We start from the raw sequence: 55,019 nt of genomic DNA on the forward strand, positions 1-55,019 counted from the left end.
GGCGGCGACGGCATTTGCGCGCGTCACGGCCAGACTCCAGACCACAATCGTTACCAGGGCCGCGGCTCCACCGGTGTGAAGCACGGCCGCAACCAGGGGCCAGTCCAACACCACGTTGGACAGACCCGTCAAAACTTGCAGCACCGCAAAAAATCCCAGCAGCCGGCGCTGCTTGGCCAATGCAGGAGCATGGCGCAATGCCCACCACAGACCCGCCAGTGCCAGAACCACCACATAGGCCGCCATACGGTGGGTGTAGTGAATGGCGGTCAGCGCTTCGAAGCTGATGTGGCTGCCGTCCTTGAGCATGCCCAGAGGGCGCCAGATCTGCAGCGCTTCGGCAAAATTCATGGCTGGCCACCAGCTACCCTGACAGCCGGGGAAGGTCGTGCAGGCCAGCACGGCGTAATTGGTGCTGACCCAGCCGCCCAGGCTGACCTGGACGATGAGCAGCGCCAGGCAAAGCCACAGCACGATGCGCAAGCGTCTGGCGATCAGGGCTGGAGAGCGGCCAGCTTGCTGCTGGCTCAGGCCCGATGCGGGAATGGCGAGCAATGCCAGCAAGCCGGTACCGCCCAGCAGGTGCAGCGTGACGATGGCTGGAAACAGTTTCATGGTGACTGTCAGCGCCCCAAAAGCGCCTTGTATGCAGACCCATACCAGAGCCAGAGTCGGCCACCAGGGGTTGGCAGCGCCTCTGAAAGAGGTGTGTTGACCCGTTTGCCTGGCTGCACGTGCCTGCTTCCAGCTCATGACTGTCATGGCAATAATGAGCACGCCGACCGTGGTCGCCAGATAGCGGTGAATCATTTCCACCCAGGCCTTGCCATGGGTGACCGGGCCGGTCGGCATGGAAGCTTGCGCCTCGGAGATCTGGGCATGCGCTGCGATAGGGCTGGCCGTGCCATAGCAGCCAGGCCAGTCAGGGCAGCCCAGGCCCGAGTCTGTCAGACGTGTGAAGGCGCCGAATAGAACCAGATCGAAGGTCAGGAACAATGTCAGCACGCATAGCGCCTGCAGACGTTTGCTGGGGCCGGTGCCCCGACTGCGCCACCAGACCCAGCACAAGGGCCCCAGGGCCAGCACCAGACCGAAAGCCATCAGCTCCAGTGCAGGAGCCAGGTCGTATAGCTGCTGCTCTGTCATGCCGTAACTCCGCAGACTGGCTTCCATCGTCCAGCCGCCTGTGCTTCAGACAGGGCACGGCGGTCAGCGGGCAAGAAAAAATCGCAGAAGCAAAGCGGCATGATTCGGCAGGGGCGTTCAGTACTTGGCCAGTATTTACAGAAATTATTGAAGATCTTGGTCAAGCGCAAAAACGAGAGGAACCTGCTTGGTCATCATGAGACTTGCGTGCTCCAGGACCAGGACTTTGCTCGACGCTTGGAGCAGCAGTTGAATGCAGGCTCTTTGATCCCGCACAATTTTACCCATGTGATTTGAGGCTAAGCAGTCGTGACCGGAGTGTCCCTAACAAAGAGGAAGAAAGGCTTGTCCTCAAAACCCTGCCTTCGGGGAAACTCCGAGGCAAAAAATTGCCAAAATGCTCCGATTTTGAACCGAGGCTACATAGCCTTGATGTACGATAGCCCCAGCTCGCAGCCTGGAACTGTGAGCCTGTCAAAGACAGCTGCAGTCGCGGCTTCGTCGCAGACGCGGGCGTCGTTCAATGGTAGGACTCTTGCTTCCCAAGCAAATAACGTGGGTTCGATTCCCATCGCCCGCTCCAGATTTACCCTTCTAGAACAAAGACTTGTCACGATCTTTGTTTTTTCGGGGGAGTTCGTGGGGAGTTTTGTCCGATAAAGGACTCCAGCTTCGCCTGCTCTATATCCCCCTGACCGTCGTCCAGCCACTTGGAATAGACGTTCAAAAACATCTCCACCGAATGCCCCATCTGCTTGGCTGCATAGGCCGGCGTGGCACCTGCCATAAGCAGCATCGTCGCATAGGTGTGGCGCATGTGGTTGGGCGGGCGGTACCGAATGCCCAGCGCCTTGAGCATCGGCACCCAAAAAGGGTTGCGAAACCGCTTGTCGTCTGCCCAGGGCTCGCCATGCGTCGGGTCGGCGAAGATCGTTTGTGAATCTTTGGGCGCGGCCTGGCTCATGACGTCGCCGGCCAGGCTGCCGAGTTGCGCCCTCGGGGTCTGTTCCTTCTGCCTTTCCAGCGCATCCAGGGCCCGGCTGTTCAGGCTGACCAGGCGGGCCTTGTTGGTCTTGGTCTGCTTGCGCAGGCCCTTGACGACCGCTTCGTGGATCAGCACCTGCTTCTTGTTCCAGTCGATGCTGTGCCAGCGCAGGGCCACCATCTCGCTGGTGCGCAGACCTGAGAAGAATCGGAATGCGATCAGATTGCTGGCAGCATTGGGCATCACCGCCGCAGGTTTGGGCGGCTTGATCGCCGCTATCCGCTGGTGGTGACCGCGCTTACTCTTTGACCACAGGCCTGTGCACCAGCACCGGAATGTGGCTGTTCACCAGCACGCGCTGGGTTTCGCTGCCCAGCAAAATGCCGGCAATGCCCTTGCGGCCGTGCGATGCCATGCAGATCAGGTCGCAGTGGCTGTCCTCGGCCTGTCGGATGATGGCCTTGTGCACCGATGCATTCATGGCTCGCGCAGTCTTGCAATCCACCCCCTCGGCCCTGGCAATGTTCTGCACCTCTTGCAACACCCTGTCGGCCGTTTTCTCGGCGTCCTTGTTCAGGTCGTTGGTGTTGTAAGTCATCATCGCCTCGCCGGTATACATCAAGGCGGCATAGTCCGGCATCACATACAGCACCGTCACCTGGGAGTCTTGCTCCTTGGCCAGCTGCATGCCCGCGCGCAGCGCGGCTTCCGAGAGTTTCGAGCCGTCCGTAGGAATCAGAATGTGCTTGAACATTTTCAGCCTCCTTGCGCGCCAGCGCATGTGCGATTGCCAATCAACTCTAACTTAACGATTGCCATAATCAATACTCACACTCCGGGGCAGCGATTGCAACACCTGGCGTCAATATTCAAGCCTTCGCTGCTTGTGCTTCTTGCCGCATATCGGTGGCTGCGGCGCGACAGGGCGCAAGGTAGGCGCCAGGGTTGGGTAGCATGCTGACGATGTCTTCATCCTTCGGATGACAAGGAAGTCCCATGCTCAACACGGATACCGTTGCGAAGAGGCTGTTTGGAGCCTCCGCAGATACCTTGGACGAAAGAGCGCTCAAGGTCGCCCAGCACATTGCCCGGCGCAAACACATCTCGCGCAATGTGGATGAGGAGCTGGATCAAACGCCGCCCACCTTCGGCCAGCGCGCAGCTGATGCTGTCGCCACCTTTGGCGGCTCCTGGGCCTTTGTGCTCCTGTTCTGCGCAACGATGGTGGCCTGGGTCGGCCTCAACTCCCTGCTGCTATGGGCACGCGGCTCCACGTTCGACCCGTATCCCTACATTCTGCTGAACCTGTTTCTGTCCATGCTGGCAGCCATCCAGGCGCCCATCATTCTCATGTCGCAGAACCGCCAGGCAGACAAGGACCGCATCCGCGGCGAGCACGACTACGAAGTCAACCTCAAGGCCGAGCTGGAGATCATGCTGCTGCACGAAAAAATCGACGAGCTGCAAAAAACGCAGTGGAGCGAGCTCATCACCATCCAGAGCGAGCAACTGCAACTGCTGCGCCGGTTGGCGGACGGGCATCGGCCCATCTAGCCACGCAGGCATTGTGCGTGGTGCTCTCGCATCCGCAGTGCAGATCGCCATCAACGGCTAGGGCGGTAGTACGATTCGCCAATAGCAACTTGGAGAGGGTATGGGCAAATCGACGTATCGCGCATTGGTGATTGCTTCGCTGGGCATCCCATTATTCGGAATGCTGGTGGAATATGGCTTTGATCTCGTGCCCCATGAGCTAACCGACCTTTCCCAGAGCCTTCTGATGCAGTCAGAGGTCGGCCCCACGGACTGGATCTTCTTGCTGGCGCTTTCGGTGCTCGTGGTGCTCGGCCTCATTTCCTTTTACGGGCTGCTGTGGTTCAGAGCATGGGCACCTCGGTTTACCCTGTGGTCTTCTGTTGCGACCGCAGTCGTCGCATGTTTCAGCCCGCCGATTGTGCTGTCCGGCCTGGGGAACGCGACATCGGGCTTGGGCTTTGCGCTGTTTGGCGCAGTGCTTGCATTGCCGTACTACGCACCCGAGGTGCGAGAGATGTTCTGGCCCTCCAAGCCAGAGGCCTGAACAAAAGCCCCTGTCAGGGGCTTTTTGCATGGCAAAGCGCTTTCGACTATCAAAGCGGACTATCTACGTTATGCGCGGCATGCTTCAACAGCGGCGTGCATTGTGCCGGTGCGCATGTATTCATTTTGCAAAGCGCTTGATGCAGCTGGTGACGACGCCCCATATCTCCAGCGTCTGTCCTTCCGGCGGCACAACGTCGGGGTAGGTGGGGGCGCCTGCCTTGAGCTTGCAGGTGTCGCCATCGCCGTCCAGCACTCTGATGACGAGTTCGCGCTCGACAACCGCCACGACGATGCTCCCATCACGAGCGCGCAACTCCCTGTCCACCACGACGATATCGCCGTCATCGATGCCGTGTTCCTGCATGGACGGGCCGGTCACGCGCAGCAGGAACGTGGCCTTGGGGTGCGTGACCAGCAGGTCTGTAATATCCAGCCGCTTGCCTGCAAAGTCATTGGCGGGCGAGCCTGTGCGCGCGCTGCGATCAGCCAGCGGCAAAGTAACCGGGGAAGCGATCAGTTGGACGGGCATACAACTCATGAGACGATGACTGTGCATACGTACAGTGTAGCGGTTGATGCAACTCAGGTGTTGTGAACCCACGTTGATGTCGCATGCTTTCCACGCGATATTGCGCCCGGTTCTGTGCGAAGCCGGGGTCCAATGTTGTGTTGCATATGCTGCGCCGAAGGCTGGCCAGCCCACAGTGGCGACTGTGGCTGGTGGCCATTAAGCGGGCATTAGCGGGCACTAGAAAATGACTAGCCGCATGCATTGCAGATGCATAACGGCATTATCGGAATTACTGCGCTACGCGGCAGCTAGAGCAGCCAAGTGTATATCCGCCGCCCCTTGAGTGCTGACTGCATTCACATGGTCAAAGTAGTCGTACCAGCCGCTGGCTTTGATGCCCGCCAGCAGGGCGTCACGAGCGGCCTGGTCAGGAAAGCGCCAAATGCCAAGGAATTTATGCGCGGATCCTTGGTCGATGTTGGAGTCCGTTTCTGCCAGAGAGAGGACTTCGACACCGAGGCTGGAGAGTTGATTTAAGGCGAGTCCGATGCCGCCGAGAAAGTGTTGCCTTTGTTCGGCGGGCAGTGCGAGCCAAGCCGAATTGGGGGTGTAGAGCTCTACGAGGTAATGAGACATGGTTCCACTTTCACTTGAGATTGCGCAGTGCGCGTTGACATATACGTTGTGTGGCGGCGGCTTGGGAGCTTTGAAGCCATTGGGCACAGATGTCACGTACCCAGGTTGACTGGTCCTTGGCGGCATCATTGAGCCAGTTGGCGACCGAGTCCTGCACGTAGACCGAAGGGTCGCTCTTCAGAGCTGAGAGCAACGGCAGCGCTTGTTCAGGCGAGCGTTTGAGCTGTGAGATATGCGTGCTCCACACACCGCGGGGACGCAAAACCTCGCACGCGAATCGTCGGACACGCTCAGAAGGATCTTGTGTCCATGGCATCAGCTGTGCGATAGCCGCAGCTAGGTCTTGCACCAGGTGCGGCCGCATCGCCATCCAAGCCCATTCACGCACACCAAAATGGGCGTCGTCTGCCAGCGGGCGCATTGCGGCCAGCCGTACACCGAGATCTAGGTGAGGCTGAGCACCGACTATGAAACACGCCCAGCCGCGTGCCATATCGGCGCGGTGCGTTTGGCACTGTGCAATGCCTTCAGTACCCAGGGCCTCCAGCAAGACTGCGCCGATACGGGCCATGCGTTTGAGCACGCCCAGCTGGCAGGCTTCATCGATCGTGTTCAGGGTGTGAGCCGTAAGTGCCGGAAGGAGTGTTCGTGCCAGTACGGCCTGGTCGACTGCCAGGCATTCAGCCAGCGTTGCACATTCCAACTCTCCGCGCGATAGTGCATGCAGAACGTCCCGAGGAATGTCAGCGGTGCGCGTCGCGCCTTTGCGGACTTGATCTCTCATGATTCAACGTCCGATTTAGGGCCTCGTACTTTCTCCAGCAGCGCTGCTAGCTGCTTTCGTTCAGGTACAGACAGGTTGCCAAACAGGCCTGCAATCCACCGGCCATGCTGGTCGATAACGGTACTGGCGATCTGTTTTCCTTTTGAGGTGAGCCGAATGCAAAGTGCCCGGCGGTCTTCGGCGTTGGCCTGACGCTCAATCAGGCCTTCGCGCTCCAGTCCGTCTAGCAGGCCGGTCACCGTGGCTCGGGTGACCCCAGCCTGTTCGGCCAGCGCGTTGGGTGCGAGTCCGTCAGGCGCCACATCGAGAAGGAACAACAGCACAAAGCGCCCCTCAGACAAACCATGAGGGGCCAGCAAAGCAGCACAGTCGCGGTCGATGTTTGCAGCCATCGACAGCACTTGAAAACACAGCTGAATGCCATCCACATCGGGAAGCTTGCGTCGTTGCGCTTCTTCAATTAGCGCCTGGTACTTTTGTTCAAGCTTCATTAGTTAGCCAAAATATAATATGGTGGCTAATTATATGGGCAAATTCACTTCGTGAGTAGCAGGCACCTGTGCGGGCCGAGGCCCGCGCCTTCATCCCGGTCAGTTGGTGGCAAAGCAGTACATCAACCCGGCGCTGCCGCTTTGCTGGAGTTGCTCAACGCTGCAGCCGCGTGTGCCGTGCGATGAGTTCCACGAGGCATTGGCCACAGGGGCGGGGTTGGTGCCCTTGTGGTCGTGGTGGCCCACGATGGCGGAGCCGTCATCGCTCTTGGTCCAGTTGCCGCAGGTGGTGTCTTTACCGGGCTCGGGCACGGCCAGGGTGCCGTCAGGGCGCGAGCCGGTGAGGATGTCGTGGCGGTTGACTTCATCTCCGAAGCCCGAGACGACTTCGCCCTTTTCGGTCAGCGAGGTGTCTTTGCCGACCTTGGCATTGGCGCTGTGCAGGTCGGCCACGCTGGTGGCAATGACCACGCCCTTGGCGTTGCGCCACGGCCCGTTGCCGATGCGATCGCGCGCATTGACGGCCGGTTGTCCGTTCAGGGCAGCATTGCTCAGGTAGGCGTGCCAGGTCTTGTTGCCTGCGCCAACGCTTGCGGCCAGCGACTGGCAGTAGCGGTCGGCCCCGGCCAGCCCGCCCAGGTCGCCGCCCTTGCCGGGGTTGGTGCTGGTGATGAAGAAGCTCATGGGGTTGCCGCCCGACGACCCCATGGCGCCGCAACCCACAATCAGTGCGGCAGCCGCAAGGGCGGTGCTGGCGGAAAGAACCAAACGACGGGACATGGCAGGCTCCTGAGCAATGGTGGAGCACGCAGGCTAACGCAATGGGGTGTCAGCGGCAATATGAGCTGTTGTGTGAGCTGGGCCCGGCGCAGTGGCCCTTGCACAGATAGACGGGGCCGCCTGAATGGCCGCTGTGCAGGGTGGCGGTTTTGTCTTCACCGCCTTTGTGTACCTCTTGAGGGTAGGTGCTGCAGCGGTCAATGGGCGGCGTTGCACTGCCACCGACCTTCAACAAGACGCACGGTTTTAGCGTTCAGACGCGGCAGCATGACGTAGCGGAGAGGGCATGGAGTCAGGGCCTCGTTGGGAGGGGAGGGGGACTCCAGTGTCAGTCGGTCTTTCACAGACTGCTCATGCTTTCTACTCGATTGATGCGTATCAGGAAGGCGCACTCACTTGGGGCTTTCTTCTTCAAAAAATCACTGATTTCAATGATTTTTTGTACACAATTTTCCTTTAAGCTCGCAATGTAAGTAATTGTCAATTTAGAAACGAATTGGTTGAGACAGCAGGAGCTGCAAGTGCGGCTGCGCAGGTCTGCCGCAGCCTACCTCTCTCGGAATTGACGCACTTCACTATCAATTAGACGAGAGGTAAGGCCCGTGAATCAGGTCCATCGTGTGGTATTTAACGCCGTGACAGGCGTGTGGCAAGCCGTCAGCGAAATCGCCAAAGGCCGTGTGAAAAGTAGCCGTTCTTCTGTGGCGCTTGGCGGTGTTGCGGGGGTTGTTCTAGCCGGTGCGCTGGGTAGCGGATCGGCTTTGGCTGCAATTGAGCAAGAGTTCTATTGGGACCCTGCTCAGATTGGCATTCCTCCGGGATCGGGCGGTAGCGGTGTGTGGGATAACTCCAATCCTATCTGGACCGATGGTTTTGGTACCACTTCATGGTTCGGCCCTGCTGTTGCAGTCTTTCAAGGTGCAGCAGGTATTGTTAACGTGGGCAATCCTAATCCTACAGGCGTCGTGGGGCTGAAGTTCGTCACCAATGGCTATTTGCTGAATGGGGGCACCATTCAACTGATGAATGGCAGCAGTGGTGCCTTTGATGTCAGTGTCGAACCCAACGTCACTGCTACGGTCAATACATCGCTTACGGGCATTAGCCACCTTCGCAAGCTCGGGTCTGGCACTCTTGTGCTGAATGGCGGGAATTCCTATACACAAGGAACCTCGCTGGCTGCCGGGACACTGGTGGTCGGCAACAATGCCGCGCTGGGTGCTGGTGCATTGACTGCGCTGGCGGGAACAACGCTAGATGCCAGCACCACCGTGGCGCTAAGCAACGCTGTCGCCCTCAACGGCAACCTGAACATCGCCGGCAACGCAAACCTGACCCTCGGTGGTGTGCTCAACGGAGCCGGTGGCAGCCTTGTGAAGAACGGCGCGGCCAATCTGATCCTCAACGGCAGCAACACCTACAGCGGCGGTACCACCCTCAACGCTGGTACCCTGACCGTTGGCAATGCTGGCGCGCTGGGCAGCGGCGATCTGACAGTCGCCGGCGCCGCGACCCTGGACAACAATACCAGCGTGGCGCTGGCCAACAATGTGGTGCTCAACGCCGACCTAGGCATCGGCGGCAGCAATGCGCTGACCCTGGGCGGCGTAGTCAGCGGCGCCAGCCAGCTGATCAAGAACGGCACGGCCAACCTGACCCTCAACGGCAGCAACACCTACGGCGGCGGCACCACCCTCAACGCCGGCAGTCTGACCGTTGGCAATGCTGGCGCGCTGGGCAGCGGCGATCTGGCGGTGAATGGGGCGAGCACGCTCAACAGCAGCGCCAACGTGACGCTGAGCAACGCGATTGCGCTCAACACCAACCTCACGGCGGGCGGTGCCAATGCGCTGACCCTCGGCGGCGTGATCAGCGGCTACGGTAGCCTGATCAAGGTCGGTAGCTCGAGCCTGACCCTCAACGGCAGCAACAACTACGACGGCACCACCGCGTTGAACACCGGCACGCTGATCGTCGGTAGCAACATGGCATTGGGCCGCGGTGTGCTGAACGCCAACGGCGGCACCACACTGGATGCGGGTGCGGCAGTGTCGCTGACCAACAACGTCAACCTGGGCGGCAACCTGACCGTCGCTGGCAGCAATGCCCTGGCCCTCAACGGTACGGTAGGCGGCATCGGCGGGCTGATCAAGAACGGCGCCGCCGACCTGACCCTCAACGGCACCAACACCTACTTCGGCAACACCGCGCTCAACGCTGGCAAGCTGATCATCGGCAGCAATATGGCGCTGAGTAGCGGCGCCCTCAACGCAGCGGCCGGAACGACGCTGGATACCAACACCAGCGTCAGCTTGGGCAACACAGTGAACCTGGCCGGCGCCCTGAACATCGGCGGCACCGCAAACCTGACCCTGGGCGGGGCGGTGAACGGCGTCGGCAGCCTGGTGAAGAACGGCACGGCCAACCTGACCCTAGCCGGCAACAACACCTATGTCGGCGGCACAACCCTGAATGCCGGGACCCTGACCATCGGCAGCAATTCAGCGCTGGGCAGCGGTGCGTTGACCGTCTCCGGGGCCGCGACCCTGGACAACAGCTCGGCGCTGGTCAACCTGAACAACGCGGTCACCCTCAACGCCGCCCTGACCGTCGCCGGTTCGCAGAACCTAGCCCTGGGCGGAGTGATCAGCGGCACGGGCTCGCTGGTCAAGAACGGCACGGCCAACCTGACCCTCAACGGCATCAACACCTACCAGGGCGGCACCACCCTCAATGCCGGCACGCTGACCCTCGGCACTCCGGCGGCGCTGGGCAGCGGCGCGCTCACCGTCAGCGGGGCGGCGACGCTGGACAACAGCTCGGCCCTGGTGCTGGGCAACGACATCACCCTGAACGCAGGGCTGACCGTGGCTGGCAACAACAGCCTGGTGCTCAGTGGCGTGGTCAGCGGCGCTGGCAACCTCACCAAGAGCGGCCTCGACGACCTGACGCTGATGGGCACCAACACCTTCACCGGTGCGCTGAACATTCTCGCCGGCAGTGTCTCGACCCTGAGCAGCGGCGCGCTGGGCAACACCTCCGGCGCGGCCATCAGCGCCGGGGCCAGCCTCAACCTGGGCAGCGACGCGAGCATGGGCGGGCTGAGCGGCAGCGGCAGCGTGCAGGTCGGCGCCGGCAGCACCCTGACCGTGGGCGGGGTGAGCACCACCAGCACCTTCGACGGCGGCATCAGCGGCAGCGGCGGCCTGACCAAGGTCGGCACCGGCACCCTGAACCTCACCGGGATCAGCGGCCTGACCGGCAACACGCTGGTGAGCGGCGGCACCCTGAACCTCAGCGGCTCGCTGGGCAGCGCTCAGGTGGATGTCGGCAGCGGCGCGACCTTCACCGGCAACGGCACGGTGGTCGGCCAGCTGAACGTCGCCAACGGCGGACACCTGGCGCTGTCTTCGGGCAACCAGCTGTCGGCGAGTGGCTTGACCCTCGGCGCCAGCAGCAACCTCAACGCGGCCTTGGCCGCGCCGTCGACCACCTCGCTGATCGACGTCGGCGGCAACCTGACCCTGAACGGCAACCTCAACGTCACCGACGCCGGCGGTTTCGGCGTCGGCGTGTACCGCCTGATCAACTACACAGGCAGCCTGACGAACCTGGGCCTGGACGTGGCCAGCGTGCCGGTCGGCTTCGGCCTCGGCGACCTGGTGGTGCAGACCTCGGTCGGCAACCAGGTGAACCTGCTGGTGTCGGCGCCGAACGCCAACATCCGCTTCTGGGACGGCAGCAACACCGTCGCCGATGGTACGGTGGACGGCGGCAGCGGTACCTGGAACAACGCGGGAACCAACTGGACCAGCGTCAACGGAACCCTGAACCAGATCTGGGCCGGCGATTTTGCCGTGTTCCAGGGCACCGCCGGCACCGTGACGGTGGACGGCACGCAACTGTTCACCGGCCTGCAGTTCACCACCGATGGCTACAGCCTAGTCAACGGCACGGCGGGGCAACTGACCGCCGTCAACGGCACCGGAGGCACCACGGCGGTGCGGGTCGACCCGGGCGTGACCGCCACGATCGGCGTGAACATTGACGGCACCGGCACCCTGGCCAAGCTGGACAGCGGCACTCTGGTGCTCAATGGCGCCAACACCTACAGCGGCGGCACGCTACTCAATGGTGGCAAGATTGTCGTTGGCAACAACACCGCGCTGGGAAGTGGCGACCTCAGCACCGGCGCGAACACCAGTCTCGATGCCAGCGGCGGGGGCGTCACTCTGGCCAATGCCGTGCATCTAGGTGGCACGCTTAACGTGCCAGGCAGCGCCAATCTCACCCTCAATGGCGTGCTTGATGGCGTTGGAGGTCTAAACAAGTCGGGTGCCTCAACCTTGACCTTGACCGGCGCCAACAACTATTTAGGGGGTACCACCCTCAATGGCGGCACCCTGCAGGTCGGCAGCAACAACGCGCTTGGGCAGGGCGCCCTGACCGTCGCTGGTGCCTCGACCCTCAGCAGCTCCGGCAATGTCACCCTGGCCAATAACGTTACCCTCAACGCCGGCCTCACTGTCGATGGCGGCAACGACCTGACGCTCAACGGTGTGATCAACGGTACTGCTGGTTTGACCAAGAGCGGCAGTGGCAACCTGACCATCAATGGCAACAACGGCTACCAGGGCGGCACCCAGCTCAACGCCGGCCGACTGACCTTGGGTAGTAGTGGCGCCTTGGGCACAGGAACGCTTGCGGTTACGGCCGACGCCACTCTCGCCAACATCTCGCCGATGGCCCTGGGCAATACCATCGCTCTGAGCAATAGCGCCAATCTGACCGTCGAAACAGCCAACGCACTGATCCTCAGCGGCGATCTTGGTGGCAACGGCAACCTGATCAAGACCGGCGTGGACGATCTCACCCTGGTCGGGGTCAAGACATTTACCGGCAATGTCGATATTCAGGCTGGTTCGCTCACCACACTTGGCAGCGGTGTGTTGGCAAACGTCGGAACCCTCAATGTTGGCTCCAGCGGCCAGTTAAATCTCAATGGCAACGCCAGCCTGGGCAGCCTGACCGGCAGCGGCCAAGTTGATGTTGGTATTGGCAGCGTCCTGAGCCTTGGCAGCAACAACTTCAACAGCACCTTCGTCGGTAGCCTCAATGGCCTGGGCGGGCTGACCAAGGTCGGCAGCGGCACCCTGACCCTGACCGGCAACAGCAACCTGGCCGACAACACCCTGGTCAACGCCGGCACCTTGAAGGTTGACGGCACCTTGGGCAGCAACCTGCTGACGGTGGCCAGCGGTGCGACCCTTACCGGCAGCGGCAATGCCAATGCCACGGTGGTCATCGGCAACGGTGGCCAACTGGCGGGGCAGAGCGGCAGCACCCTGGGTCTCGGCAGCCTGGTGCTCAATAGCGGCTCGATCGTCAATGCGGGCCTGGGCGCTCCGTCTACCGGCGGCACGGCCCTGTTTAGCGTTGGTGGCAATCTGACCCTCGACGGCACGCTTAATGTCAGCAACATCGGTGGCTTTGGCAACGGTGTGTACCGGATCTTCAACTACAGCGGTGGGCTCACCGACAACGGTCTGGACTTCGGCAGCCTGCCGCTGGGCGTGGCCCTTGGCGATGTGAGCCTGCAGACAGCCCTGGCGAATCAGGTCAACTTGCTGGTCAGCTCTGCGGGACTGGGTCTCCAATTCTGGAACGGTAGTCAGACTGTTCCTACAGGCCAGATTGAAGGTGGCGCAGGTGTATGGAATGCTAGCAACTCCAACTGGAGCGATGCTAACGGCATGCTCAGCGCCACGTGGGGCAATAACTTTGCAGTGTTCCAGGGCACAGGAGGTGACGTCACTGTCGAAGGAAGTCATACCGTCAATGGAATGCAGTTCGTCAGCAATGGCTATCGTCTGCTGGCGGGCACTGGTGGCGAGCTCAACCTTGTCAATGACACTGGTGGGAATACCAATCTGCGCGTCGACCCAGGCGCGACCGCCATCCTCGACGTTGGTCTGACCGGCAGCGGCAAGCTCAACAAGCTTGACACCGGAACCCTGGTGCTTAACGGCAGCAATACCTATACCGGTGGCACCGTCCTCAGCGGCGGCACCTTGGTTGCTGGAAACAACAATGCTCTAGGTAGCGGAATGTTGGAAACCGCTGCTGGTGTAACGCTTGACAGCAACACCGCTGTGAAATTGAGCAACGCCATCAGCCTGGGCGGTCCGTTGAATATTGCGGGTAGCAATAATCTGGAGCTGGCTGGAGTGATCAATGGTGCTGGCGGTCTGGTCAAGAATGGCAGTGCGGCCCTTACTTTGAGCGGAAGTAACGGCTACAACGGCACCACCACCATCAACGCTGGCACGCTGCAAGTCGGCAATGGTGGCACCAGCGGCAATCTGGGCACCGGCGCTGTGACCAATAATGGCTCTCTGGTTTTCAACCGCAGCGATGCCACGACCGTCTCCAACAATATCAGCGGCACCGGTAGCCTCGTTCATGTCGGCACGGGCATCACCACCCTGACCGGCAGCAACAGCTATACCGGCGGCACTTTTGTGCAAGCGGGTACGTTGAAGATCGGCACTCTCTCCTCGCTGGTGCAAGGCACGCTCTATCAAGTGAGCTCGGGCGCCACGCTGGATCTCAACGGCTATGCACTCAAGACCGGTGGCATCTCTGGCACGGGGCACGTCGCCTTGGGCTCGCAAGGCCTGACGGTGAACACCGCTGCGGGGGCCGTTTCCGAGTTCGACGGCAAGATGGATGGCACGGGTGAGCTGATCAAGCAAGGCGACGGCACGCTGTCGCTGAACACCGCCAACAGCTTCAGCGGCGGTGTCAGCCACAAGGGTGGCAATATCAACCTCGGCAACGAGAAGGGTCTGGGTAGCGGCACGCTGTCCATGGACGATGACACGAAGATTACCTTGATCGCCAACGGCATGACCATTGCCAACAACCTGCACATGACCGGCAACAACGATCCCATCGTTGACACCGGCAGCAACAACGGAACTTGGACCGGTGCCATCACCGGAGCGGGCTTCCTGACCAAGCAAGGCACTGGCACGCTGACGATGACCAGCACCGGCAATACCTACACAGGCGCCACCGATGTCGCCCAGGGTACCTTGCAAGCAGGCGCTGCCAACACCTTCAGCAGCACCTCGGCCCACACTGTGGCCAGCGGCGCTGTGCTGGATCTGGCGGGCTACAACCAGACCCTGGCCAGCCTGAACAACAGCGGCACCGTCAAGCTCAGCAGCAACAGCGGTGCAGCACCGGGCACGGTGCTGAAGGTTACCGGCGCTTATGTGGGCAACAACGGCAACCTGGGCCTGTCCACTGTGCTGGGTGCGGACGGCAGCGCCACCGACAAGCTGCTGCTGTCCGGCGCCTCGGCCGTGGCCAGCGGTAGCACCACGGTGCACATCACCAATGCCGGCGGTCTGGGCGCTCAGACTACGGGCAACGGTATTGGGATCATCGGTACGGAGAACGGAGCCAGCCTGCAGCCGGGCAGCTTCACCCTGGCTGGCGGTCATGTGGATGCCGGTGCCTATGAGTACCGCCTGACGCAAAACACCCAGGGTGCGGCTCTGCATTCGACCACTACTGCTCCCACAACGCCCACGACACCGACCACGGCCTACCGTGCCGAAGTGCCGCTGCTGTCGGCCCTGCCGGCACAGCTGCGCCAGGCCGACATGGCCATGCTGGGGGATCTGCGCAAGCGCATGGGCGATGAAGGCGCACAAGCCACGACCAGCTCCGACACAGGCGCCAGCCGCCGAGTGTGGGGCCGTATTCTGCGCACCGATCCCAAGATCAGCCAGCAAGGCACCGTCAGCCCCGAGAGCAGCGGTCACCTGACCGGCTTCCAGGCAGGTCTGGATCTGTATGCCGACCAGAGCATCAAGGCCGGCATCTATGTCGGTCAGCTTGAAGGCGACATGAGCGTCAAGGGCTTTGCCAGCGGCGTGGATCGCAAATACGTCGGCTTCAACAACCTGCGCACCCGCTACCTGGGTGTGTACGGCACCTGGCAAGATCAGTCTGGCCTGTATGCCGATGCCGTGCTGCAAGGCGCTGACTACCGCAGCGACCTGCGCACCGCCGGCGACACAGCCCAGGCCCGCACCAAGGGCAGCGGCTGGCTGGCTTCTCTGGAAATGGGCAAGGCCTTTGCTGTGACCTCCAACTGGCAGATCGAGCCTCAGGCGCAGATCATCTACCGCAAGCTGAGCATCGACGACACAGCGCTGAGCCTGGCCACGGTCAAGAACAAGGCCGACGATGACTGGACCGTGCGCCTGGGTGCCCGCATCAAGGGTAACTTTGCGACCGGCGCCGGCGTGCTGCAGCCCTATGGCCGCATCAACGTCTACAAGGCGAGCAACACCACCGACATCGCCAGCTTTGCGGCGCCGGGCGGCACCACCGACATCAAGGCCAAGGGCGGCTATACCGCGACCGAGATGGCTGCCGGTGCGAGCCTGCAGATCAACCCGCGCACCAGTGTTTATGGTGAGTTGGGCAAGCTGTGGGCCAATGGCGGCGACAGCCGGGTCAAGAGCGGGGTGCAGGCCTCCATTGGCGTAAAGGTGCAGTGGTAAGCACGAGTGCGTAGCTTTCCTGCAAAGGAGGCTACATAACAAAACTGAGGCCCATAGTCATAATGACTATGGGCCTCTTTTTATATTGTCACTATGAGAAGTAAAGCTGACGCTGGAGGTCTGAGTTGCCGACGGCCAGGCAGAGTAGGGTAGCTGTGACGCATGGAAGCGTCAGGGGAGTTTTCTGGGGAGTTTAGGGGGCGCGGCGAGAATTGAAATGATGTCGCTCAGAGGGAGAAACACTTGGTGTCACCCCCTTAAACCCCGGCCTGATCGGTTCGATTCCCATCGCATAGGCACCAATGCTGCAGACCTTGCAGGTTGGACCGCATCTAAAGACTGCTGCTGACCAGTCCGCTGATGGGGATTGGTTTAGACGAGGCGCGAAGCCGCAGGTGGCAAAGAAGTATGACAAGGCGAAGCAACGACGTATCAAGGGTCGTGTTAATGGCCCCTGGCGAATGCGTTGCATTGGTTGGTTGGATCCAGGCAGACTTTGACTGGTATTTCGCGGTGCTCCATGTAAATCGCGGCAATCAATTTCGCGGCTTTTCGATTAGCAATCGGTTGATGGCCCCCAATTCTCTTTTCTGGGCCAAGGCCTCAATACTCGATTGGTTGCTGCGAACTAAAAGAAAAATTGCTGCAAAGGAAAAAGCCAAGGCGATCGCGAAGGCGGCAGCGGCTTCGTTGATGACGGTTTAAGGTACCAAAAGCCACAGCAAGCCAAGTGTTGTGGTCAAGAAGACTGTGAAAATTGCTGCCAGAAGAATTTGACTTTGTTTTTCCCCCGTCAGCCTTTTACGCCGTGAAGAACTTGAAAAATAGGCCTGGTGATAGAAGCACAAAAAACAGGCCGAAGTCAGAAGGCTATCCAGCGTCCGCAGCACCAGCTCAATAAATTGCTTCAAGCGCAGCCATAGAGCCAGAGGTCCGAGCAGGCTTGTACAAGGAGTACACAAGAATTGAGCTTGAGATGAAAGAACTGGAGTGAGATATAAAAAGAGCGAGAAGTTGGGCAGCTTCCTCATTGGTGACGCATGCGATGCCTGAAACAGGAGTCACCTGCCGTGCAGCGCTGGGCTAACACGTTGGCGAGCAAGGTTCAGCGAATACTGTCGCTGAACGTTAAGCCGCCATCCAGGGGCTGTCGACTACTTGAGAGTGATCGCAACGGCTGCACACCAAACCATGCGAAAGCTGACAAGCTTGTACCAAAGCGTGTGGATCAGGCCATATTTGCGGACCAACTGCGAACTTGCTTTCGTGATTTGATCTTCCAGCCATCCTTTGTGCGCTCAAGGCTGTCTTCATACCAGAGGCCGCTCACAGAAGTGGCTTCTTTGCCTTCAGGCGTCTTGCCTGTCATGGGGACGATGGCTGCAGATCGAGCGGTGGCGCTATTTCCTGCCAGATCAATTTTGACGGTAGAGACTGTGTGCTGTGTCGAGGGCAGGCTGCCAAGGATTGGCGCAAAAAACGCTTGCAGCTCGGCAGGAGAGCCTTTGGGGCCACCAAGAGCGGTGAAGTCCAAAATCGCATCAGGAAGAAATATCGCTTGAAACGAGTGCCAATCCTTTTCATCTAAGGCATGACAGTAACGTGCCAGGAGTTCATTGATTTCTACCTTGTCCGAGATGTCCTGAAGTGTCATTGCTGGCTCCGTTTGGAAGTCATGATTTGAACCAATCAGGACAATACGAGCATTAGCTGGCTGGACATCGTCTGTATCGACTATCGCGCATGTAGCGATGCTGTTCGAGGAGCACCTCAGCCTTCGCTTTTGATTGCCCTCGGAGGCAGAGCGCGACCCTGAGCGGACATTCTCTGAGTAGGCCGGGTGCCGATGTTCTGTCGAAACCCAGATCGGTCTGGACGGATGTGCTGGAAGGGCGCGTTGCGCAAGTCTCGGCAATGAGAACTTGCCAACGAAACGGCGCGACTTCGATCAGTCAAAGCTCAATGGAATTCAGGAATCCATGGCTGATGTCTTCTATTATTGGTCCAGCCTCTGGAGTTTATTTCCATAAACATGTATTCCTCTGAACGCCTGAAAGGCATAGATGTCTTCGTATCTGTGGTGGACGCCGGTAGTTTCACCGCTGCCTCGGAACGCCTGAACCTGACCAACTCCGCCGTGGGCAAGGCGGTTGCACGTCTGGAGTCACGCCTGGGCGTGCGGCTGTTTGAGCGGACCACCCGTCGCCTTTCGTTGACCGATGCGGGGCAGGCCTTTCACCGGACCTGCCAGCGTGTCCTTGGCGAACTGGAGGAGGCCGAGCATGTACTGAAAGCCGAAGACACGGTGCCAGTGGGCAAGCTGCGCATCGACCTTCCTGCAACATATGGCCGCATGTGTGTAATGCCTGTGCTCTTCGACTTCATGAAAGTCTATCCCGGCGTGCAGCCGGAGATTTCCTTCACAGATCGATTTGTGGACCTTGTGGAAGATGGGGTGGATGTCGCGGTGCGCATTGGCGGCGGCGAGACCTGGCCGGCTCCCATCGGATATCGCTTTCTCGGCAGGGAGCGGCGCATCTTCTGCTGCGCACCGAGCTACCTGGAAAAGGTTGGCGAGATTGAGGATGATGTGGAGTCGCTGGACCGCTTGGATTCCGTGCTCTACCGGCGCCCCAACGGCACACCCAGCCCATGGCTGATTCAGTGCAGGGATGCACCCATCGAACACTACAGCCCTGCAGCGAGATTGGAGGTGGGCAGCGCTGAATCCTGGGTGGAAGCCGTGAGCCAAGGATTCGGGGTAGCCCAGATTTCAACTTGGCTCATTGGCGAGCGCTTGGCCAAGAGCGAACTGGTGGAAGTATTGCCCTCCTTGGCGGTGAATGGCCTGCCTCTGTATCTCCAATGGCAGCGCAGCCGGCAATTGCTGCCCAAGGTAGACGCATTACTCAGCCATCTAGGAGCCAGGCTGCGTGTCTGATTATGGAATTTTTGGATGAAGTCAATGGAATTTGCATCCAACATAAGAATGTTGGGAGTTAATAAGCTCTGGGTTTGAAAATCCCCTTGCTGAAAATGTCCTCTTCGTCTAACACCGCCTGTCAGGGTCCAGGAAATGCCGCGCAGGCTGGCACCGCATCCATGTATATCCTGGCGATTGCGGCGTTCGTGATCGTCACGACCGAGTTCTTGATGGTCGGCCTGCTGCCGGCACTTGCTCGCGATCTGTCGATTTCCATCGCTACGGCAGGCCAACTGGTCACCTTGTTCGCAATCGTGGTGATGTTCTTCGGGCCGCCCCTGACGGCATGGCTGGCACACGTAGAGCGCAAACGTTTGTTCATGGCGATTTTGGCTCTCTTCGCCGTGTCCAACGCCGTGGCCGCACTGGCCCCGAACTTCTGGGTCCTGGCCGTTGCCCGCATCATTCCTGCGCTTGCGTTGCCGGTGTTCTGGGGGACGGCCAGCGAGACAGCAGCTCAGCTGGCCGGGGTCGAGCGCGCAGGCAAGGCCGTTTCCACGGTCTACCTCGGGATTTCCGCGGCCATGCTGCTGGGGATTCCCTTGGGCACGGTCGCAGGCGACGCCATGGGCTGGCGCGGCGCTTTCTGGGTGCTCGCGATCATGTCCTTGTTGATTGCCGTCCTCTTGCACTGCTTCATGCCTGCCATGGTCGCAGGCCAACGGGTCGGGCTTGCACAGCAGGTGCGTATCCTCCGCGATCCGGCCTTTGTGGCCAACGTGCTGCTGTCGGTCGCGGTGTTCACGGCCATGTTTACGGGGTACACCTACCTGGCAGAGCTGCTGGAGAAGGTTGCGCATGTGCCTTCGGTGCATGTGGGCTGGTGGCTGATGGGTTTCGGCGCCGTCGGCCTTCTCGGAAACCGGCTGGGCGGAATATGGGTAGACCGCAAGCCGCTGGCAACCACCGCACTGTTCAGCGTCGTGCTGGCTATTGGTATGCTGGCTACGGTACTGATGGCAGCGCAACCGGCAGGGTTGGCCCTCGCGTTGGGCGTGTGGGGCATTGCGAACACGGCGCTGTATCCCATCTGCCAGATCCGGGTCATGAAGTCAGCACCACATGCCCAGGCTCTGGCCGGAACCATTAACGTCTCGGCTGCCAACGGAGGTATCGCGCTGGGTGCGCTGCTAGGTGGGGCAAGCATCACCTGGTGGGATGCCGGCAGTGTTGCCGTTGCAGGAGCTGTTTGTGCAGCAGTTGCTGCCGTTGCCGCAGCAGGTATCAGTCGATGGCTGGGAAAGCGCTGAAGATGGCGTTTCGTGTGACTTGCTCAGGTAGGTGAACGTCCGTGGCGAAAACCGATTGCGGCTGTCGCAGCTCAGCCCATTGCAGTCATACAACTGGCGATAGGACTTCTATATGACAGAGCGTCTACAGCCATCGAGTCGCTGAATATATGCTCTTGTCCGTCGTCATTTCTTCAGGTACAGATGCTATGAAAATCAGTGCTCGCAATGTCTTGCAAGGCAAGGTTATCTCGATTGTCACGGGCCCGGTCAGCACGGAATTGACACTAGAAGTTGCCCCTGGTGTGAGAGTCACGTCCTCTATCACCTCAACGTCGGCCCAGTCCCTGGGATTGACGGAGGGCGACAATGCGTATGCCGTCATTAAGGCGTCGTCGGTGATGGTTGCTGTGGATTGAACAGTTCTGCTGTCTAAGCAAAAAGGCTCCTGTAGGAGCCTTTCTGATCCAGCCAGTTCAGATCGATTGCATGCGCTAAGCTGAAAACTTCTTTCGCGAGTACAACGATCTCCAGACCGGCGCAGCGGATCGAACGGCGAGGTCTGCGCAGACAGCCTGCAGGCATCAGGCGCCGGACAAGGGATCGCTGCGCTTCTGGATCCCGGGCGTTTGAGGTCCAATCAAGTCAGGTGGTCTTCCACAATCAACCAGCCCATGCTGCCAACACCATCATTGATGATGTCCAAGTGGTTGCCGCCCTCGTACACACGAATGTTTTGACCAACGAAGGCTTTGGGTGCAACGCGCTCAATATTGGACAGAACCAGTCTTATTTGCTCGCCAATCTCAGAAAGCGACTTTTGAGAGTAGTCGATGTCGATAGCCTCGGCCAGCAGTCCATAGACAACTCTCTTTTTCCCCTCTTCAGGGAAAGAGAGCACCTTTGTATGCAAGAGCTCTGCATTCGAAAATTTGCGACCAGTGAGCTTTTCAAAAACTTCAATGCTTGGCAAAGTTCCCTCCTAGCGCAGCGTGACTCAATGTAACCAGCATAGTCGAGCGCATTGAAGAGATGCAAGCACCAAGAGCGCGTAGTTACGCTTACTTCATTAATGAAACCAGGACTGCAAACGACCCAGACCAGTCGCTGGAAAGCGTTTGTCAATCGTCCTCGGGTGCCTGATCCTGCCCGTGAAAGGCTTCCCATGCTGCTGCTTCCAGTTCACCGCCATCAGAGATGAGATTGCCGTCCTCATCATGAAGCGTATACGTTTGTTGCTCGCCTCCAATGCTCGCGGCGCCATCGAGTCCCAGCAGCAATGTATACATGGTGTCTCTCAGCACAGAATCCAGAATTGCTCGAAGTTGCTCGTGCTGCTTGGGCGTAAGTCCTAGAGCCTCGATCCTCGCTGCGACCTCCGACTCTTCATGAGCATTCATGAAAGACAAAAGAAGTTCTGATTTGAGGTTGACCCAGTTTTCAACAAATTGTTTGGAGTCCATCGTCATATACCAGGATGAAATGATCAAAAAACCGCTATTGGCCGATTGAATCCCCGCCCATCGCAGTCATCGGCAGCGTCTAGGATGCTGAAGAAAAATTACGGCAAAAATCGCGACTGGTGGCAACTCACTGCTCGCCAGCACTCTGTTTGCAGCTGTTCATTACAGCAAGCCTGAGCCAGGTCAACGCAGGGTCATTGTGCTTTCGCGTGTGCCAGGCTTGCTGGTATGCCATTTTCGGTAGTTGCAATTGGCGTGGAGGCGCAAACTGCCGCAGATTCTTGAATGAGCGCAGCGGGCCTACAGCACGACGGGCAATCGTCAGAACCAGATCGGTACCTGGCAGCAATTCAACCGCAGCGCTCCAGTGTGGCAAGGCCACCGCAATCCTCCTTTTGAGTCCCTTGGCGGCGAGTGCGCGCTCGATCTCGTCGTTCGCATCCGGCCTCAATGCCAGCATGACATGAGGGCGCGTCAGCCATTCCTCTAACGACAGTCCTCCTTTTTCCGGACTGACGGCCTTGTCTGCGAGACAGATGAAATCCTCTTCGAACAGTGTTTCGACCTGGATGTCTTGTGCAAGATCGGGAAAGATCCCCAGAGCCAGGTCCAATTCACCATCGGCTAGCTGTACCAGCATGGCATCCCGGCTGGCCTGACTGATGGCGAAGTCAAAGCCGGGCGCATGTTTGCGGACGTATCGCATCAGGTCCGGAAGTACCAGACGAGCCGCATAGTCGGACAGTGACAGCCTGAATCGTCGCTGCGCCTGCAGTGGATCGAACTGAGGTGTTCCCAGCAGAGTATTGAGGCTGCCCAAAGCCTCCGAGAGTGGTTGCAGCAGCGCATTGCCTCGGGCTGTCACCTCCAGCTTTCCCTGCTTGCGCACCAGCAATGGGTCATTGAAATGCTCGCGCAGCTGAGCTAGCGAATGACTCACTGCCGGTTGGCTCTTGTGCAGGCGCATGGCAGCCCTGGTCACGTGCTTCTCGGTCAGCAACGCGTGAAGTGTCAGCAGCAGATTGAGGTCGATACGACGCAGATCATCCATGTGAAGAATAGTACATGTGCATATAAACGATTTCCATAATTAATCCGTATGCGAGACCATTCAAACATTGCTTGTAGACGTTTGAAGGAGTGGCAGATATGAACAGCAAGATGGCATTGATGACGGTCGCCTCACTGGGCATGGCCTTGCTGGCGGGGGCCATCCTGCCTTTTCAGGCCGCAGCAAATGCCAACGTAGGCCGTGCTCTTGGTCACCCTTTCTGGGGGGCTGCCACATCGCTGGTGATCAGCCTGGCCGTGATGGTGCCCATGCTGATTCTGGTCAAAGCCCCCATGCCGAATTTCAGCAATGCGTTTCACGGTCCCTGGTGGTTGTGGATCGGCGGTGTCCTGGGGGCTGTTTACGTCGCCAGTGCTGCAGCCCTGATACCCAAACTGGGTGCCGGCGGATTTCTGGTCGCCGTGGTCGCAGGGCAGATGGTCGTGGCGGTCTTGATCGATCACTTCGGTGTCATGGGGCTGGAGCCAAAGCCCATCAACGTCATGCGTGTGCTGGGTGTGCTCCTGATTCTTGGCGGGGTGTTCCTGATCCAGGGAGCGGGAGCAGCCAGGCCTGCCGCCACAGCGATCCCCGTCACCTCCAGCGTGGGCTTGGCGTGAGCACAAAAATAGTGATTGACCCACTGGCGCGGCACCAGTGCGCTGAACACTTCTGGAAAGGAAATGGAAATCAGCGCCTCACGCCGAAATGCTCAATGCGAGCCCTTGGGTGGACATTGACGGCCCCATGTCGTAACTGCTTGACAAGATCAAGCACGCACGGGCCTTCCGATCGAAAAAATGTCCCTGACGCTCGCCGAATGTTTGGGGTTCCATCACACCAAGTGCATACGATTAGAAGTATGCATGCCTGGAGCAGGAGATCGCGATGAGCAAATTCAGTATTCAGCACATTGATCACATCGTGTTGCGCGTCACCGACCTGGAGCACAGCATCCGCTTATACCAAGTGGTCCTGGGCTGTACCTTGGTGAAGCGCCGCGAGGATCTGGGTATGGTTCACCTGCGAGCTGGTGCATCCATGATTGACCTGGTGGATGTTGAGGGCCCTTTAGGCCGTGCGGGGGGCGCTGCGGCCACAAGCGAGCGCAGAAACGTCGATCATTTTTGCCTGCGTATCGAGCCATTTGATGAGCAAGCCATCCTCTTGCACCTGGCTGGCCACGGTCTCGAGGCAGATAGGGCGGTGCGACGCTTTGGCGCTGACGGCATGGGCCTGTCCATCTACTGCAAAGACCCGGACGGCAATCAGCTTGAACTTAAAGGGCCTGCGAGCGCCGATTGACAGCTCAGGCGGCAGTCGGAACTCCCGGAGTGCTCGCTATGTCCGATCTGGCTGACCGAAAGACAGCCTTTGGCTGTGGATTCAAGCGATTGCGGCTGCCGCTGTCTGCCCCGCAAGAGACGCTCTCCCTTGCGACAAGTCGACACAGTCACTGTCCCTGCCACCTCAAGATGGGTTCGTTTGACCTTTAAACTAGCCGCATGAATCGACGTAGTCTGGTCTTATCCGCCCTGGCCGCAGGGTTTGCTCAAGTGACGGCAGCTGGCCCCCAGCTTCAAGAAATGACAGAGTGGTCTCGGTTTTTCACAGAAGCCGATGCGCAAGGCAGCATCGTTGTTCTCGATGCACGTGATAACTCAGAAATTACCCACGTCTACAACGTGTCGCGTTCCAGTCAGCGTTACTCGCCAGCCTCTACCTTCAAGATTCCGCACAGCCTGTTTGCGCTTGATGCAGGGCTGCTGCGTGACGAATTTCAGCTCATTCAATGGGATGGTGTGAAACGGCCTGTGGCGGCGTGGAACGTGGACCAGAATCTGCGCTCCGCGATGAGGAACTCCACCGTCTGGGTGTATGAGCGCTTCGCCAAGGAACTCGGCGATGCACGCGAGAGCGCCTATATGCGCAAGATTGGGTACGGCAATGCGGTCGCCACTGGCGACAAGCCATTCTGGGTTGAGGGCGACCTCGCCATCTCATCCTTCGAGCAGATTGCTTTCTTGCAACGGCTTTACCGCAATCAACTGCCTTTCCAGGTCGAGCACCAGCGGCTTGTGAAGGACGTGATGGTCAATGAAGCGGGGCCTGACTGGATACTGCGTGCAAAAACGGGCTGGACCGGAAAAATCGGCTGGTGGGTGGGCTGGGTAGAGTGGCCCAGCGGCCCCGTCTTCTTCGCCTTGAACATGGACACGCCCAACAGACTTGCCGACCTTGCCAAACGGCAAAGCATCACACGCAATATTCTGCGCTCCATTAAGGCGCTACCCACTTCAGCATAGATCTGAACCGGGTGCAGAAGCCGGCAGGGCTGTGTCTTGAAGAGCTCTTGCGGCCGGTTCCTGCCTTCCGTTTGCATGTTCCAAAGGGATACTTGAGATGTGAGCCGACATTGATAGTCAGGCGACGATCTCTCCGTTGCGGATCGCCACGCGAATGGCCTGCGCCGTCGTGGCAACGCCCAGGCGCTTGCGGATGCGGCGCAGGTGGTTTTCCACAGTGCGTTCGGACAGGCCGAGGGTTGCGGCAATCTCCGTCTGCCGCCGGCCGGCGGCCGTCCACGCAAGCACCTCGCGTTCGCGATCAGACAGGGTGCTGAGCTCCTCTTGTGGGGGCAGTTCCAGCAATCTGCGCGCTGTGCGGAATGCGGTTTGGGCGATCAACTCTAGCGCCAGCCGGGCCTGCGGCGAGGCATCAATGCGCTCGCCGCCCAGGCTCATCGCGCCTTCCAGCCCCAGGAGGCCGAATACAGGCACTTGCAGACCGTGGATACCCGGGCCCTGCGGCGCGCGGACGACGCTGTAACGCTCGCCCTGAGCGCCGTTCGTCTTGGTCCAGAAGAAGGGCTGGTTCGTCTCCAGGATATGGCGCGTTACGGGGCAACGCCGCACGTAGGTTTCAGCATCGACAGGCGCGCCCGTGCCGAACCAGTCGCCCTCGATCCAGTAGATGCGCTCCACCGCATCGTCCCGAGCGCTGGAGGCCGAGAACAGCACAAAGCGGTCGTACCCTAGCGGCGCGCCGACAGCACGCACCGTATCTTTGATTGCGGCAAGGCTGCGGGCGCCCTCGATGGCGAGGGATCCCTGGAATGCCGCCTGCGCGATTGCGGTGCTCATCTCAGGCCGTGACTTCCTTGAGCAAGGTTTCGGCCGCGAGCTTGCCAAGCGCATTGCCAGCCAGAGGGCTGTCGCCGGTGATCAGCTGGCGGTCCCGGTTCACGGCACCCGAGATGCCGTCGTTGACGATCTCGAAACCCAGAGCCTTGAGCCTTTCGCCGAACTTCCAGGTCAGGTGACCCGGCATGTAGCCGATGGCCGGGGTCTGTGCATCGAGTGAGTCAGGGAAGGCGCAGATCTTGTAGCCTCGGTAGATATCGCTGTCGCCAACCGCGAGGAAGGCCGCAGGGCCGTGGCACAGGGAGATGACAAACCGGTTGTTGGCCGCCGCCCATTCCAGCACCTCGCCTACATCATGGCTGCCGGGGATGCCGATCAGCGCGCCATGCCCGCCAGGGACGAAGATGGCGGCGTACTGCTCCAGTCCTCGCTCAAGCACCGTAGACAGGCGCAGCGGCTCCTTGAATTGGGAGTGGTACTTGTTGAAGAAGCCCTTGACCGTCTCATCTTCCGAAGGCATTGCCCAGAACTCGAACTTGACAGGATTTCCCGACACCGTTGCCACATCGAACGCGAATCCCGCCTTGTCCAAGTGGTACATGGGCAGCAGCGTCTCGACCGGGTGGTTGCCGGTGGAGAAGAAGCTGCCGTTATCGGTCAGCAAGTAACGTTCGTCTGCGCCGATCATCAGGATCTTCTTGCTGCCTTGATAGGTTTTTGCGTAGTCGGCCCCGCTCAGGTCGGACTTGGGCGACGTGAACTGGCTGAGCGAGTAGGGGGAGGGAAAGAACGCATTGAGTTCGGCCGGATCGGGCTGCGGTTGCTTGTCGGGAGTCGATGGTTCAGCCATGGGGCACCTCTGGGATAGTTTGCGGAGTGCACAACAATGCGGCGGCAAGAAACCTGAGGCAATGAGGGATTTCCGTCAACGCGGGTCAGGCGAAGCCGGAGTTTTACTCCCGGTCTGTTTCAGGCTCGCACAGAACCAAAGTCGGAAGCCGAAACCTGGAGTCGCTCCGCCAATTTGCGTGTCTCAGTGGCTTCCCTGGCGATCCACGATCAGTGCAATGTGGTGTCCAGTCAGGTAGAGCGCTATTTCCGGCGCATCGAACTTCACCGTGGCGGAGCCCAGAGGCACGTCGTCTTCATTCGCGATACGGCTTGCCACAAAATAGGACGGCGTCTTGTTCAGCCGGGCGATACCGAACGAATGGTCATTGCCGCCACGCAATGCATCGATCAGATAGGGACGGCCAGAGTAGATCATGCCCACGATGCTGTCAGGCTCGTCCTAGTTGCTGGCCGTTACCGTGTCGTCCGACATATTGTTCATGAAGATACGGGCATAGCGCAGATCGCTGCAGAGTTCATGCATGAAGTCGCCGACTTTGTGCACCAGCGAATCCTGCGTGAATTGCGCTGCGCGCTGCTGGCGCGTGAGCATGGACAGACTCGGCGGATCTTAGCGATACCGGGTGGTCAGCTGGATCACCGAGCCCTGGCGCGCCACCATATTGGTCACACTCAGCATTTCCGTGAACAGCCGGTCCATGATGCGAGCCGTCGTCTTGGCTTCGTATTCGGCGCTGGCCGTCAAGCGGTCCAGCTCTGCACCCACGACTCGCTTGGACATCCACCACCCCGGACCAGCCACCAAGGTCAGCCACGCAACGGCCATTCCCAGCGTCGCCATGCGCACGGTGGATCGCATTGACTGCTTGCGCTGAGCTTGCTGCGGTAATGCCTTGCCCACGTACTCTCCCCAGGCCGTTTTGAACGCATGGTAACAAGTACGTCTGGAGCGAAAAGTCATCAGGGAAGCCGATGCCGCGGCCGGAGGAGTCCTCTCCTGTGCATGGCCGCAGGTATGCGGCTAAACTAAGTCTGTATCAGTCGGAGTTATGCGATGAGTTTTTTGAGCGCAGGTGTCGAATATGGCTTGCACTGCATGCTGTACTTGGTTCACTCCGCCGAGCATGGCGTTGCGGAGGCCAGCACCCGTGACCTTGCAGATATGCAGGGCGTACCAGCGGAGTACGTCGCCAAGCTCTTTACCAAGCTGGGGCATGCTGGACTCGTACGTGCGGCAGAAGGGGTTCGCGGTGGCTTCTCCCTGGCGCGGCCAGCTGAGAAAATTACGGTGAAAGACGTCGTGGAGGCAATTGATGGCGTGAAGCCGGTGTTCGATTGCCGGGAGGTACGAGAGCGCTGTGCTGTTTTTGGCGAAGTCGCTCCCGCATGGGCCACACGTGGCACTTGTTCCATCCATGCAGTGATGGAGGGAGCAGAGAAGGCCATGCGCGACGAACTCGACCGGCACACGCTTGCGGACCTCGCAAGCCGAACCAGGTCCAAAGCGCCAGCGAGCCACGAAGCCAAAGTCATCGAATGGTTTGGTGCACGCTCGGCGGCTCGGCGCTCGACCTCTTAGTTTGGGATGTGAACGGATATCGGGACACGGTCCTCATGTAGAAGAGGCGCGAGGTCTCTTCCATCGATTGTCCTGTTTGGAGTTGCCAACACACCCCTTGATACCGCGTCGCTTTGCCTTGTCGTACTTCTGTACTACCTGTGGCTTCGCGCCTCGTCTCAACCGCAAACCTTCGGTATGCCGGGGCGTGTCAGCCGTTCTCAGGCGACGACTATTCGCAGGGGGTCAGCCGACTCCAATGCTTCGGCACGATTCGCCGATGGGGGATAGATCCATTCGGTGTTGATTTTCTGCTTGAGCGCCTTTGCCTCCGCTCCAACCAGCTTGACCGAGCGCTCCCATCCTTCGGTATAGACCGCTCCCCAGGGGCCGAGGTCAAGGCAGGTCACATACTTTGGCTGACTATAAGGAATCGGAGCCAGCCCAAGCAGATCGGCGGCAACGTTGTGTCCAGCAGAGCGGCCGAGATTCATTGCATGCTGGCACGACATCATGGCTACATGGCCTTGATCGTCAGTCGCGGCGTAGGCGACATCTCCCGTTGCATAGATGGTTGGCACCGCCTTCACGCGCAAATCATGGTCAACGTGCAATCGACCGTATGCGTCCCGCTCTCCCGGGATTTGCAATGTGAGTTCATTCGCCCGGGCGCCTGCTGTCCACACGACCGTGCTTGCATCGATGCGCTGACCGGCCGATGTGACCAATCCATGCTCATCGATAGCGGTCACACCAGCACCCAGAACCGCAGTTACGCCGAGTTCTGCGAGCGCCTGTTCGATCACCGGCCGCGGGCCCGGCCCGAGGTCGGGTCCAATGTCGCTGTTGCGTTCGACAATCACGACATTCACTGCTGCGCTTTCGCCCAGGGCCGCACGTAGCCGGGCAGGCATCTCTGCAGCAGTCTCGATTCCGGTAAAGCCGCCCCCGACAACGACAAGGGTACGCCTAGCTTCTGTGTCGGGCTGGCTGCGAAGGCTCTGAATGTGCGCTTCAAGAGCCGCCGCTTCATCCACCTGATCCACGCTGAAGGCGTATCTGGTGAGCCCCGGAATATCGGGTCGGAAGAGCTTGCTCCCGGCTGCAAGCACCAGGCGGTCATAGGACAGCTGAGCATCCTGGCCCTGCGCCTTGACGACAACTTGCTGCTGCTGCACGTCAATTTTTTCGACGCTTCCTTGCATGAACCTCACGCCGACGGCATCAAGCAACTCAGTTAGCTTGACCCGCATGGTGTTTGGGGCTTCCTCGTACAAGCGAGGTCGAACATGTAGCTCAGGCTGGGGGGCCACAAGCACAACTTCAATATCGGAACGCTTTTGCATGTCCAGGGCGCGCGCCGCAGCAAGGGCGCTCCACATGCCAGCAAAGCCTGCACCAACAATCACGATGCGTTGAGTATTCACAGATTCACCTTCATCCCACGTATCACGGCATGCTCGGTTGGCCTGTTGGCTCACCGAGGTCCGGTAGGAGTATCGACAACTGGCGCGCAGGAGACCGCCTTGGCTCGGCAGACTGGAAGTCGCCGGTCGAACACATAACTCCGACAATCATAGTCGTAGTTATGTGAGAGCACATCAAATGGAAGATTCCCGGCCAAAGATTGAGGATTTCAGCTGTTGCAATAGAGATGCAAAGGACGCCGCGAGTGAAGGGCGCACGAGTGATCGCCGGTGTGCCTGGTGCGGGTTGACCTTGCTCCCTGCAAAGTGGATTTCTTCACCCTGTTCAAGAAACGACAAAGGGACAAGCAATGGCAGCAAGTCGGTGCGTAGCACACGCTTGAAATTCAAGCCACCAGACGCATGCCAGGTCCGTGGTGGGCAATCGCAACCGGTGGTCGTAGCGATTCAGGGCATTCCAAGGCCAGCCAGAGCGGTGAGGGCGCTTACAAAGCCGGATTAGTCGATGGTTGAAGCGGCTGGATGCGACCGCATTGAGGGAGCTCCCGAAGGGGAGCCGTTTTTCCCGAGTACTTAAACCACCGCAGCGCTGAACGGCTCGGGCCTTCTCGCCAGCAGATGAGACAGCCTTTGAAGGCCCGTCTGCAAGCGTCTGCGGTCCTTGATGCTGCCCAACGAGATACGAATGGCATTGACGGAGTCGCTGCTGGCGGCACTAGTTGTGAATGCCTCCGCCGGCGTGACTGCGATACCCTCGCTGCCGGCTGCACGCGCAAGCTGTGAGGAGCTCCAATACCCTGGCAACTCGAGCCATACATGAAGGCCGTCTCCAGTGCCGCTGTACCTCCCCGCAAGAATATCCCTGGCCATCCAGTGGCGCAGACGCGCCTCCTTACGTACGCCTTCCATCAACGCGGCAGCCGAGCCGTCGAGGATCCACTGTGTGGCCAGTGCGGCCGTCAGAGGTGCGACCATCAGCGCAAATGACCTGAGCGCGACCAGAAAACGTTCACGTTCATACTGGTCACGTATGAGCACGAAGGCGACACGCAAGCCGGGCGTCAGGCACTTCGACAGGGTCGAGATGTAGGACACCTGTTCCGGGGCAAACGTGGCAATAGGTGGTGGCGGTGCATCGGCAAGCAGCCAGTAGGGGTCATCTTCGACGATGCGTACAGTGCAGCGCTTGGCGATTTTGGCGAGCTCCTTGCGCCGGCGCTCCGGAATGGTGATGGCGGTCGGGTTCTGCAATGTAGGGTTGAGGTAGACCAGCCGAGGCTGGTGCTGATGGCAGGCTTGCTCCAGCATCTCGGGCACCATCCCGTGCTGATCCGCTTCCACCGCAACGATGCGTCGGCCGAACTGGGTCGCAGCAGTACGCAGGCCCGGATAACTTGCTGGCTCTGTCATTATCACATCGCCAGGCTTCGTCAGCGCCAAGATCAATGCGGCAATTGCTGCTTGCGCGCCCGGACAGACAACAACCTGCGCTGAATCCAGGGATCCAAACATCGGCTCCAGCCATCTGGCTCCTGCCTTACGGTCGGAGTCGCTTCCTCCGCCCAGGTGGTAAGTCATCAGCAATGTGGTGTCTGCCCCCATCATTACCTGAGAAAGGCCTTGTTTCAGCAGGTCGTCGAAGTCCACGCCAGCGGGTGGGGGCGGTGTGTTCATGCTCAGGTCGAGGACCGAGGTCAGCTCAACTTTCGGTGCCGCGACATAGGTACCTCGCGCGCCGCGGCCCTCCAGCAGATGGCGGCGTCTGGCTTCGTCGTATGCGCGCGTGACCGTCGTCAGGTCGAGGTTCAGCTGTGCTGCCAGCTGGCGCTGCGGAGGCAGACGATCACCCGGTTTGAGCGATCCGTCTGCCATTGCCGCCTGCAAGGCATCCGCAATCTGCAAGAAGCGCGGCCCGCCATGCACGGCCAATCGCGGCAGCCAAACTGGCAAACTGTCATCTTGTATGGTTTTCATACGCAGACATTTTGTCTCAATGTATGGAAATTGCTTTTAAGTAATATGCCTCAGAGCGTGTGGCGATCCCATTCTTGTATGGCAATCGCCGACGTTTTCGCCTCTCTCCTTCGGGAGGCGGTGTTCCTCACGATAGACAGTGTCAAGTCATAGCTGGAAAATCTCAAAATGATCGATTGGGTCCCTGTACTCTTTGTTACGTTCAAGGTTCTCATCTTCGGTGCGTGCATGTTCTTCGCCATCAAGTGGCATTACGACCAAGGAAAGAAGGGCATGGACAGGCGCGCGTTGCTGCGCACGGGAAGCAAGGTCGCTGCCGCCTTCATGCTGGCGCTGCTGTGTGTGCTGCTGTTCACCTTCGGCCTTGCCAAGATGCTCGGTATGGACTTGAGCCTCCCATGACTGCAAAGGCTGGTCGGCCGATATTCAGTCATGCAATGAACCTTGCACTCATCGCACGACCGTAACTTGTTGCCTTATCGACGGTGGCAATCTGCTTTGCGTCGCTGTTGCAGACTACCTTTGGCTCCAGGCATTCGGTAGATCACTTGCTTCGGATGACGAGGTCGCTCAATGCTCCACCGTCAGACTGGCCCTGCTTTTCCGGGCCAGCTCGACAAAAGCCAAAGCAGCGGGCGAGAGCTTGTCAAAGCTCAGCGCGGCCAACGCGATTTTCCGGCGACAACGGGGCTTTAACTGGCGGTAGACAACACCTGCCGGGGGCTCGGGCAGAGCCAGGCGTGCGGCAATGGTGACTGCCTCGCCTTGCGCTACAAAGCCCATCATTGAAGTGAGCTGCTCAAACCTGAACAGGGTTCTGGGTGCGGCGCCCTGGCTGGCCAAAAATGCATCGATATGGGGGCCCGAGCCTGCGCTGGTGCGGATAAAGGGCTGTCCATGAAAGCTCATGGCGCCAATGGCTGATTGGGACGCCAGGGGGTGCGCAGCGGGCAGCACCGCCACCAGCTCGTCTTCGGCCAGGGGCAGGGTATCGAAGCGCTCGTCGGGCAAGGCGACGAAGCCCAGTTCCACGCGCCGTTCCAGCAACCACTGAACGACAGTGCTGTCTACGGCCTCCTCAATGTGCACCTCGACCAGGGGGTGCTTCTGCTGAAAGCGTGCCAGGAGGCTCGGCAGCAGACGCAGCGACGAGGTGGCGCCAAAAGATGCAATGCGCAAGTTGCCCCGGGCAATGCCATGCTCCGCGTCGGCTTCCTGCTGCAATGCCTCTTTTTGCTGAAGGATGTCATTGGCGCGGCTCAGTAGCCTGACGCCCACTTCGGTCAGTGTTGCCGCAGCCCCTTCGCGCTTGAAAAGCGTGACGCCCAGTTCTGTCTCCAACTGCTTGATGGCATGGCTGACGCCGCTCTGGGAAATACCGAGCACACCCGCTGCGCGCGAGAAGCTGCCGACCCGGGCGAGTGCTGCAAAGACTTCGAGTTGCGTGAATGTCATGAGCTTTTACTCATTCGACGATGAATTCTGATTATCAGATAGTAACGTCTCATGAACACATTACGAACCTCCACCCATCTGGGATTGATTGGCATGGCTGTCCTGTGGGGCGCTTCCTGGCCCTGGGGACGCATTGTCGCGCAAGCCATGCCTCCATTGGCTGCGGCCAGCCTGCGCTTCTTTCTGGCCGGGCTCCTGCTGGTGCTGTGGCTGTACCGCAGCGGGCGCATGGGTGCATTGCGTGTCCTGGGGCCTCGCCAATGGGCGGGCCTGGCCTGTGCTTCTGCCGTAGGTGTGCTGGGCTACTCCGTGTTCTTCTTACAGGCACTCAAGACCGTGCCTGCGGGTAAGGCGGCCATGGTGGTGGCGCTCAACCCGGTTCTGACCATGCTGTTCGCAGCGCTGCTGTTTCGTGAACGCGTGAACGCCATCATGTGCCTGGGTTTGGGGCTGGCCGTAACGGGCGCCCTGTATGCGCTGAGTGGCGGCGCTTTGGGGGATCTGGTGTCTTCCTCGTCCGGCGTGGGTGAGTGGCTGCTGCTTGGCTGCGCCGCATGCTGGGTTGCCTATACCCTGATAGGGCGCATCGTTCTGATCCGCGTGGATGCGCTGACCACGACGACGGCGACCGCACTCATTGGCGCTGCTCTGCTTCTTATGGCCAGCATTGCTCTGGAGGGCTCGTCCGCCTGGACTGGCCTGGCAAAAGCACCTGCCATCGCCTGGTACAGCGTTGTGGCCCTGGCCCTGGGCGCTACGGCATTGGCTTACGCCTGGTACTTGAAGGGCGTCCAGGAGCTGGGTGCTGGCGTCGCAGCCGCGTATATGTCCCTGGTGCCGTTGTTTGGCATGCTGCTGTCCAGCTTCTGGCTGGGAGAGCCCGTTACCAGCTCGCTGCTGGGAGGCGGCGCTACGGCCATCTTCGGCATGTTGTTGATGAATATCGGGCGCATACGACTGGAGAGAACCTCTCACTCGGCGACTGCCTGATCCGGGTCGAGTGCTGCTTCTTTCGGCCAGGAGCAGACCTCGACTGATATATTCAAATGCAACAACACTTGAGAAACCATCATGCCTGGCTTTGAGAATTGGCTTGCTTTCGGCCTTGTTTCCCTTGGAATGGTCCTCACTCCAGGACCAAACATGGTTTACTTGATTTCCCGATCGATATGCCAGGGGCGTGTCGCCGGGCTTATCTCCTTGGGGGGAGTTGCTCTCGGTTTCGTGTTCTACATGATGTGCGCGGCACTGGGCATTACGGCGATCGTCATGGCGGTGCCGTATGCCTACGATGCGTTGCGCATTGGCGGAGCTCTGTACTTGATCTATCTGGCATGGCAAGCCGTCAAGCCGGGCGGTCGCTCTCCGTTTGAGGTCAGGAACCTTCCGCAGGACGGCCCAAAGAAGCTGTTCCTGATGGGTTTCCTGACCAATCTTCTCAACCCGAAGATCGCCGTGATGTATCTGTCACTGCTGCCTCAGTTCATCAGCCCTGAACACGGCAGTGTGCTCTCTCAATCCCTGATTCTGGGCTTCACCCAGATTGTGATCAGCGTCAGTGTGAACGCCGCGATTGCCATGCTTGCAGGCTCGATAGCAGTATTTCTTTCCGCCCGTCCGAAATGGATCATGGTCCAGCGATGGCTGATGGGAACAGTCCTCGCCAGCTTGGCCGTTCGTATGTTGACCGAAACAAGGAAATAGCACCTTGCCGAACTGCCTTGGGACGTATTGCGACAGTCATAGATGGACCATTTGCGGCCCTTCACACATCTCAGAGGCGTTCACCGAGAGATGACGCCATCGCCGAACGTTACACGCCTTGCCCTTGGGGCGGCTGGTACGACCCGGCAGACCCAAGGTATGCGGTTGGGACGAGGCGCGAAGCCACAGACAGTACAGAAGTACGACAAAGTGAACGACGTATCAAGGGCGGTGTTGGCGGCTCTTGGATGCGGCAGCACGCTGTCACCAGCACATTGCGCGGATCGCCGTAGACGCCTGTGCCATAAGAGCCCAGGCCCGGCATATAGGTCTTGTCGAACAGGTTGTTCACATTGACCGACATCGACCAGTGTTTGTCCATCTCGTAACGTGCCATCAGTCCCACCACGGCATAGGAAGGCTGGGGGGCGCGCCAGTACGGAGCGCTGGGCTGCTGGTAATACGTTTCGGTTTGCCTGGTGACATTGCCACCCACGGTCCAGCGCGACCAGTCACCTTGGAGGCGGTAGGTGGTGCCTAGCTTGAGCAGGTCACCATCGCTTAGTTGGTGAAATTGAAATTCCTTTGCATAGAGCGAAAGTAACGTGGCGCTAATTTATCGCATTACAGCCTGCTGATTTATCGCGCCGCGCTTCACACGATGGGGCACTACGTTTGCATCATGGCGCTCATTGCGCGCAGTGAAATCGCCATAGGAGCGTTGCCGCCCGCTGTAGGCCAGAAGCTGTCCTGAGCCGGCAATAAATTTTCAGGATACGCGAACGAATTGCTGCTCGGTCACTGTGCTTCCCCACTGCGCCCCTTGCTCCTCCTTCTGCAGCTTGAAGCCAAAAGACTCATACAGCTTGCGAGCTGCGTCCAACCCCCTGAATGTCCACAGATGGACTTCACGGAACCCACGTATATCGCAGAATGTCATCGCCTCTGTCATCAACAGCCTGCCGACACCGCTACCGCGACAGCCATCGTCCAAGATGAACCATCGCAGATGGGCCCTGTTGTCCCCCAGGTCCTGCCCGTCTATCGCGAGCGAACCAACAATTCGGTCATTGAGCAGAGCGGTCCACACCCTATTGCATGGCTCGTTCAACCGTCCGGCGAACTCAGCCGCTCCGCTTGCAACCTGGCTCTCGAAAAACTGCCCGAAATTGGAGTGCTTCGAGTAGAACGCCGCATGCATTTCGGCAATGCGTCCAACCAGTCCGGGGCGATATCCTGCGCTGACAGTGATTGGGCTTTGCTGTTTTTCTGCCATATTCAAGCGGTGGGCTTTAAGCGCTCCTGCATATGCAGACAAGCCCTGTGCAACCGCTTGTTGCTGGGAGCGATTGAGGTGCTGAAACGCACTTTGCACCTGCATCTGGCCATAGGAGTGAATCTGCCTGACTGTGCTGTGCCCCTGGGCAGTCAACTGCAATAGCTTGAAACGGCCGTCATCGACAGCAGCCACTTCCTTGATCTCTCCTGCTGCAACCAGCTTCGCAAGCATTCGGCTGACGCTTGACTTCTCCAGCCCCAAAAGCTGCACAAGTTGAACTGAGGTCATGTCTTCATGGGCGTCGATTTCAAGCAATGCATGCACAGCCGATGCCGAGTAATCAGTTGTGGCCAGTGTCGGCTGCATGAAGCCGAGCTCTCTTACCAGGGTGCGGGAGTCGGCTCGAATCGAGTCAATTTCAGACATGGTGTTGGTCATTTGTGCCCTCAAGCAATCAATATCGGTTGCAATATACAACTATATAGTTGTAATGAGCAACTGATTTGTGCTGCAGCCTATCCTGGGTAGATGGCTGCCCATGGGCAGATACAGCACGCCAGCCATTCCATCGCGGAATGTCAGTCAAGGCGCCCATGTTGATTTCCTCGTAAAACTGACTGCCGGAGGGCTAGTGGGTCACTTCTGGGCGGATATCAACCGCCTGGCAGAGGTTGCAGAGCGTCTTAGCCGTAGCGTCAAGACAGTCAGTTCGCAGAATATGACCGCGATGCGCAAGCTCAAGGCGAAGTTCAATCAGGAGCTGATGGCGTTTTGCCAGAATAGTGGCGTGTTTTAGCAATGAGATGAGATCGCTTGCCATGGTGCCCGCCAACCGGTTATGAGGTGGGTTCGACTCTGGGTACTGTTCCTGCACCGGCCCCGGATCTCTGTCCACGACAAAACGCCTTCAGTAGGCCTTCATAAGCTCTTCATGAGTCCTTTTTCAGAGTGTGCGGAGAGCTTTCCAATGAAGGTCTCCTGCGCTGCACGCTCAATTCACGCTTCTCTAGCAAAGGCTGGTCGGTTCAGACCGCCATCGCATCAACACCTGCGTGCCTCCACCATAGCGGGGTTGGATGTGAAGGTCGCCGCCGATGTTTCGCATGCGATGAAACATGTTGATGACGCCTTGCCCGGACTTGCCGGGGTTGTTGAGCACAGCTCGAAGATCGAAGCCCTTGCCGTTGTCTTCTATGCTCAGATACCAGTCCCAGCCGAAGCTCTGCAGATCGCCTTGTTGATAGGGCTCCAGGGTCAGCCACATCTCGGTTGCATGGGCGTGCTCTATGGCGTTGCTTATGCCGGCCTGAACGATGGCCAGGATTTCATGCGCAACGCGGTCTCTGGGAAGCGGCAGCGTTGTCTGCTGGCCGACCCCGAGCTCAGGGTCGGTCAACTGCCAGTGCAGTACAAGGCCTTTTCTTTGAAGCGCGGGCTCCAGCCGGTAACGCAATCGCGCCAGGCGCATGGCCAGGTTGTCGGATTGCGCATCCATGGAGTCGACGATCAGGCGCAGGTCCAGCAGCGATTGCTCAAGGACTTTTCTGGCAGGGCCATCTTCAACCGAGGACTGTGAGTTCATCAGGTTCAAGGCCTCTACCAACTGGCTGCCCAGGGTGTCGTGCAGGTCTGACGCGATGCGCTTGCGCTCTTCCTGGACTTCTTTTGAGGGTTGGGCACTGACGCGCAGCCTGGCCTTGATGAGACGATAGATTCGAGGAGTGTAGTGAAGCGAGATAAGCAATCCGCTCAAAGCCACCAAAATACTGAAGACAAAAAACCAATTCTGATCTCGCAGTGGTGTGAGAAAACACCAGCTCAGTATGGTAATGGTCTGAAGGAAAACGGTTGTTGCCCTCCAACCGATATTTTTCAGTGATTCCATACGCTTGCCATCTCGGGCTATAGATATAGAAAATGCCTTCAAATTTATATCAGCCCACGCAAAGAGGCGGCTTTCACAGCATGAGCTCTTGTCTTGGCCTGCAATTTTCGGTACATGTTCTTTACATGCGTGGATACGGTCAATGTGCTTATCTTGAGGTGCGTGGATATTTCAGGAGAGCTGTAGCCGCAGGCAATGAGTTTCAGTATTTCTATTTCTCGCTCAGAAAGTTTCTCTTCCTTGGTGAGGCTTGACGCCGGAACGACATAAGTTTGTGATCTACTGACCAGCGACAGGATTTTCTTGGCAAGAGATGGAGTAATGGATGCACCGCCATTGGCTACTTGCAATACAGCTTGTGCGTAGTCGCCAAACCAGGAGTTTTTCAGCAAATAGCCTACAGCACCTTTCTCGAAAGCCTGAAAGACCTTTTCATCTCTTTCAGTTACCGAGACGATAATGCTTTGCACATGTGGGTGTGTGCCCTGGACAAGTTCAAGCAAATCCAGACCTTCGCCGTCGCCCAGGTTGAGATCAATCATCAGAACGTCGAAGTCGTGCTGCTGAATGCTCTTGCGTGCCTCACGCAGGCTGCAGGCATGCCCAACCAGCAGGGTTCTTGAGTCGCCCATCAGATCCTGGGCAATCACTCTGCGGATATGGCTGTCGTCGTCCACCAGAAAGACGCGAACGGGCTGCTCTCGCTGGCCCACCATGTGCCCTGGCCACATCGAGTGGCTAAGCGATGGAGGGGCGTCATTTTGATGGGTGAACAAGGGCGGGCAAGATGAAGTCTGGACGGCTTGCATAGATGGCTCCCGACGAAAAGACCAGGGGGCTTGAATACTCTAGGAAACTAATTAGTGCGCATTGGGAAATCCATAGAAAATGTCAAATAATGTCAATTTTTACTGAATTTACAAAATGAATCCTGGGAAATGGGTAGCTGCTTGATGTTGTGTTTGTTGAGTTGTGTTATTAACATAATTAATTGATTTAACTTCGTTAATTGAATTTTTAAATCAATATGAAATTGAAATAAATCATCGCTAATTTTGTGCTATTGCATTGTTGGGTTGGATATCGATGGTGTATCTGAATTATTAATTTGGCGTATTTGTTGGGCAATATTTTTTAGAGATTAAGGTGAGTATTTTTGAATGGTATGAAATGTTTCAATTGATATCTGATACGCCGAATTTTTATTCTTTAGAGATTGGAAGAAAAGAAGGGAGATAATTCTCAGACCTTCCATTTCGAGGAATCAATGCAGGAAAGAATATGGTTTTGAGCGAGTGGGCGACATTCAAGGTTTGAGGGTGGCCGTATCGGGTCATTACCGTGGCGTACCGGACTTATTGACAAAATACCTTCAGTAGCTTGGGAAATTGCCATTCAGAAATGGCATGAAATATCGCTGATTGCCCTGGCGGTTATTGCATCGCCCGGTATTGCCTTGGAGCCGCGACCACAACCCTTGGTACGTCGTTGCTTCGCCTTGTCGTACTGCTGTACTGGCTGCGGCTTCGCGCGGCGGGTGATTCAATTCGAGCAGCCTGCAGGGCAGCAGGGCAGGGTCTCCGCTTGCGGCCTTACTGGGCCGCTTCTGCGCGAATCCAGTCCAGGAAGGCGCGCACTTCGGGGCGGTCAGCCGCACTAGGGCGGGTCACGGCGTAGTAGGCGAATCTTGCCGGCCAGGGCTTGTCCAGTACCTGAATGAGCCGGCCTGTCGCGATTTCTTCCTGGGCATATGCCTGCGGCACCAGCGCCAGGCCCTGTCCAGCTTCCGCCGCGCGGATGAGAAGGAAGTCGTCTTCAAATGCGCTGCCGCGCTGCGCACGCGCGTCGTCGGCCACCCCGTGTGCCTTGAGCCAGAGCGGCCAATCTGCGCGGTCTCCGTCGTGGAGCAGGGGGTAGTCAAGGCAATCGCGTGCCTCATTGATCACCGCCCCCTGGCAGGTCTTCAAAAACTCGGGTGAGGCGACAGGTGTCAGAACCGGCGCCATGAGGCAGGTGACCTCAAGCCCGGGATAGTCGCCCAGCCCATGGCGCAAGGCGACATCCACGCGGTCACGTCGCAGGTCTACCAGCTCAGACGTTGCTTCCACGCGGATTTCGATGTCGAGGTGCAATTGCTTGAAGCGCCCAAGCCGAGGTACCAGCCACGATGCCGCAAACGGTGCGACGGTGCTGACCGTCAGGCTGCGTTCTCCCTTGCTGCGTTCCAGGGCATGCATCGCCTGGTCGATCTGAAGAAACGCTTCACGCAGCCTGGGGTACACGCTGGCACCTGCCTCGGTCAGCCGCATGCCAAGGCGTTCACGTTCGAGCAAGACAACTCCCAGGCGGTCTTCCAGTACGCGGATTTGCTGGCTTACGGCGCTGGGGGTGACGTGCAGGGCCTGCGCTGCGGCCTTGACGCTTTTGCGCTGCCCAACTTCTACGAATGTGCGCAATGCCTGCAAGGGATAGCTCATATTTAATTTAGATTTTCTAAATTTATTGGGAAGAAATAATCGCTTTATATAAGGCGTTTTTCATCTGAGAATTTGTGATGCCGGCGATTTCTATGGTTTTAGATTATCTACAAATTCAATGTTGCATCTCTACTCCGACAGTTCCCCCAATGGCTTCAAGGCGACAATCGCGCTTGAAGAGCTTTCTTTGCCTTACCAACTGCACCATGTGCGCATCGATGAAGGCGAGCACCGTCAATCCGCCTTTCTTGCGCTGAACCCCCACGGCCGTATTCCGGTACTCGAGGACAGCGAGACAGGTGTCGTGCTGTTCGAGTCGGCGGCGATTCTCTTGTACCTGGCGGACAGGACCGGAAAGCTGTTGCCGGCAGATCCGCGAGCCCGCTGGGAGGCGATCAAGTGGCTGCAGTTCCATGCATCCAGCGTGGGGCCGCTGCTGGGCCAGCGCGTGCACTTCGAGCTGTTTGCTGATGAACCCATTGCGCCGGCAATCGAGCGTTACCGGCGCCTGACGCAGGAAGCGTTCACGGTGCTGGATCAAGCGCTGGCGGGCCGTCCGTATCTGGCCGGCGACGACTACTCTATTGCAGACATTGCCCATTTCGGCTGGACGCACATCGCGCGAATCATCCATTTCGACTTTAGCCAGCACCACCATCTCAGTGCATGGCACGAGCGGGTTGCGGCTCGAGCGGCTGTACGCAAAGGCATCACGCTGCCCGCACCAGCAACCGGTGCATGAATGAACATCTCGCGAGTCCAGCAATGAAAGCATCCAGACCCTCTGAGCACACGGGCGGTTCCTCCTACGCCGCGTTTTTCGGACACCCCGGCTACCGACGCATGTTTTCGCCGGACAGGTTGACCTTGGGCATCTTTCTGCCGCTGCGCAGCTACAGAGGCGATATGTCGGTGCTGCGCGGCCAGTCGGACCTGGTCGCCGAGATCGACAGCTACGGCTTTGCCGCCGTGTGGGTGCGTGATGTGCCTTTGCTCGATCCATCGTTTGGAGATGCCGGGCAGGTGTTCGATCCCTTCACCTATCTGGCCTACCTGGCGGCCCGAACCAGGAAGGTGGCCTTGGCAACGGGCAGCGCCGTCATCTCCTTGCGTCACTCGATTGATCTGGCCAAGGCAGCCACGACCATTGACCAGCTTTCCGGCGGCCGTCTGGTGATGGGGGTAGCCTCTGGCGACAGGCCGATTGAGTTTCCGGCCTACGGGCTGGAGCACAGTGCCCGGGCGGAGCGCTTTTCCCTGGCGCTCTCCTATATACGCCAGCTCATGCATGCCGGTCATCTGGACATCGACTCGCCGCTGGGACGTTTTGAAGGTGCCGAGTTCCTGCCCAAGCCTGTGTCCGCAAGCATTCCGATGATGGTGACAGGCTCGTCCGGGCAGTCACTGGAGTGGATTGCCGAGCATGCGGATGGATGGCTGACCTATCCCAATGCCACCCACACCCCTAGGGGCCCTCAGCATCTGGCGGAGAAGATTCGGGCCTGGCGTGAACTTGTCCCCGGAGGGGCATTCAGGCCGCACATGACAAACGAATGGATCGATCTGGTGGATGATCCCGGCTATCCTCGGACCCCCTTGCACGGTGGCTATGTTCTGCGCACCGGGCGAAAAGGGCTGATGGCCTTGCTTGAAGCGTGGCAGGCGGCAGGGGTGAACCATGCCGCGCTTGGCATTCAGTTTTCACAACGCCCGCCAGCCGAGGTGCTGGAGGAGCTGGCCAGGGAGGTGCTGCCGCACTTTCCCTCGCACGAAGGACCGTCGGCGGCGTCCGCTGTCTGGTGAGAAACACAGAACCGGCTCGGGAATGACCAACCCGGAGCAATCATGGACAAGAAAACCTCAAGCAAGAGAACCCCAATGCCGAGTGCAGTGAAAATTCGCCCCCTGGAAATGAGTGATCGAGCGCCATGGTGCGATCTCTACCGCCAGTACGCACATTTCTACCAGTCGCCCATGACCGATGCGATCCTGGATCGAACCTGGTCGTGGCTGATGGATCCGCGCCACCCGATGGAAGGGCTGGTCGCAGAGTCGGAGGAGCGCCATTTGCTGGGATTGGCGCATTTTCGCGCGTGCCCTGAACCGCTGATCGCGCAGGACGTCGGGTTTCTCGACGACCTGTTCGTGGCTCAAGGCCAGCGTGGCTCAGGTATAGGCCGCAGCCTGATCATGGGCGTGGCTGCCAAAGCGCGGGAACGGGGCTGGCCCGTGGTGCGCTGGATTACCGCTGGCAGCAATGCCCAGGCGCGCCAGCTCTACGACAAGCTTGCATCGGCAACCGACTGGGTCACTTACGACCTCGATGTGCAGCGATAGCGAGCATATTCGACGGTCTGGTCCGGGCCTGACTGTGGCCATCGCGGTCAGGCACCGAACCGACATCCGGGCGGCAACAAGGTGGTCATTGAAATGCCGGGCTGTAGCAGGGCAGTGGAGATGAACCCGTGTCAGTGCTCTTGTGAGGTCGCGATCGCCTTGAGGAATGTCGAAGCCTCTGAAGGCTCGGCAAATTCAATCCATTGCAGATGCGCGAACTCGCCATGCTCGCGCAGAGCGGCGAACTTCGACTGGTTTTTTGCATAGGTGGATAGCGACCAGAGAAGTACTGAGTCTTTCGAGAAAAAGGCCAGCCGCAGTGACTCCCGGTTTCCATGCGACAGACGCTTGCGGGTGATGCCATGGCCAAGAGTGCGCCGGAGCAGGCGAGAAAATACGGTGAAGCGACCGTAGTTGAGCCACACGACATGTGTGGCTTGTGACCAAAGCACGTCTCGAACAGCACTGTAGTTCCCGTCGGCTACCCAGCATTCTCCTTGAGTAGCTTCAACAACTGAATGCCTGAACTGCTCGGGTGGCACTGCTTGCCAGTCTTGCCCCCAGTAGTGCGAATCCAGTTCGATATATGAGGCCCGGATCTTGCGCGCCAGCTTTTTGGCAAAGGTGGATTTTCCAGCGCCACTGGTGCCGATCACTAGATAGCGCATCTGAGTCCTGTGTTGCCAAGAGCGGTTAACAAGGCCCGGCAAACCGAAGGCTTGCGCTTGAGACGAGACGCGAAGCCGAGGGCTGTGAGAAGTACGACAAGGCGGCGCAACGACGTATCAAGGGTTGTTAGCTGCTCTCAATGACTGCCAGCCATGCTGACCATAGGTGAGGGAAACGATGAATTTCAATGTACGCGAGTCACGCAGCAATGTCGCTGCTGGCCAGGCTGTGGCCGCTGCAAATCGCTCGGCTGGATTTTAGTCCAGCGACTGCGTCTGGCTGGTAGGTGAGAGCCTCGGAACGACCCAGAGGGGACAGTGCATAACCAACCTAAAATTGATCAAGGGTCCACGATGCGGCATATCGGTAGGGGCCAAACATGCCCAATGGAAAGATTGGTTTTTTCGGGAGACTTCACCGTATGAAGGCATTGCAACTCATCGTTATAGTGATTGTGGTTGGCGCGCTTTTTCTAGTGGTGAACGGATTGTTCTCTGCGTGGGCGTTGCTTGAGCTGGCTTGGTCGACGATTCTCAGCTTCGTAAATCTCTTTTGATGTTGGGCTGCAATAACGCGTTCCGCGCCATATGGTTGTCACATCCTTGGATCCCCTGACCCAATTGTTTATTCCATAAGATGCATAACGGCATTGTTATCCCGGGCCCGGTGGCCTGACGTTTTCGCCTGTTTGGCTGGGGCGCTGAGCGTCTGCTTTCATCTGCCGAGACCGACTGTTATTGGCCGATCCGCGACTGTCGCAGACCGACCCTGAGCGGTCATGCATTTGATGGACGTCCTGTGTTTTCTTAGTCGGAAACAGTAAAACCAGTCTTATCTGCGGGAGTAATCGAGCGCAAAACCTTGCATGGAATGCCTGCAGCTATCACGCTCGCAGGGATGTCCTTGGTTACGACGCTGCCCGAGCCAATGATGGTGTCGTCTCCGATCGTCACTCCTGGGTTGATATGAACACCCGCCCCTACCCATACTCTGTTTCCAATCCGAACGGGTTTGGCATAGCATCCCCCAGCCGCCCGCTCATTCGCATCTATGGCGTGATTAGACGTGTAGATTCCTACGCGTGGCCCGAGAAGCACATTGTTGCCAATGAAAATGCCGCCACCGTCCAGCATTACGCAATCGAAATTTGCGTAGAAGTCATTGCCTATGTGTATGTGTTGCCCAAACTCACAGCGAAAAGTCGGTTCAAAGTGAACATTCAAACCAACGGAGCCCAGCAGCCTACGCAGAATGTGTTCTCGCTGCGCAGCAGGCTGTGAAAAAGATGCGTTGTATTCGTTGCTCAGCAATACGGCCTGCGCACGCGCGGTTACCAACTCACTGCTTAAGTCGTTGTACATCCTGCCACTGCGAACTGCTTCAAGTTGAGTATTAAGTGTGCTCATGCCCCAATTGAAGCACGGGATAGCTGTGTTTCCATGCCGCTGTTGGCTCGGTGGGCGACCGTCTCAGAACGACTGAGGATTCAACCAGAGCCATGCCGCGATCCCCATGGCGGCCCACAACGCGATGATCATGATCGCGCCTGCGCGCCTACTAGGCTTAGACCCTTTTTCGGCCATCCAAGCATCGGCTTGATTACGGCAATCTACAAGAACTGATTGGGGTAGCAGCTTGACAGTCAGCCAAATCAGCGTCGGAAGCAAGAGGATATCGTCCACATATCCAAGAGTCGGGATGAAATCAGGAACCAGATCAATCGGGCTGAGCGCATAAGCCACGACAAGAAGTCCCAGCGCTTTCGCATGCCAAGGCGTGTCGGGGTGTTTTCCGGCGAACCAGAGTGTCACGCCATCGCGCTTGATCCGCTTTGCCCAAGCCTTCAGGTTGCCATTGAGATTCATAAAAAATTCCGAGGACAGGTCGGAATTTTCGCTCCTTATCGATGACGGTCACGCATGTTCCGATAACTGCCGATGAAATTTTCGGCAGTCGGAAACATACGAAGCATCTATGCGCATCCAGTTACAAATGCTTGGTCAACGCTCCTAAATTCTCCTCGTTAAAGAGACCAAGCATGGCGAGCGCCATTGCCTTGAAAGTCACTTGATGAACTACACGTCACTCTCGCTGTTTGCTGCACTTGCCATGGCTGCGGCACCTGGTCATGCAGAGGTCTACCTGGGTATAGGTTACGGTGCTCCGGCTCCATACGTGGCAGCACCTGCTCCGTCGTACTATTACGCGGCACCGCCCGTTCAATACGGACCGCCGGCTGTTCAATACGTTCCGAGGCCTGTCTATGCCCCTCGACCCGTGATAGTCGCGCCGCCGGAGGCTGTTCCGGCATGGCGCTGGCAGGAGGACGGCCGACGCTGGAACAGATGGCACAGACACCCTCATCGAGGCTGGCGTGAGGATGACGACGAAGATTGACAGCGACGCCAGACGTCGACATTTGACCTCTGCGTGGCCGCGAACGGCAGGTCCAGGCTGATCAGAGTCATTCGAGCACTGTGCCTTGGCGGCAGTCGCTTTCTTCACAGGTCATTCGCTGGGTTGCAATTCGTATGACCGCTACACCTCCAAGACCTGGCACTTGATTTACGGTACAGGTGATCCTGCGATGAACGATAGATCAAGTTCGGAACGTACTGATGCTATCGACCCAGTGCGTGAATTCGGCAGCATGCGCTACAGCTGTCGTTCGCCATCACTGCCAGGCCAGATCACCGACCGATACTTGGCAAATTCGCAAACAGGTGCTCCGCACGCACATCGCTCGTGCAGAGACAGAGGCCAACGGCCAGCGCAACCATTGCTGTGGTGAAAGCTTTTTTGACGGTGCTTAACTTGCGCCCAGGTGTCGCCGGCAAGCACCCCATACCTTCCAAGGCGGCCTCCACCGCCTCATCCAGCGGCGTATGCGGCTCATGTCCGAGCGTCGAGACCAGCTTGGCGTTGCTCATCTTTATCCGCGTGCTCCACAAGTAGCGCATCTCACGCAGCTCACGCAAGGTCGGTACAAAGGGCGCTGCAAGCGCAGTAAGCCACCAGGGAAAGGCTCTCACTTTGGGCTGGACTCCGCCGCGCCTGACAACCACGCGGCAGATCGCAGCGGCCAACTGGGTGCCGTCGACGTCCCAATGGCCTGCCATGTGGAAGGCGGCAAAGGAGGGCAGTGTGCCGCGCCGCTGCACCAGTTCCACCATGGCGCGGGCTACGTCGGGCAGGTAAGACCATTGATGGCCCACGCCGGGTGCGTTGGGCACGCTGATGGACTTGACCGGCTGGCCGGGCTTTAGCATGCCCTGTGAGAACCAGCTATTGCCCGGCATGGGTCCGAAGAAGTCCCCCGCGCGCACCACGATCACTCGGCAGCTCCGGCTGCTGGCCCGCAGCAGAAGCCGCTCCATCTCCACACGGATGGCACCCTTGGGGGTGAGGGGCTGCTGCAGCGAATCTTCATGTAACGTGGGAAAGGCGCTGGGGCCGTAGTTGTAGACCGTGCCAGGCAGCACGATGGTGGCGCCGTTGGCCTGCGCGGCGACGATGGTGTTGTCAAGCATGGGCAGCACCAGCTCACCCCAGTGACGGTAGCCGGGCGGGTTGACGGCGTGCACAATGACGGAGCATCCTTCTGCGGCGGCCAGCACATCGTCGCGGTTCATCGCGTCGCCGCGCACCCAGACCATGCCGTCGCGCAGCTCGATTTGCTGCTCACCGCTGCGGCGTAATGCGCGCACTTTCCAGCCTGCGTCGCGTAGTTGCCGTGCCACTTCGCCACCGATACCGCCGGTGGCGCCTAGAACCAAGGCAGTGTTGCTTTCCATCTCATTACCCCTGAATTTGTTGCGATGAAAGGAAGTTTCGGGCGGGTACTGCTATTAAGCAATTGACCAACATGTGGTAGCCGTCATACATTTTTGTATGGCTAACGACAACACCACCGAGATCGGCTGGGAGCTGTACCGCTCCTATTTGGGCGTGCTGGAAGAGGGCTCATTGTCCGGTGCGGCGCGCGCCATGGGAATTGCCCAGCCCACCGTGGGGCGGCATGTGGACGCGCTGGAAAAAGCGCTGGGTGTGAAGCTGTTTACACGTTCGCAAATGGGTCTTATACCCACTGAGGCGGCGCTAGCGTTGAAGCCGTTTGCCCAGACCATGCACAGCGCTGCCGCTGCGCTAAAACGTATGGCCGTAAGCCAAGGCTCGAGCATCCAGGGAACGGTGCGCGTGACGGCCAGCGAGGTGATAGGGCAAGAGGTATTGCCACCTATCCTGGCGCAACTGCAGGACACACACCCGGACCTGACGGTGGAACTGGTGCTGACCAGCCGCGTACAGGACCTGTTGCAGCGCGAGGCCGACATCGCAGTGCGCATGACACAACCCAGGCAGGAGCAACTGATTGCCCGGCGCGTTGGGGCGATGGCACTTGGCCTGCATGCGCACAAGCGCTATCTGGACAAGCATGGGACGCCCGCCTCGCTGGCCGATCTGGCGCAGCACGCGCTGATTGGCTTTGATGAAGAAACGCCGTTCGTGCGCGCTGCCCGCAAGGCATTCCCGATCTGGAGCCGCGAAAACTTTGCGGTGCGCACCGACAACGACATGGCACAGATGGCGCTGATCCGAGCTGGCTGCGGTATTGGCGTGTGCCAGGTGAATCTAGCGGCGCGCGACCGGAATCTGGTGAACATATTGCCTGGAAGCATTCCGCTGAGCCTGGAGACCTGGCTCACCATGCACGAAGATCTGCGCAACAATCCGAGCTGCAAGGTGACATTTGATGCGCTGTTGAAGGGGCTGCAAGACTACATGACTCCCTAGCCGGTCGACACTGCGCTGGGCCTGATGCGGTTGTTTGCCAATGACCCAAGAGCCTCACTCTGCTATCAGCTCCCGGAAACGACGTGAATCCCGGGCAGATCAGGCAGCAGGGAACACGCGCGCGCACAAGAAATCAACCAGAGCCCGTACCTTAGGCGACGGGTGCTTGCTTGCCGGCCAAAGCACATAAAAAACGCCTCTGCGTTCCATATGGTCGGTAAGGAGCGGTAGCAGCCGGCCATCGGCCAGTTGTTCACGAATGGAAAATTCCGGCAGGTAGGCAATCCCCAGTCCCTGCAAGGCAAAGCACACGCGCGTCTCGATGTTGTTGCAGATCATCGAAGTGGGCAGCTGCAACTCGGTTTCGCCGGACATGGTTCGCAGAGTCCATGGCTCCAGCTTGCCGCTATGGGGGAAGCGGTAGTGCAGGCAATGGTGTTGCATCAGATCAGCGGGCTCTCGAGGTGTCCCTCGCCGTGCCAGATAGTCTGGCGAAGCCACCAGCAGCGAACGGAAAGCCCCGAGCCTGCGTGCCGTGAGGCGAGAGTCGCTGGGCTCACCCGTGCGCACCACGGCGTCGAAGCCGTCCTCTATCACGTCAACCATCTGGTCGGTGAAGTCCAGGTCCAGTTCGATCTCGGGGTACTTGCGCATGAACTCGCCGAGCACCGGCAGCACCAGCGAGCTAACCAGCGGCAAACTCACTCTCAAGCGACCGCGTGGTGCACTGCTGGCTTGCGCCAGTTCGAGCTCTGCTGCTTCGATCTCAGCCAGGATACGTCGGCTGCGCTCCAGGAACAGCATGCCCTCGGCGGTCAACGTGACACTGCGTGTGCTGCGGTGAAACAGGCGCACGCCCAGCCGATCTTCCAGCCGCGCCACGCTCTTGCCTACGGCTGAGGCCGACACGCCCAACAGCCGGCCGGCGGCCACAAAACTTCGCGTCTCGGCAACCTGCACAAACACGGCGAAACCATTCAAGCTGTCCATAACACACTTAGATTAAAGACATTTTTGTCCGCATAAAGAGGAACTGTAGCCTACTTTTTCTTTAATCTCAGACTTTCTATCGTCACGGCGTGATCCATTGAATCAGGGGCTCTTCCGTGACTTATCCCGTCTTTCCTTTACGCCCGGGCATTCCGCCCCTACATCTGTCCACCCGCATCCATGCCGCCGTTCAGCAGGCTCTGGATGAGCGGCGACTGGTCGGTGCCGTCGTGCTGGTGGCACACAACGGCGAATTGATCCACCAACAGGCTGCCGGCCATGCCGACCGCGAGAGCGCGCGCCCGATGGAGCTGACGACCATCTTCCGGCTGGCATCGGTGAGCAAGCCCATCGTTTCGGCCGCTGCGCTTGCGCTGGTTGCGCAAGGCCGCCTCGATCTGGATGAGGACATCGGCCGCTGGCTCCCGGGGTTCCAGCCCAGGTTGATTGATGGCAGCCCGGCACGCATCACTGCCAGGCAGTTGCTTAGCCACACAGCAGGGCTGGGCTATCGCTTTTTCGAGGCCGATGCTGATGGCCCCTATGCCCGGGCTGGTGCCTCGGACGGCATGGATAGAGTCAGTTTCAATCTGGCCGAGAACCTGCGTCGTATCGCCAGCGTGCCGCTGCTGTATGTGCCGGGTACCTCCTGGGGCTATTCGCTGGCAACCGATGTGTTGGGGGCATTGATTGAACACATCCACGGTGCGTCACTGGACGAAGCAGTCAACCAATGGGTAACAGGTCCCTTGGGCATGATCGATACGGGTTTCCTGGTGCGCGATCCGCAGCGCGTGGCCACTGCTTACGTAAGCGATACGCCTCAGCCACACCCGCTAGCCGAAGGTGAAGTGGTTTCCCCGTTCGAGGGCGCAGTCGGTATCAGATACAGCCCGGGCCGTATCTTCGACGCCCTGGCTTTCCCTTCAGGTGGAGCTGGAATGGCCGGTACGGCCGGAGACTTTCTGCGCCTGCTGGAGGCCTTGCGGCAGGGCAGGGGAGCATTGCTTCCCGATGAGCTGATCAACGAGATGGAGCGGGACCAGACTGGTGGACTGGAGCTGCCGGATGTACCGGGCTTTGGCTTTGGCCTCGGTTTTTCAGTCTTGCGGGACCCGCTGCGCGCCGCATCGCCAGAATCGGTAGGTACCTGGCGCTGGGGTGGCGCCTACGGCCATGCCTGGTTTGTGGATAGGGCGCGCGGACTCAGCGTGGTCGCCTTCACCAATACGCTGTACGAGGGCATGTCCGGTCGCTTCGTCGCCGAGCTGCGCGACGCAGTCTATGGTGCGCTGGAGGTCGTGCAATGACCGCTGCACATCAAGACCGGATGCCCATTGCATCATTGCTGGCGCTGGCAATGGCCGCGTTCATCACCATCCTGACCGAAGCGCTGCCGGCAGGGCTGCTGCCTCAGATGGCGAGGGGCTTGATGGTGTCCGAAGCCTGGACAGGACAAACGGTCACGATCTACGCAATGGGCTCGCTGGCGGCCGCCATCCCGTTGACCGCCGCCACCCAGGGCGTGCGCCGCCGTCCGCTGCTGCTAGCGGCCATTGCAGGCTTTGCCATCGCCAACACTGTCACGGCCCTGTCCAGCAACTATGTCCTGACGATGATCGCGCGCTTCCTGGCAGGCGTGTCGGCCGGTCTGCTATGGGCGATGCTGGCGGGCTATGCCGCGCGCATGGTGCCCGAGCACCAGCAGGGCCGAGCCATCGCCATTGCGATGGTGGGTACACCATTGGCGTTGTCGCTTGGGGTTCCGGCGGGCACCTTCCTGGGCAATCTGCTGGGCTGGCGGATGTGCTTCGGCATCATGAGCGGACTGGCACTGGCGCTCATGGCATGGGTACAAGTCAAGCTGCCAGATTTCGTGGGCCAGGCGGCGAGCAAACGCATGTCTCTGGGGCATGTGTTCACTTTCCCGGGTGTACGTCCTGTGCTGTTCGTGGTGCTGGCCTTCGTTCTGGCACACAACATCCTCTATACCTATATCGCGCCATTTCTCGCGGCGGCAGACATGGCGAAACGAACAGATCTGGTCCTGCTCATGTTCGGCATCACTTCGCTGCTGGGCATCTGGGTCATCGGCGTGCTGATCGATCACCATCTGCGCGCCCTGACGCTGGGCAGTACGCTCCTGTTCGGCCTGTCGGCGCTGGCACTCGGCCTGATGGGCGATGCGCCTGCCGTGGTGTATGCGGCAGTGGCCGCCTGGGGCCTGGCCTTTGGCGGCGTGGCGACACTGCTTCAAACAGCCATCGCCAAGGCGGCGGGCAACGCGGCCGACGTTGCGCAGTCCATGTTGGTCACAGCCTGGAATATCGCGATTGCAAGTGGAGGACTGATTGGCGGTGCCTTGCTGGACTATCTCGGCGTCGCCGCATTCTCTCCGGTCCTTCTGGTGCTGCTAGCTGCAACGCTGGCTGTTGTGTGGGCAGCCAGGAGCCACGGCTTTCCAGTGGTACAAAGATAAGGCGGGGGAGTTCTTCGGTATCTGCTCCATTTCTTGCGCAGTTCGAAGAACTCCCGCTTCAGCCGTACCTGAAGCGACCAGGTTGATGGATTGCCAAGCATCTCTCACTTGTCTTCTGCGGCAGACCTGCGTCGGCGCCGCACTCAAGCTTGCGGCTTGAGCAGCTCTGCCAGCAACTTCAGCGCGTCGCCCAGGTCTTCAAAGCCGGGAGCGCCCAGGCAAATCCGGAGACCGCTCCTCCCATCCTGAGGATCCACCATCATGGATTCCGGCAGGGTCAGCTTCAAACCGATTTCTGCGGCTGCAGCGACAAGACTATTGGCGGCCTCGCGCTTCATCGGCAGCCAGACGTTGTAGGCATGGGGATGCCAGACAGGCTTGCCAGTCCCGAGAAGCGAAGCGGCAAGCCTGGCGCGCCGCCGGGACTCATGGTGCAGATCCCGCTGGATCGAGGCGATCACGCCGGTGGCCAGCCATTCATCGACTACCGCACAGGAAAATGCTGATGGAGCCATCGGCACATCCTGCACCATTTCTTGCGCAGCGCCGCCCAGTTCTTTTGGGACCAGCAACATGCCGATCTGCAGCCCCGGCCCAAGCGACTTGGAGAGCCCGTTCACATGCAATGAGATATCGGGCGCCAGTGCTGACAGTTGGGGTAAATCAGGGAGAGCGGCGGCATAGACCCCGTCTTCGATGATCCATGCCCCCGTTTTCCGGCATATATCCACGATGGCCTGCCTTCGCTCCAGGCTCATCGTGGCAGTTGTCGGGTTGTGCAGCGTCGGGGTGAGGTAGACCGCCTTGCCATCGGTCGGCGCGACACTGCCAAGTGCGTCCGCAAGCGCTTGCGGCACCATCCCTTCGGCATCGATCTCGACACCTTGCATCCGATAGCCTTTGCGCCGGGCCAGAGCAATAGCGCCGGGGTAGGTGATCCGCTCGGTCACAAGCAATCCTTGCGGGCTGCAAGCCAGATCAAAAGCCAATGACAGCGCCTGGCGGGTGCTGCTCGTCAAAAGCAGAAGCGACGGATCGGCGACCAGGCCAAGTGACATCAGCCAGCGGGCGAGAACGCGACGATGCTCCAGATGTCCGCCAGGAGGTGCATAGAAATTGAAATGGTCCGCGTCGATTTTGCGAGCGATGCCTGTCAATGCCCGTGCCAGAATGCGTGCGTTGAGTGCGGCCGGCGGCGCATTGGACGACAGGTCAATCAGGCGATCACCATGCGCCTGCTGAATCGCGACAAATGTTCCCCGCCCTTTGATACTGCGCGTCAGACCTCTGCGCTCCAGAGCGGCATAGGCCTTCGTCACCGAGCCAAGACCGATTTGCAGCTTCTCTGCAAGGTCTCGATGTGCAGGCAGACGGTCACCTCCCGCCAGCCGGCCCTCAACGATGTCGTCGGCCAGGGCAAGTGCAAGTCGTTCGGCCGCATTGGCTTCAATGTTTGCAAGGCGAGGCTGCCAAGGGGATTGGAGGAGCATGTTTGCAGTCTCAACAATAAGAGTGTCTCGTGACACTATCTGATTATTTAATAGTGTAACGTTCTGGCAAATGCCTTTGCATGACTGCCTCTTGGTGAAAAGTGCCCAGCGGCGTTGACAGAAAGCAAGGAGAGCGAGATGTTTAGCCACGTGACGGTTGGAGCGCGTGACCTTGAACGGTCAGGCCGCTTTTACGACGCGGTGCTTGTGCCGCTTGGTCTGAAGCGCCGGATTGTGGTGCCCGATTGTGGGCCGGCGGCGCTTTGCTGGGTAAGCGCACATGCGAGTCTGCCTCGCTTCTATGTCTACAGTCCGTACAACGGAGAGTCAGCGACCGTCGGCAATGGCAGCATGGCGGCCTTTCTGGCGCCGTCAGCAGCAGCAGTGGACTCCGCCTACGCCGATGGACTGGCACACGGTGGCAGGGATGCAGGGGCTCCTGGGCCACGTCCTCATTATGGGGACGGCTACTACGGCGCCTATCTGCGCGATCCCGACGGCAACAAAATCCATATCGTGCATCGTGCCGATCTCCAGCCCTGATGCAAGAGATGTGTGTATTTCTGGGGGCGCCGACATGGCCGACAGCCAAATCGCACTCGTCTATCGGCGTGATTGGGCCTCATGCCGAGAGCAGCTATGTTGCCGCTCAAGGAACCCGCCCCAGTCAAAAAAGCCGCATCTATCCGAGCAGTGACGATGCCAGCCAGGTCCGGGTCGGCGGCGAGACGCACACGCATGTCCAAAGCGAGCTGCACAGTTTTTGAAGACCTCCAAGGAACTCTCGAGTATGTCCACAACCCTTCAGCACCCATACAGCCCACCATTCAAAGAGCGCGCGGCGCTGTCCGAATCGGCGGTAGACACATTGAGAATGCTGGTGCGCTACAAGGCCTGGGCGAATGACCTGACGTTCAAGAACGTGATGGAGCTACCGGAAGGCGAGGCTCTTCGGCAAAGACCGACGCGGTTCGGGAACATGGTGCATACGTTGAACCACGTCTATGTGGTGGACGATATCTTCAGGCACCACCTACAAGGCAGGAAGCACGGCTACACCGCACGCAATACGGAGCATACGCCTGCGGTTGACGATCTATGGAAGGCGGTTCAGGAAATGGACTCCTGGTACACCAGGCTTGTCGATACCTGGTCGGACGAAGATCTTGTGAAAGTCGTCCATTTCGAATTTGTAGGAGGAGGACAAGGCGCCATGACGCGTGGGCAAATCGTGCTGCATATCGTGAATCACAGCACTTATCACCGAGGTTTTGTCGGCGACATGATGTATCAGATACCTTTTACGCCGCCATCAAACGATCTGCCCGTATTCATCCGAGATCACTATCGCAACACTTAGTGAGGCGCTCAATTTCGACGGGGGGCTCTGAAATCGTATGGTGGCGACCGTAGAGGGAGGGCATTGGACCGTGCCGGCGCAGGCCAGAGCGATGTGGCGTCTGACACCACGCCTACGCTCTCGCATCCCATTCATGCACCGCCGAGCTCTTTCGTGGTGTTGCAACGTTCCGAACGAAGTCAGCCACCACCGCAGCGGCCTCTTGCGGAATGGCTTGCAGTAGGCAGTGCGGAGCATCAAACGCCTGAACTCTTATCTGCCGAAGACATTGCTCTGCATCAGACACGGAAGACTGCGGCACCAGGCGGTCACGTATCCCTTTCAGGTAGAGAACCGGAGCATCAATTGCTTTGGCATGTGCCCGCACATCTACGGATGCCACCGCTCTCAGCCTTGAACGTAGAACCGCCGTTTGAACCTTGG

At 58.9% G+C, this 55,019-nt stretch carries 53 protein-coding genes, 1 tRNA gene and 1 pseudogene (2 of these 55 cut by a window edge); 24 read left to right on the plus strand and 31 right to left on the minus strand.

Annotated features, from left to right (window positions below):
• Positions 1-1,146: the 5' portion of a COX15/CtaA family protein gene (locus CTATCC11996_RS10915; protein ID WP_034348809.1), read on the minus strand. The gene continues 33 nt to the left of window position 1, outside the view; the window shows 1,146 of its 1,179 coding nt (coding positions 1-1,146); its start codon is at positions 1,144-1,146; the stop codon falls past the left edge of the window.
• Between the two features lie 509 nt (positions 1,147-1,655).
• Here CTATCC11996_RS10915 and CTATCC11996_RS10920 point away from each other — a divergent pair.
• A tRNA-Gly gene (locus CTATCC11996_RS10920) sits at positions 1,656-1,729 on the plus strand.
• Between the two features lie 27 nt (positions 1,730-1,756).
• On the opposite strand, the gene CTATCC11996_RS10925 is transcribed toward CTATCC11996_RS10920, so the two are convergent.
• Both CTATCC11996_RS10925 and CTATCC11996_RS10930 read right to left on the minus strand, forming a co-directional pair.
• Positions 1,757-2,374 (minus strand): site-specific integrase, encoded by a 618-nt coding sequence (locus tag CTATCC11996_RS10925; protein ID WP_003076024.1) that lies wholly within the window; start codon positions 2,372-2,374, stop codon positions 1,757-1,759.
• A gap of 55 nt (positions 2,375-2,429) precedes the next feature.
• The gene (locus CTATCC11996_RS10930; RefSeq protein ID WP_003076025.1) at positions 2,430-2,885 is read right to left on the minus strand and encodes a universal stress protein; all 456 of its coding nucleotides are present in this window, start codon (positions 2,883-2,885) and stop codon (positions 2,430-2,432) included.
• Positions 2,886-3,127: 242 nt separating this feature from the next.
• Here CTATCC11996_RS10930 and CTATCC11996_RS10935 point away from each other — a divergent pair, with 242 nt between their 5' ends.
• Positions 3,128-3,685, plus strand: coding sequence for a DUF1003 domain-containing protein (locus CTATCC11996_RS10935; protein WP_003076028.1), 558 nt, complete (start codon positions 3,128-3,130; stop codon positions 3,683-3,685).
• Positions 3,686-3,785: 100 nt separating this feature from the next.
• Positions 3,786-4,211 carry a hypothetical protein gene (locus CTATCC11996_RS10940; protein WP_003076030.1) on the plus strand — a complete coding sequence of 142 codons (426 nt, stop codon included), beginning with the start codon at positions 3,786-3,788 and terminating at the stop codon, positions 4,209-4,211.
• Between the two features lie 120 nt (positions 4,212-4,331).
• Here CTATCC11996_RS10940 and CTATCC11996_RS10945 read toward each other — a convergent pair whose 3' ends face one another.
• From CTATCC11996_RS10945 to CTATCC11996_RS10965, 5 genes are all read right to left on the minus strand, one after another.
• Complete coding sequence (locus CTATCC11996_RS10945) at positions 4,332-4,742, minus strand: LexA family protein (protein ID WP_003076032.1); 411 nt, start codon at positions 4,740-4,742, stop codon at positions 4,332-4,334.
• 279 nt (positions 4,743-5,021) lie between these two features.
• Positions 5,022-5,360, minus strand: a complete 339-nt coding sequence (locus CTATCC11996_RS10950) for a DUF6616 family protein (RefSeq protein ID WP_003076034.1) — start codon at positions 5,358-5,360, stop codon at positions 5,022-5,024.
• 10 nt (positions 5,361-5,370) lie between these two features.
• Complete coding sequence (locus CTATCC11996_RS10955; protein ID WP_003076036.1) at positions 5,371-6,144, minus strand: hypothetical protein; 774 nt, start codon at positions 6,142-6,144, stop codon at positions 5,371-5,373.
• The gene (locus CTATCC11996_RS10960; RefSeq protein ID WP_003076038.1) at positions 6,141-6,635 is read right to left on the minus strand and encodes a MarR family winged helix-turn-helix transcriptional regulator; all 495 of its coding nucleotides are present in this window, start codon (positions 6,633-6,635) and stop codon (positions 6,141-6,143) included. The genes CTATCC11996_RS10955 and CTATCC11996_RS10960 overlap by 4 nt, the downstream gene beginning before the upstream one ends.
• Positions 6,636-6,734: 99 nt before the next feature.
• Entirely contained in the window at positions 6,735-7,415 is a 681-nt protein-coding gene (locus CTATCC11996_RS10965) for a hypothetical protein (RefSeq protein ID WP_003076040.1), read from the minus strand.
• Between the two features lie 602 nt (positions 7,416-8,017).
• On the opposite strand from CTATCC11996_RS10965, the gene CTATCC11996_RS10975 reads away from it, so the two are divergent.
• Positions 8,018-15,997 (plus strand): autotransporter-associated beta strand repeat-containing protein, encoded by a 7,980-nt coding sequence (locus CTATCC11996_RS10975; RefSeq protein WP_085959852.1) that lies wholly within the window; start codon positions 8,018-8,020, stop codon positions 15,995-15,997.
• A gap of 447 nt (positions 15,998-16,444) precedes the next feature.
• Positions 16,445-16,702, plus strand: coding sequence for a hypothetical protein (locus tag CTATCC11996_RS10980; RefSeq protein ID WP_042438515.1), 258 nt, complete (start codon positions 16,445-16,447; stop codon positions 16,700-16,702).
• Here the strand turns inward: CTATCC11996_RS10980 and CTATCC11996_RS25515 are convergent.
• Both CTATCC11996_RS25515 and CTATCC11996_RS10985 read right to left on the minus strand, forming a co-directional pair.
• Positions 16,699-17,028 (minus strand): hypothetical protein, encoded by a 330-nt coding sequence (locus CTATCC11996_RS25515; protein WP_138983854.1) that lies wholly within the window; start codon positions 17,026-17,028, stop codon positions 16,699-16,701. The genes CTATCC11996_RS10980 and CTATCC11996_RS25515 overlap by 4 nt on opposite strands.
• A 197-nt stretch (positions 17,029-17,225) precedes the next feature.
• Positions 17,226-17,651, minus strand: coding sequence for a nuclear transport factor 2 family protein (locus CTATCC11996_RS10985; RefSeq protein ID WP_003076048.1), 426 nt, complete (start codon positions 17,649-17,651; stop codon positions 17,226-17,228).
• A 378-nt stretch (positions 17,652-18,029) separates the two neighbouring features.
• On the opposite strand from CTATCC11996_RS10985, the gene CTATCC11996_RS10990 reads away from it, so the two are divergent.
• The 3 genes from CTATCC11996_RS10990 to CTATCC11996_RS11000 all read left to right on the plus strand — a co-directional run bounded on the left by CTATCC11996_RS10990 (position 18,030) and on the right by CTATCC11996_RS11000 (position 20,628).
• The gene (locus CTATCC11996_RS10990) at positions 18,030-18,938 is read left to right on the plus strand and encodes a LysR family transcriptional regulator (protein ID WP_003076050.1); all 909 of its coding nucleotides are present in this window, start codon (positions 18,030-18,032) and stop codon (positions 18,936-18,938) included.
• A 161-nt stretch (positions 18,939-19,099) separates the two neighbouring features.
• Positions 19,100-20,230: an MFS transporter gene (locus CTATCC11996_RS10995; protein WP_003076052.1), complete on the plus strand. Its 1,131-nt coding sequence runs from the start codon at positions 19,100-19,102 to the stop codon at positions 20,228-20,230.
• A gap of 188 nt (positions 20,231-20,418) precedes the next feature.
• A complete protein-coding gene (locus tag CTATCC11996_RS11000; RefSeq protein WP_003076054.1) occupies positions 20,419-20,628 on the plus strand; it encodes a TOBE domain-containing protein in 210 nt (69 codons plus the stop codon).
• A 221-nt stretch (positions 20,629-20,849) separates the two neighbouring features.
• Here CTATCC11996_RS11000 and CTATCC11996_RS11005 read toward each other — a convergent pair whose 3' ends face one another.
• The 3 genes from CTATCC11996_RS11005 to CTATCC11996_RS11015 all read right to left on the minus strand — a co-directional run bounded on the left by CTATCC11996_RS11005 (position 20,850) and on the right by CTATCC11996_RS11015 (position 22,723).
• The gene (locus tag CTATCC11996_RS11005; RefSeq protein ID WP_003076056.1) at positions 20,850-21,182 is read right to left on the minus strand and encodes a hypothetical protein; all 333 of its coding nucleotides are present in this window, start codon (positions 21,180-21,182) and stop codon (positions 20,850-20,852) included.
• Between the two features lie 148 nt (positions 21,183-21,330).
• On the minus strand, positions 21,331-21,678 hold the full coding sequence (locus CTATCC11996_RS11010; protein ID WP_238532405.1) for a hypothetical protein: 348 nt from the start codon (positions 21,676-21,678) through the stop codon (positions 21,331-21,333).
• A 121-nt stretch (positions 21,679-21,799) separates the two neighbouring features.
• Positions 21,800-22,723 carry a LysR family transcriptional regulator gene (locus tag CTATCC11996_RS11015; RefSeq protein WP_003076059.1) on the minus strand — a complete coding sequence of 308 codons (924 nt, stop codon included), beginning with the start codon at positions 22,721-22,723 and terminating at the stop codon, positions 21,800-21,802.
• A gap of 98 nt (positions 22,724-22,821) precedes the next feature.
• On the opposite strand from CTATCC11996_RS11015, the gene CTATCC11996_RS11020 reads away from it, so the two are divergent.
• From CTATCC11996_RS11020 to blaOXA, 3 genes are all read left to right on the plus strand, one after another.
• Positions 22,822-23,343, plus strand: a complete 522-nt coding sequence (locus CTATCC11996_RS11020; protein ID WP_003076061.1) for a DMT family transporter — start codon at positions 22,822-22,824, stop codon at positions 23,341-23,343.
• A 268-nt stretch (positions 23,344-23,611) separates the two neighbouring features.
• The gene (locus tag CTATCC11996_RS11025) at positions 23,612-24,028 is read left to right on the plus strand and encodes a VOC family protein (RefSeq protein ID WP_003076062.1); all 417 of its coding nucleotides are present in this window, start codon (positions 23,612-23,614) and stop codon (positions 24,026-24,028) included.
• Positions 24,029-24,228: 200 nt separating this feature from the next.
• Positions 24,229-25,029 carry a class D beta-lactamase gene (gene blaOXA / locus CTATCC11996_RS11030; RefSeq protein ID WP_034348736.1) on the plus strand — a complete coding sequence of 267 codons (801 nt, stop codon included), beginning with the start codon at positions 24,229-24,231 and terminating at the stop codon, positions 25,027-25,029.
• A gap of 117 nt (positions 25,030-25,146) precedes the next feature.
• Here the strand turns inward: blaOXA and CTATCC11996_RS11035 are convergent, their stop codons facing one another.
• The 3 genes and pseudogenes from CTATCC11996_RS11035 to CTATCC11996_RS11045 form a co-directional block, all read right to left on the minus strand.
• Entirely contained in the window at positions 25,147-25,866 is a 720-nt protein-coding gene (locus tag CTATCC11996_RS11035) for a PA1136 family autoinducer-binding transcriptional regulator (RefSeq protein WP_003076066.1), read from the minus strand.
• Between the two features lies 1 nt (position 25,867).
• Positions 25,868-26,716, minus strand: a complete 849-nt coding sequence (gene hchA / locus CTATCC11996_RS11040) for a glyoxalase III HchA (protein ID WP_003076068.1) — start codon at positions 26,714-26,716, stop codon at positions 25,868-25,870.
• A gap of 192 nt (positions 26,717-26,908) precedes the next feature.
• A pseudogene (locus tag CTATCC11996_RS11045) lies at positions 26,909-27,577 on the minus strand (GGDEF domain-containing protein); the annotation flags it as partial.
• 195 nt (positions 27,578-27,772) lie between these two features.
• Between CTATCC11996_RS11045 and CTATCC11996_RS11050 the strand changes: the two are divergent.
• Positions 27,773-28,297 (plus strand): RrF2 family transcriptional regulator, encoded by a 525-nt coding sequence (locus CTATCC11996_RS11050; RefSeq protein ID WP_003076070.1) that lies wholly within the window; start codon positions 27,773-27,775, stop codon positions 28,295-28,297.
• Between the two features lie 200 nt (positions 28,298-28,497).
• Here the strand turns inward: CTATCC11996_RS11050 and CTATCC11996_RS11055 are convergent, their stop codons facing one another.
• Both CTATCC11996_RS11055 and CTATCC11996_RS11060 read right to left on the minus strand, forming a co-directional pair.
• On the minus strand, positions 28,498-29,703 hold the full coding sequence (locus CTATCC11996_RS11055; RefSeq protein WP_003076072.1) for an NAD(P)/FAD-dependent oxidoreductase: 1,206 nt from the start codon (positions 29,701-29,703) through the stop codon (positions 28,498-28,500).
• A gap of 573 nt (positions 29,704-30,276) precedes the next feature.
• The gene (locus CTATCC11996_RS11060) at positions 30,277-31,677 is read right to left on the minus strand and encodes an aminotransferase-like domain-containing protein (protein WP_003076074.1); all 1,401 of its coding nucleotides are present in this window, start codon (positions 31,675-31,677) and stop codon (positions 30,277-30,279) included.
• A gap of 168 nt (positions 31,678-31,845) precedes the next feature.
• On the opposite strand from CTATCC11996_RS11060, the gene CTATCC11996_RS11065 reads away from it, so the two are divergent.
• The gene (locus CTATCC11996_RS11065) at positions 31,846-32,079 is read left to right on the plus strand and encodes a hypothetical protein (RefSeq protein ID WP_003076075.1); all 234 of its coding nucleotides are present in this window, start codon (positions 31,846-31,848) and stop codon (positions 32,077-32,079) included.
• Positions 32,080-32,247: 168 nt separating this feature from the next.
• Here CTATCC11996_RS11065 and CTATCC11996_RS11070 read toward each other — a convergent pair whose 3' ends face one another.
• The gene (locus tag CTATCC11996_RS11070; RefSeq protein ID WP_003076078.1) at positions 32,248-33,132 is read right to left on the minus strand and encodes a LysR family transcriptional regulator; all 885 of its coding nucleotides are present in this window, start codon (positions 33,130-33,132) and stop codon (positions 32,248-32,250) included.
• 51 nt (positions 33,133-33,183) lie between these two features.
• On the opposite strand from CTATCC11996_RS11070, the gene CTATCC11996_RS11075 reads away from it, so the two are divergent.
• Together CTATCC11996_RS11075 and CTATCC11996_RS11080 are read left to right on the plus strand one after the other, a co-directional pair.
• Positions 33,184-34,122: a DMT family transporter gene (locus CTATCC11996_RS11075; protein ID WP_034348739.1), complete on the plus strand. Its 939-nt coding sequence runs from the start codon at positions 33,184-33,186 to the stop codon at positions 34,120-34,122.
• Positions 34,123-34,203: 81 nt separating this feature from the next.
• Positions 34,204-34,836: a LysE family translocator gene (locus CTATCC11996_RS11080; RefSeq protein WP_003076082.1), complete on the plus strand. Its 633-nt coding sequence runs from the start codon at positions 34,204-34,206 to the stop codon at positions 34,834-34,836.
• Positions 34,837-34,945: 109 nt separating this feature from the next.
• Here the strand turns inward: CTATCC11996_RS11080 and CTATCC11996_RS26255 are convergent, their stop codons facing one another.
• Together CTATCC11996_RS26255 and CTATCC11996_RS11085 are read right to left on the minus strand one after the other, a co-directional pair.
• The gene (locus CTATCC11996_RS26255) at positions 34,946-35,452 is read right to left on the minus strand and encodes a TonB-dependent receptor domain-containing protein (protein ID WP_330901657.1); all 507 of its coding nucleotides are present in this window, start codon (positions 35,450-35,452) and stop codon (positions 34,946-34,948) included.
• Between the two features lie 153 nt (positions 35,453-35,605).
• Positions 35,606-36,553 (minus strand): bifunctional helix-turn-helix transcriptional regulator/GNAT family N-acetyltransferase, encoded by a 948-nt coding sequence (locus CTATCC11996_RS11085; RefSeq protein WP_003076085.1) that lies wholly within the window; start codon positions 36,551-36,553, stop codon positions 35,606-35,608.
• Between the two features lie 100 nt (positions 36,554-36,653).
• On the opposite strand from CTATCC11996_RS11085, the gene CTATCC11996_RS26260 reads away from it, so the two are divergent.
• Entirely contained in the window at positions 36,654-36,911 is a 258-nt protein-coding gene (locus CTATCC11996_RS26260; protein WP_034348741.1) for a hypothetical protein, read from the plus strand.
• A 210-nt stretch (positions 36,912-37,121) separates the two neighbouring features.
• On the opposite strand, the gene CTATCC11996_RS11095 is transcribed toward CTATCC11996_RS26260, so the two are convergent.
• The 3 genes from CTATCC11996_RS11095 to CTATCC11996_RS11105 form a co-directional block, all read right to left on the minus strand.
• Positions 37,122-38,000 (minus strand): sensor histidine kinase, encoded by an 879-nt coding sequence (locus tag CTATCC11996_RS11095; RefSeq protein ID WP_003076088.1) that lies wholly within the window; start codon positions 37,998-38,000, stop codon positions 37,122-37,124.
• 44 nt (positions 38,001-38,044) lie between these two features.
• Positions 38,045-38,716, minus strand: a complete 672-nt coding sequence (locus CTATCC11996_RS11100; RefSeq protein WP_003076090.1) for a response regulator — start codon at positions 38,714-38,716, stop codon at positions 38,045-38,047.
• An 876-nt stretch (positions 38,717-39,592) separates the two neighbouring features.
• On the minus strand, positions 39,593-40,477 hold the full coding sequence (locus CTATCC11996_RS11105) for a LysR substrate-binding domain-containing protein (protein ID WP_003076091.1): 885 nt from the start codon (positions 40,475-40,477) through the stop codon (positions 39,593-39,595).
• A 118-nt stretch (positions 40,478-40,595) separates the two neighbouring features.
• On the opposite strand from CTATCC11996_RS11105, the gene CTATCC11996_RS11110 reads away from it, so the two are divergent.
• From CTATCC11996_RS11110 to CTATCC11996_RS11120, 3 genes are all read left to right on the plus strand, one after another.
• A complete protein-coding gene (locus CTATCC11996_RS11110; protein WP_003076093.1) occupies positions 40,596-41,219 on the plus strand; it encodes a glutathione S-transferase family protein in 624 nt (207 codons plus the stop codon).
• 23 nt (positions 41,220-41,242) lie between these two features.
• A complete protein-coding gene (locus tag CTATCC11996_RS11115; protein WP_034348743.1) occupies positions 41,243-42,280 on the plus strand; it encodes an LLM class oxidoreductase in 1,038 nt (345 codons plus the stop codon).
• 75 nt (positions 42,281-42,355) lie between these two features.
• Positions 42,356-42,814, plus strand: coding sequence for a GNAT family N-acetyltransferase (locus tag CTATCC11996_RS11120; RefSeq protein WP_003076097.1), 459 nt, complete (start codon positions 42,356-42,358; stop codon positions 42,812-42,814).
• Between the two features lie 131 nt (positions 42,815-42,945).
• Here the strand turns inward: CTATCC11996_RS11120 and CTATCC11996_RS11125 are convergent, their stop codons facing one another.
• From CTATCC11996_RS11125 to CTATCC11996_RS11140, 4 genes are all read right to left on the minus strand, one after another.
• A complete protein-coding gene (locus CTATCC11996_RS11125) occupies positions 42,946-43,482 on the minus strand; it encodes a P-loop NTPase family protein (RefSeq protein ID WP_003076099.1) in 537 nt (178 codons plus the stop codon).
• Positions 43,483-44,289: 807 nt separating this feature from the next.
• Positions 44,290-44,889 carry a sugar O-acetyltransferase gene (locus CTATCC11996_RS11130; RefSeq protein ID WP_034348746.1) on the minus strand — a complete coding sequence of 200 codons (600 nt, stop codon included), beginning with the start codon at positions 44,887-44,889 and terminating at the stop codon, positions 44,290-44,292.
• A gap of 63 nt (positions 44,890-44,952) precedes the next feature.
• Entirely contained in the window at positions 44,953-45,348 is a 396-nt protein-coding gene (locus CTATCC11996_RS11135) for a YkvA family protein (RefSeq protein WP_003076104.1), read from the minus strand.
• Between the two features lie 825 nt (positions 45,349-46,173).
• On the minus strand, positions 46,174-47,277 hold the full coding sequence (locus CTATCC11996_RS11140; RefSeq protein WP_003076106.1) for an NAD-dependent epimerase/dehydratase family protein: 1,104 nt from the start codon (positions 47,275-47,277) through the stop codon (positions 46,174-46,176).
• A gap of 97 nt (positions 47,278-47,374) precedes the next feature.
• Between CTATCC11996_RS11140 and CTATCC11996_RS11145 the strand changes: the two genes are divergently transcribed.
• Positions 47,375-48,277, plus strand: coding sequence for a LysR family transcriptional regulator (locus CTATCC11996_RS11145; RefSeq protein WP_003076107.1), 903 nt, complete (start codon positions 47,375-47,377; stop codon positions 48,275-48,277).
• A gap of 99 nt (positions 48,278-48,376) precedes the next feature.
• Here the strand turns inward: CTATCC11996_RS11145 and CTATCC11996_RS11150 are convergent, their stop codons facing one another.
• Entirely contained in the window at positions 48,377-49,267 is an 891-nt protein-coding gene (locus tag CTATCC11996_RS11150) for a LysR family transcriptional regulator (RefSeq protein WP_003076109.1), read from the minus strand.
• A 116-nt stretch (positions 49,268-49,383) separates the two neighbouring features.
• Between CTATCC11996_RS11150 and CTATCC11996_RS11155 the strand changes: the two genes are divergently transcribed.
• Positions 49,384-50,577, plus strand: coding sequence for a serine hydrolase domain-containing protein (locus CTATCC11996_RS11155; RefSeq protein ID WP_003076110.1), 1,194 nt, complete (start codon positions 49,384-49,386; stop codon positions 50,575-50,577).
• Positions 50,574-51,746, plus strand: a complete 1,173-nt coding sequence (locus tag CTATCC11996_RS11160) for an MFS transporter (RefSeq protein ID WP_003076112.1) — start codon at positions 50,574-50,576, stop codon at positions 51,744-51,746. Before CTATCC11996_RS11155 ends, CTATCC11996_RS11160 begins: the two co-directional genes overlap by 4 nt.
• Before the next feature lie 143 nt (positions 51,747-51,889).
• Here CTATCC11996_RS11160 and CTATCC11996_RS11165 read toward each other — a convergent pair whose 3' ends face one another.
• Positions 51,890-53,236 carry an aminotransferase-like domain-containing protein gene (locus CTATCC11996_RS11165; RefSeq protein ID WP_003076114.1) on the minus strand — a complete coding sequence of 449 codons (1,347 nt, stop codon included), beginning with the start codon at positions 53,234-53,236 and terminating at the stop codon, positions 51,890-51,892.
• Positions 53,237-53,374: 138 nt separating this feature from the next.
• Between CTATCC11996_RS11165 and CTATCC11996_RS11170 the strand changes: the two genes are divergently transcribed.
• Positions 53,375-53,779, plus strand: a complete 405-nt coding sequence (locus CTATCC11996_RS11170; protein WP_003076116.1) for a VOC family protein — start codon at positions 53,375-53,377, stop codon at positions 53,777-53,779.
• A 247-nt stretch (positions 53,780-54,026) separates the two neighbouring features.
• Positions 54,027-54,596: a DinB family protein gene (locus CTATCC11996_RS11175; RefSeq protein ID WP_003076117.1), complete on the plus strand. Its 570-nt coding sequence runs from the start codon at positions 54,027-54,029 to the stop codon at positions 54,594-54,596.
• Positions 54,597-54,708: 112 nt separating this feature from the next.
• Here CTATCC11996_RS11175 and CTATCC11996_RS11180 read toward each other — a convergent pair whose 3' ends face one another.
• Positions 54,709-55,019, minus strand: partial view of an alpha/beta fold hydrolase gene (locus CTATCC11996_RS11180; protein WP_115597214.1) — the final stretch only. Its footprint extends 484 nt past the window's final position; only the last 311 of its 795 coding nucleotides appear in the window; the start codon falls outside the window, past its right edge; its stop codon occupies positions 54,709-54,711.

Source organism: Comamonas testosteroni ATCC 11996, assembly GCF_000241525.1.
Lineage (GTDB): Bacteria > Pseudomonadota > Gammaproteobacteria > Burkholderiales > Burkholderiaceae_C > Comamonas > Comamonas testosteroni.

Bases quoted from the DNA above. Each gene is read 5' to 3' on its own strand.
- CTATCC11996_RS11070 (WP_003076078.1), bottom strand. From the start codon at position 33,132: ATGACATTCACGCAACTCGAAGTCTTTGCAGCACTCGCCCGGGTCGGC.
- CTATCC11996_RS11135 (WP_003076104.1), bottom strand. From the start codon at position 45,348: ATGAATCTCAATGGCAACCTGAAGGCTTGGGCAAAGCGGATCAAGCGC.
- CTATCC11996_RS11150 (WP_003076109.1), bottom strand. From the start codon at position 49,267: ATGGACAGCTTGAATGGTTTCGCCGTGTTTGTGCAGGTTGCCGAGACG.
- CTATCC11996_RS26260 (WP_034348741.1), top strand. From the start codon at position 36,654: ATGGGCAGATACAGCACGCCAGCCATTCCATCGCGGAATGTCAGTCAA.
- CTATCC11996_RS11125 (WP_003076099.1), bottom strand. From the start codon at position 43,482: ATGCGCTATCTAGTGATCGGCACCAGTGGCGCTGGAAAATCCACCTTT.
- CTATCC11996_RS11115 (WP_034348743.1), top strand. From the start codon at position 41,243: ATGAAAGCATCCAGACCCTCTGAGCACACGGGCGGTTCCTCCTACGCC.
- CTATCC11996_RS11085 (WP_003076085.1), bottom strand. From the start codon at position 36,553: ATGACCAACACCATGTCTGAAATTGACTCGATTCGAGCCGACTCCCGC.
- CTATCC11996_RS11120 (WP_003076097.1), top strand. From the start codon at position 42,356: ATGCCGAGTGCAGTGAAAATTCGCCCCCTGGAAATGAGTGATCGAGCG.
- CTATCC11996_RS11060 (WP_003076074.1), bottom strand. From the start codon at position 31,677: ATGAAAACCATACAAGATGACAGTTTGCCAGTTTGGCTGCCGCGATTG.
- CTATCC11996_RS10965 (WP_003076040.1), bottom strand. From the start codon at position 7,415: ATGTCCCGTCGTTTGGTTCTTTCCGCCAGCACCGCCCTTGCGGCTGCC.
- CTATCC11996_RS11110 (WP_003076093.1), top strand. From the start codon at position 40,596: ATGTTGCATCTCTACTCCGACAGTTCCCCCAATGGCTTCAAGGCGACA.
- CTATCC11996_RS10925 (WP_003076024.1), bottom strand. From the start codon at position 2,374: ATGCCCAATGCTGCCAGCAATCTGATCGCATTCCGATTCTTCTCAGGT.
- CTATCC11996_RS11140 (WP_003076106.1), bottom strand. From the start codon at position 47,277: ATGGAAAGCAACACTGCCTTGGTTCTAGGCGCCACCGGCGGTATCGGT.
- CTATCC11996_RS10945 (WP_003076032.1), bottom strand. From the start codon at position 4,742: ATGCCCGTCCAACTGATCGCTTCCCCGGTTACTTTGCCGCTGGCTGAT.
- CTATCC11996_RS10930 (WP_003076025.1), bottom strand. From the start codon at position 2,885: ATGTTCAAGCACATTCTGATTCCTACGGACGGCTCGAAACTCTCGGAA.
- CTATCC11996_RS11095 (WP_003076088.1), bottom strand. From the start codon at position 38,000: ATGGAATCACTGAAAAATATCGGTTGGAGGGCAACAACCGTTTTCCTT.
- CTATCC11996_RS10940 (WP_003076030.1), top strand. From the start codon at position 3,786: ATGGGCAAATCGACGTATCGCGCATTGGTGATTGCTTCGCTGGGCATC.
- CTATCC11996_RS10950 (WP_003076034.1), bottom strand. From the start codon at position 5,360: ATGTCTCATTACCTCGTAGAGCTCTACACCCCCAATTCGGCTTGGCTC.
- hchA (WP_003076068.1), bottom strand. From the start codon at position 26,716: ATGGCTGAACCATCGACTCCCGACAAGCAACCGCAGCCCGATCCGGCC.
- blaOXA (WP_034348736.1), top strand. From the start codon at position 24,229: ATGAATCGACGTAGTCTGGTCTTATCCGCCCTGGCCGCAGGGTTTGCT.
- CTATCC11996_RS11020 (WP_003076061.1), top strand. From the start codon at position 22,822: ATGAACAGCAAGATGGCATTGATGACGGTCGCCTCACTGGGCATGGCC.
- CTATCC11996_RS10995 (WP_003076052.1), top strand. From the start codon at position 19,100: ATGTATATCCTGGCGATTGCGGCGTTCGTGATCGTCACGACCGAGTTC.
- CTATCC11996_RS10935 (WP_003076028.1), top strand. From the start codon at position 3,128: ATGCTCAACACGGATACCGTTGCGAAGAGGCTGTTTGGAGCCTCCGCA.
- CTATCC11996_RS11165 (WP_003076114.1), bottom strand. From the start codon at position 53,236: ATGCTCCTCCAATCCCCTTGGCAGCCTCGCCTTGCAAACATTGAAGCC.
- CTATCC11996_RS11035 (WP_003076066.1), bottom strand. From the start codon at position 25,866: ATGAGCACCGCAATCGCGCAGGCGGCATTCCAGGGATCCCTCGCCATC.
- CTATCC11996_RS11175 (WP_003076117.1), top strand. From the start codon at position 54,027: ATGTCCACAACCCTTCAGCACCCATACAGCCCACCATTCAAAGAGCGC.
- CTATCC11996_RS11075 (WP_034348739.1), top strand. From the start codon at position 33,184: ATGAACACATTACGAACCTCCACCCATCTGGGATTGATTGGCATGGCT.
- CTATCC11996_RS11050 (WP_003076070.1), top strand. From the start codon at position 27,773: ATGAGTTTTTTGAGCGCAGGTGTCGAATATGGCTTGCACTGCATGCTG.
- CTATCC11996_RS11065 (WP_003076075.1), top strand. From the start codon at position 31,846: ATGATCGATTGGGTCCCTGTACTCTTTGTTACGTTCAAGGTTCTCATC.
- CTATCC11996_RS10955 (WP_003076036.1), bottom strand. From the start codon at position 6,144: ATGAGAGATCAAGTCCGCAAAGGCGCGACGCGCACCGCTGACATTCCT.
- CTATCC11996_RS11080 (WP_003076082.1), top strand. From the start codon at position 34,204: ATGCCTGGCTTTGAGAATTGGCTTGCTTTCGGCCTTGTTTCCCTTGGA.
- CTATCC11996_RS11145 (WP_003076107.1), top strand. From the start codon at position 47,375: ATGGCTAACGACAACACCACCGAGATCGGCTGGGAGCTGTACCGCTCC.
- CTATCC11996_RS25515 (WP_138983854.1), bottom strand. From the start codon at position 17,028: ATGAGGAAGCTGCCCAACTTCTCGCTCTTTTTATATCTCACTCCAGTT.
- CTATCC11996_RS11025 (WP_003076062.1), top strand. From the start codon at position 23,612: ATGAGCAAATTCAGTATTCAGCACATTGATCACATCGTGTTGCGCGTC.
- CTATCC11996_RS11170 (WP_003076116.1), top strand. From the start codon at position 53,375: ATGTTTAGCCACGTGACGGTTGGAGCGCGTGACCTTGAACGGTCAGGC.
- CTATCC11996_RS10960 (WP_003076038.1), bottom strand. From the start codon at position 6,635: ATGAAGCTTGAACAAAAGTACCAGGCGCTAATTGAAGAAGCGCAACGA.
- CTATCC11996_RS11015 (WP_003076059.1), bottom strand. From the start codon at position 22,723: ATGGATGATCTGCGTCGTATCGACCTCAATCTGCTGCTGACACTTCAC.
- CTATCC11996_RS10985 (WP_003076048.1), bottom strand. From the start codon at position 17,651: ATGACACTTCAGGACATCTCGGACAAGGTAGAAATCAATGAACTCCTG.
- CTATCC11996_RS11100 (WP_003076090.1), bottom strand. From the start codon at position 38,716: ATGGTGGGCCAGCGAGAGCAGCCCGTTCGCGTCTTTCTGGTGGACGAC.
- CTATCC11996_RS10990 (WP_003076050.1), top strand. From the start codon at position 18,030: ATGTATTCCTCTGAACGCCTGAAAGGCATAGATGTCTTCGTATCTGTG.
- CTATCC11996_RS11160 (WP_003076112.1), top strand. From the start codon at position 50,574: ATGACCGCTGCACATCAAGACCGGATGCCCATTGCATCATTGCTGGCG.
- CTATCC11996_RS10980 (WP_042438515.1), top strand. From the start codon at position 16,445: ATGGCCCCTGGCGAATGCGTTGCATTGGTTGGTTGGATCCAGGCAGAC.
- CTATCC11996_RS11010 (WP_238532405.1), bottom strand. From the start codon at position 21,678: ATGACGATGGACTCCAAACAATTTGTTGAAAACTGGGTCAACCTCAAA.
- CTATCC11996_RS11130 (WP_034348746.1), bottom strand. From the start codon at position 44,889: ATGAGCACACTTAATACTCAACTTGAAGCAGTTCGCAGTGGCAGGATG.
- CTATCC11996_RS11105 (WP_003076091.1), bottom strand. From the start codon at position 40,477: ATGAGCTATCCCTTGCAGGCATTGCGCACATTCGTAGAAGTTGGGCAG.
- CTATCC11996_RS11000 (WP_003076054.1), top strand. From the start codon at position 20,419: ATGAAAATCAGTGCTCGCAATGTCTTGCAAGGCAAGGTTATCTCGATT.